56 protein-coding genes, 1 tRNA gene and 1 pseudogene (1 of these 58 running past the window's edge) are annotated in these 57671 nt (G+C 38.3%); 23 read left to right on the top strand and 35 right to left on the bottom strand.

Annotated elements, in window-relative coordinates:
• From B5X53_RS17205 to B5X53_RS17155, 11 genes are all read right to left on the bottom strand, one after another.
• Window positions 1-1193, bottom strand: the 5' portion of a protein-coding gene (locus B5X53_RS17205; protein ID WP_079714463.1) for an aldose epimerase family protein. The gene continues 7 nt to the left of window position 1, outside the view; 1193 of the gene's 1200 nt are visible here — the first part of the coding sequence; it begins with the start codon at window positions 1191-1193; its stop codon lies off the left edge, out of view.
• Window positions 1194-1208: 15 nt separating this feature from the next.
• Window positions 1209-2378: a glycoside hydrolase family 43 protein gene (locus B5X53_RS17200; protein WP_079714462.1), complete on the bottom strand. Its 1170-nt coding sequence runs from the start codon at window positions 2376-2378 to the stop codon at window positions 1209-1211.
• A gap of 18 nt (window positions 2379-2396) precedes the next feature.
• Window positions 2397-3464 (bottom strand): glycoside hydrolase family 43 protein, encoded by a 1068-nt coding sequence (locus tag B5X53_RS17195; RefSeq protein ID WP_079714461.1) that lies wholly within the window; start codon window positions 3462-3464, stop codon window positions 2397-2399.
• A gap of 5 nt (window positions 3465-3469) precedes the next feature.
• A complete protein-coding gene (locus B5X53_RS17190) occupies window positions 3470-4495 on the bottom strand; it encodes a glycoside hydrolase family 43 protein (RefSeq protein WP_079714460.1) in 1026 nt (341 codons plus the stop codon).
• A gap of 78 nt (window positions 4496-4573) precedes the next feature.
• Window positions 4574-5629, bottom strand: a complete 1056-nt coding sequence (locus B5X53_RS17185) for a cellulase family glycosylhydrolase (RefSeq protein ID WP_079714459.1) — start codon at window positions 5627-5629, stop codon at window positions 4574-4576.
• A 7-nt stretch (window positions 5630-5636) separates the two neighbouring features.
• Window positions 5637-6677, bottom strand: coding sequence for a glycoside hydrolase family 43 protein (locus B5X53_RS17180; RefSeq protein WP_079714458.1), 1041 nt, complete (start codon window positions 6675-6677; stop codon window positions 5637-5639).
• Between the two features lie 3 nt (window positions 6678-6680).
• Complete coding sequence (locus B5X53_RS17175; protein WP_101023058.1) at window positions 6681-8438, bottom strand: sugar-binding protein; 1758 nt, start codon at window positions 8436-8438, stop codon at window positions 6681-6683.
• A gap of 4 nt (window positions 8439-8442) precedes the next feature.
• Complete coding sequence (locus B5X53_RS17170; protein ID WP_079714456.1) at window positions 8443-9480, bottom strand: glycoside hydrolase family protein; 1038 nt, start codon at window positions 9478-9480, stop codon at window positions 8443-8445.
• 37 nt (window positions 9481-9517) lie between these two features.
• Window positions 9518-10696: a glycoside hydrolase 5 family protein gene (locus tag B5X53_RS17165; RefSeq protein WP_079714455.1), complete on the bottom strand. Its 1179-nt coding sequence runs from the start codon at window positions 10694-10696 to the stop codon at window positions 9518-9520.
• Window positions 10697-10758: 62 nt separating this feature from the next.
• Window positions 10759-12288: a RagB/SusD family nutrient uptake outer membrane protein gene (locus B5X53_RS17160; RefSeq protein WP_079714454.1), complete on the bottom strand. Its 1530-nt coding sequence runs from the start codon at window positions 12286-12288 to the stop codon at window positions 10759-10761.
• A gap of 16 nt (window positions 12289-12304) precedes the next feature.
• The gene (locus B5X53_RS17155) at window positions 12305-15325 is read right to left on the bottom strand and encodes a SusC/RagA family TonB-linked outer membrane protein (protein WP_079714453.1); all 3021 of its coding nucleotides are present in this window, start codon (window positions 15323-15325) and stop codon (window positions 12305-12307) included.
• Between the two features lie 357 nt (window positions 15326-15682).
• Here B5X53_RS17155 and B5X53_RS17150 point away from each other — a divergent pair, with 357 nt between their 5' ends.
• Window positions 15683-19642 (top strand): hybrid sensor histidine kinase/response regulator transcription factor, encoded by a 3960-nt coding sequence (locus tag B5X53_RS17150; protein ID WP_079714452.1) that lies wholly within the window; start codon window positions 15683-15685, stop codon window positions 19640-19642.
• A gap of 1058 nt (window positions 19643-20700) precedes the next feature.
• Here the strand turns inward: B5X53_RS17150 and B5X53_RS17145 are convergent.
• Entirely contained in the window at window positions 20701-21114 is a 414-nt protein-coding gene (locus B5X53_RS17145; protein ID WP_079714451.1) for a DUF6691 family protein, read from the bottom strand.
• A 6-nt stretch (window positions 21115-21120) separates the two neighbouring features.
• Complete coding sequence (locus B5X53_RS17140; RefSeq protein ID WP_079714450.1) at window positions 21121-21678, bottom strand: YeeE/YedE family protein; 558 nt, start codon at window positions 21676-21678, stop codon at window positions 21121-21123.
• Between the two features lie 321 nt (window positions 21679-21999).
• On the opposite strand from B5X53_RS17140, the gene B5X53_RS17135 reads away from it, so the two are divergent.
• The 5 genes from B5X53_RS17135 to B5X53_RS17115 all read left to right on the top strand — a co-directional run bounded on the left by B5X53_RS17135 (window position 22000) and on the right by B5X53_RS17115 (window position 24034).
• Window positions 22000-22443, top strand: coding sequence for a DUF302 domain-containing protein (locus B5X53_RS17135; RefSeq protein WP_079714449.1), 444 nt, complete (start codon window positions 22000-22002; stop codon window positions 22441-22443).
• A gap of 279 nt (window positions 22444-22722) precedes the next feature.
• Window positions 22723-23007: a rhodanese-like domain-containing protein gene (locus B5X53_RS17130; RefSeq protein WP_079714448.1), complete on the top strand. Its 285-nt coding sequence runs from the start codon at window positions 22723-22725 to the stop codon at window positions 23005-23007.
• Between the two features lies 1 nt (window position 23008).
• Window positions 23009-23326 carry a rhodanese-like domain-containing protein gene (locus tag B5X53_RS17125; RefSeq protein ID WP_079714447.1) on the top strand — a complete coding sequence of 106 codons (318 nt, stop codon included), beginning with the start codon at window positions 23009-23011 and terminating at the stop codon, window positions 23324-23326.
• Window positions 23327-23545 (top strand): hypothetical protein, encoded by a 219-nt coding sequence (locus tag B5X53_RS17120; protein ID WP_079714446.1) that lies wholly within the window; start codon window positions 23327-23329, stop codon window positions 23543-23545. It abuts the gene before it with no gap.
• Window positions 23546-23584: 39 nt separating this feature from the next.
• Entirely contained in the window at window positions 23585-24034 is a 450-nt protein-coding gene (locus tag B5X53_RS17115) for an OsmC family protein (RefSeq protein ID WP_079714445.1), read from the top strand.
• A 118-nt stretch (window positions 24035-24152) separates the two neighbouring features.
• Here B5X53_RS17115 and B5X53_RS17110 read toward each other — a convergent pair whose 3' ends face one another.
• Window positions 24153-24920 carry an OBAP family protein gene (locus tag B5X53_RS17110; RefSeq protein ID WP_079714444.1) on the bottom strand — a complete coding sequence of 256 codons (768 nt, stop codon included), beginning with the start codon at window positions 24918-24920 and terminating at the stop codon, window positions 24153-24155.
• A 221-nt stretch (window positions 24921-25141) separates the two neighbouring features.
• Between B5X53_RS17110 and B5X53_RS17105 the strand changes: the two genes are divergently transcribed.
• Window positions 25142-25609: a hypothetical protein gene (locus B5X53_RS17105; RefSeq protein WP_079714471.1), complete on the top strand. Its 468-nt coding sequence runs from the start codon at window positions 25142-25144 to the stop codon at window positions 25607-25609.
• Between the two features lie 76 nt (window positions 25610-25685).
• Here B5X53_RS17105 and B5X53_RS17100 read toward each other — a convergent pair whose 3' ends face one another.
• The 3 genes from B5X53_RS17100 to B5X53_RS17090 form a co-directional block, all read right to left on the bottom strand.
• The gene (locus B5X53_RS17100) at window positions 25686-27023 is read right to left on the bottom strand and encodes an MBL fold metallo-hydrolase (RefSeq protein WP_079714443.1); all 1338 of its coding nucleotides are present in this window, start codon (window positions 27021-27023) and stop codon (window positions 25686-25688) included.
• A 143-nt stretch (window positions 27024-27166) separates the two neighbouring features.
• Window positions 27167-28417 carry an MFS transporter gene (locus B5X53_RS17095; RefSeq protein WP_079714442.1) on the bottom strand — a complete coding sequence of 417 codons (1251 nt, stop codon included), beginning with the start codon at window positions 28415-28417 and terminating at the stop codon, window positions 27167-27169.
• An 81-nt stretch (window positions 28418-28498) separates the two neighbouring features.
• The gene (locus tag B5X53_RS17090; RefSeq protein WP_143533277.1) at window positions 28499-29716 is read right to left on the bottom strand and encodes a hypothetical protein; all 1218 of its coding nucleotides are present in this window, start codon (window positions 29714-29716) and stop codon (window positions 28499-28501) included.
• Between the two features lie 296 nt (window positions 29717-30012).
• On the opposite strand from B5X53_RS17090, the gene B5X53_RS17085 reads away from it, so the two are divergent.
• The 8 genes and pseudogenes from B5X53_RS17085 (at window position 30013) to B5X53_RS17055 (ending at window position 35072) form a co-directional block, all read left to right on the top strand.
• Window positions 30013-30381: a hypothetical protein gene (locus B5X53_RS17085; protein WP_079714440.1), complete on the top strand. Its 369-nt coding sequence runs from the start codon at window positions 30013-30015 to the stop codon at window positions 30379-30381.
• A gap of 76 nt (window positions 30382-30457) precedes the next feature.
• The gene (locus B5X53_RS17080) at window positions 30458-30901 is read left to right on the top strand and encodes a DoxX family protein (RefSeq protein WP_079714439.1); all 444 of its coding nucleotides are present in this window, start codon (window positions 30458-30460) and stop codon (window positions 30899-30901) included.
• 2 nt (window positions 30902-30903) lie between these two features.
• Window positions 30904-31320 (top strand): DsrE family protein, encoded by a 417-nt coding sequence (locus tag B5X53_RS17075; protein WP_079714438.1) that lies wholly within the window; start codon window positions 30904-30906, stop codon window positions 31318-31320.
• Window positions 31321-31331: 11 nt separating this feature from the next.
• Window positions 31332-31751: a DsrE family protein gene (locus B5X53_RS17070; protein WP_143533276.1), complete on the top strand. Its 420-nt coding sequence runs from the start codon at window positions 31332-31334 to the stop codon at window positions 31749-31751.
• A gap of 11 nt (window positions 31752-31762) precedes the next feature.
• On the top strand, window positions 31763-33418 hold the full coding sequence (locus B5X53_RS17065; protein ID WP_079714437.1) for a bifunctional metallophosphatase/5'-nucleotidase: 1656 nt from the start codon (window positions 31763-31765) through the stop codon (window positions 33416-33418).
• A gap of 129 nt (window positions 33419-33547) precedes the next feature.
• Complete coding sequence (locus B5X53_RS19080; RefSeq protein WP_157822099.1) at window positions 33548-33706, top strand: hypothetical protein; 159 nt, start codon at window positions 33548-33550, stop codon at window positions 33704-33706.
• A 300-nt stretch (window positions 33707-34006) separates the two neighbouring features.
• Window positions 34007-34588 carry a bifunctional UDP-sugar hydrolase/5'-nucleotidase gene (locus tag B5X53_RS19075; protein ID WP_157822100.1) on the top strand — a complete coding sequence of 194 codons (582 nt, stop codon included), beginning with the start codon at window positions 34007-34009 and terminating at the stop codon, window positions 34586-34588.
• Window positions 34512-35072, top strand: a pseudogene (locus tag B5X53_RS17055) (5'-nucleotidase C-terminal domain-containing protein). Before B5X53_RS19075 ends, B5X53_RS17055 begins: the two are co-directional and overlap by 77 nt.
• Before the next feature lie 158 nt (window positions 35073-35230).
• Here B5X53_RS17055 and B5X53_RS17045 read toward each other — a convergent pair.
• The 7 genes from B5X53_RS17045 to B5X53_RS17020 form a co-directional block, all read right to left on the bottom strand.
• Window positions 35231-35728, bottom strand: coding sequence for an SRPBCC family protein (locus tag B5X53_RS17045; RefSeq protein WP_079714433.1), 498 nt, complete (start codon window positions 35726-35728; stop codon window positions 35231-35233).
• Between the two features lie 107 nt (window positions 35729-35835).
• The gene (locus B5X53_RS17040) at window positions 35836-37950 is read right to left on the bottom strand and encodes a protein-disulfide reductase DsbD family protein (protein ID WP_157822102.1); all 2115 of its coding nucleotides are present in this window, start codon (window positions 37948-37950) and stop codon (window positions 35836-35838) included.
• 105 nt (window positions 37951-38055) lie between these two features.
• A complete protein-coding gene (locus B5X53_RS17035; protein ID WP_079714432.1) occupies window positions 38056-38649 on the bottom strand; it encodes a TlpA family protein disulfide reductase in 594 nt (197 codons plus the stop codon).
• Window positions 38650-38698: 49 nt separating this feature from the next.
• The gene (locus B5X53_RS17030; protein ID WP_079714431.1) at window positions 38699-38962 is read right to left on the bottom strand and encodes a heavy-metal-associated domain-containing protein; all 264 of its coding nucleotides are present in this window, start codon (window positions 38960-38962) and stop codon (window positions 38699-38701) included.
• 157 nt (window positions 38963-39119) lie between these two features.
• Window positions 39120-39263, bottom strand: a complete 144-nt coding sequence (locus tag B5X53_RS19070; RefSeq protein ID WP_157822103.1) for a hypothetical protein — start codon at window positions 39261-39263, stop codon at window positions 39120-39122.
• A gap of 153 nt (window positions 39264-39416) precedes the next feature.
• Window positions 39417-40214, bottom strand: coding sequence for a sulfite exporter TauE/SafE family protein (locus tag B5X53_RS17025; protein ID WP_079714430.1), 798 nt, complete (start codon window positions 40212-40214; stop codon window positions 39417-39419).
• A 79-nt stretch (window positions 40215-40293) separates the two neighbouring features.
• The gene (locus B5X53_RS17020; RefSeq protein WP_079714429.1) at window positions 40294-40926 is read right to left on the bottom strand and encodes a Crp/Fnr family transcriptional regulator; all 633 of its coding nucleotides are present in this window, start codon (window positions 40924-40926) and stop codon (window positions 40294-40296) included.
• 1058 nt (window positions 40927-41984) lie between these two features.
• Between B5X53_RS17020 and B5X53_RS17015 the strand changes: the two genes are divergently transcribed.
• The 5 genes from B5X53_RS17015 (at window position 41985) to B5X53_RS16995 (ending at window position 46307) form a co-directional block, all read left to right on the top strand.
• A complete protein-coding gene (locus B5X53_RS17015) occupies window positions 41985-42332 on the top strand; it encodes a single-stranded DNA-binding protein (protein ID WP_079714428.1) in 348 nt (115 codons plus the stop codon).
• A 71-nt stretch (window positions 42333-42403) separates the two neighbouring features.
• Window positions 42404-42853 (top strand): JAB domain-containing protein, encoded by a 450-nt coding sequence (locus B5X53_RS17010; RefSeq protein WP_079714427.1) that lies wholly within the window; start codon window positions 42404-42406, stop codon window positions 42851-42853.
• A 382-nt stretch (window positions 42854-43235) separates the two neighbouring features.
• On the top strand, window positions 43236-43610 hold the full coding sequence (locus B5X53_RS17005; protein ID WP_079714426.1) for a BfmA/BtgA family mobilization protein: 375 nt from the start codon (window positions 43236-43238) through the stop codon (window positions 43608-43610).
• A 7-nt stretch (window positions 43611-43617) separates the two neighbouring features.
• The gene (mobB, locus tag B5X53_RS17000; RefSeq protein WP_079714425.1) at window positions 43618-44655 is read left to right on the top strand and encodes a MobB family relaxase; all 1038 of its coding nucleotides are present in this window, start codon (window positions 43618-43620) and stop codon (window positions 44653-44655) included.
• A gap of 11 nt (window positions 44656-44666) precedes the next feature.
• Window positions 44667-46307, top strand: a complete 1641-nt coding sequence (locus tag B5X53_RS16995; RefSeq protein ID WP_079714424.1) for a type IV secretory system conjugative DNA transfer family protein — start codon at window positions 44667-44669, stop codon at window positions 46305-46307.
• Here the strand turns inward: B5X53_RS16995 and B5X53_RS16990 are convergent.
• The 9 genes from B5X53_RS16990 to B5X53_RS16950 form a co-directional block, all read right to left on the bottom strand.
• Window positions 46304-46867 (bottom strand): SOS response-associated peptidase, encoded by a 564-nt coding sequence (locus tag B5X53_RS16990; RefSeq protein ID WP_079714423.1) that lies wholly within the window; start codon window positions 46865-46867, stop codon window positions 46304-46306. The genes B5X53_RS16995 and B5X53_RS16990 overlap by 4 nt on opposite strands.
• Window positions 46831-47523, bottom strand: a complete 693-nt coding sequence (locus tag B5X53_RS16985) for a phage integrase SAM-like domain-containing protein (RefSeq protein ID WP_232764095.1) — start codon at window positions 47521-47523, stop codon at window positions 46831-46833. Before B5X53_RS16985 ends, B5X53_RS16990 begins: the two co-directional genes overlap by 37 nt.
• 230 nt (window positions 47524-47753) lie before the next feature.
• Window positions 47754-47827, bottom strand: a tRNA-Arg gene (locus B5X53_RS16980).
• A 140-nt stretch (window positions 47828-47967) separates the two neighbouring features.
• The gene (locus tag B5X53_RS16975; protein ID WP_079714421.1) at window positions 47968-48816 is read right to left on the bottom strand and encodes a M57 family metalloprotease; all 849 of its coding nucleotides are present in this window, start codon (window positions 48814-48816) and stop codon (window positions 47968-47970) included.
• 128 nt (window positions 48817-48944) lie between these two features.
• On the bottom strand, window positions 48945-49214 hold the full coding sequence (locus B5X53_RS16970) for an ATP-dependent Clp protease adaptor ClpS (RefSeq protein ID WP_079714420.1): 270 nt from the start codon (window positions 49212-49214) through the stop codon (window positions 48945-48947).
• 50 nt (window positions 49215-49264) lie between these two features.
• A complete protein-coding gene (gene prmA, locus B5X53_RS16965) occupies window positions 49265-50098 on the bottom strand; it encodes a 50S ribosomal protein L11 methyltransferase (protein ID WP_079714419.1) in 834 nt (277 codons plus the stop codon).
• Window positions 50099-50100: 2 nt separating this feature from the next.
• Window positions 50101-50853: a triose-phosphate isomerase gene (tpiA, locus tag B5X53_RS16960; protein ID WP_079714418.1), complete on the bottom strand. Its 753-nt coding sequence runs from the start codon at window positions 50851-50853 to the stop codon at window positions 50101-50103.
• Window positions 50854-50992: 139 nt separating this feature from the next.
• Window positions 50993-52087 (bottom strand): BT_3928 family protein, encoded by a 1095-nt coding sequence (locus B5X53_RS16955; RefSeq protein ID WP_079714417.1) that lies wholly within the window; start codon window positions 52085-52087, stop codon window positions 50993-50995.
• Between the two features lie 47 nt (window positions 52088-52134).
• Window positions 52135-52680 carry a DUF1599 domain-containing protein gene (locus B5X53_RS16950; RefSeq protein ID WP_079714416.1) on the bottom strand — a complete coding sequence of 182 codons (546 nt, stop codon included), beginning with the start codon at window positions 52678-52680 and terminating at the stop codon, window positions 52135-52137.
• A gap of 119 nt (window positions 52681-52799) precedes the next feature.
• Here B5X53_RS16950 and folP point away from each other — a divergent pair, with 119 nt between their 5' ends.
• Together folP and cdaA are read left to right on the top strand one after the other, a co-directional pair.
• Complete coding sequence (gene folP / locus B5X53_RS16945; RefSeq protein ID WP_079714415.1) at window positions 52800-53624, top strand: dihydropteroate synthase; 825 nt, start codon at window positions 52800-52802, stop codon at window positions 53622-53624.
• A gap of 37 nt (window positions 53625-53661) precedes the next feature.
• Window positions 53662-54435 carry a diadenylate cyclase CdaA gene (gene cdaA / locus B5X53_RS16940; protein ID WP_075327814.1) on the top strand — a complete coding sequence of 258 codons (774 nt, stop codon included), beginning with the start codon at window positions 53662-53664 and terminating at the stop codon, window positions 54433-54435.
• Between the two features lie 3 nt (window positions 54436-54438).
• On the opposite strand, the gene B5X53_RS16935 is transcribed toward cdaA, so the two are convergent.
• Both B5X53_RS16935 and truA read right to left on the bottom strand, forming a co-directional pair.
• Complete coding sequence (locus B5X53_RS16935) at window positions 54439-56205, bottom strand: ABC transporter ATP-binding protein (protein WP_079714414.1); 1767 nt, start codon at window positions 56203-56205, stop codon at window positions 54439-54441.
• Entirely contained in the window at window positions 56206-56949 is a 744-nt protein-coding gene (truA, locus tag B5X53_RS16930; RefSeq protein WP_079714413.1) for a tRNA pseudouridine(38-40) synthase TruA, read from the bottom strand.
• A 113-nt stretch (window positions 56950-57062) separates the two neighbouring features.
• Between truA and B5X53_RS16925 the strand changes: the two genes are divergently transcribed.
• Window positions 57063-57554 carry a metallophosphoesterase family protein gene (locus B5X53_RS16925; protein ID WP_079714412.1) on the top strand — a complete coding sequence of 164 codons (492 nt, stop codon included), beginning with the start codon at window positions 57063-57065 and terminating at the stop codon, window positions 57552-57554.
• Window positions 57555-57671 lie beyond the last annotated feature (117 nt).

Here is a 57671-nt window from a genome sequence, read left to right as displayed (position 1 = left end):
TCCTGCTCTATTACCGAAAATTTATATTTTGAAAGAGTCTGATATTTTTCTCCAGGTTCCAGTATAATTGATGGAAAATTATCCTGGTTAGGAGCATCAGGGAAATGCTGAGTTTCCAAGGCAAAAGCTGTCCTGAAGTCATCACTGGCTCCTGATTTGAAATTATTCTTCCCTTCCATAAAATTGCCGCTATAAAATTGAATTCCGGGTTCTTCAGTGAACACATCCATCTTAATACCGGATTGATCACCAATAACACTTGCTGCGTGGGTCAGATCCTGAAATTTCGATTCCCCTTGATAGAGCACAAAATTATGATCATAACCTTTACCATAATTTAATTGCTTATTATTCTCTTCTATACGTTCTCCTATTCTATGAAATTCTCTGAAGTCAAAAGGCGTTCCTTGCACTTCGCGTAATTCCCCTGTAGGGATTAATCCGCTATCCACCGGAGTAAATCTATCAGCATTGAGTTGAAGCTGATGATCCAAAATTTCTCCACTGCCCTCTCCATTCAAATTAAAAAATGCGTGATTGGTTAGGTTTACAGGCGTAGCTTTATCGGTGGTAGCTTCGTATTCCATTACAATTTCCTGGTCATCGGTGAGGGAATAGGTTACTTTAACATCAAGATTACCTGGAAAACCTTCTTCCATATCAGGAGATTGGTATTCCAGTACCAGTTTATTTTTTTCAGGCTGGGTAGCATTCCAAACCACATATTGAAATCCCTTATTCCCACCGTGTAAACTATTCTCACCATTGTTTTTGGGAATGTTATACTCTTTATCTTCTAACTGAAATTTACCATCAGCGATTCTATTGCCTACCCGGCCTATGGTTGCTCCAAAATAGGGTTCCGTTGATTCTACAAACCCCTTTACACTGTTCATTCCTACCACTACATCGGTCATTTCGCCTTTACGATTTGGAACCCATAACCCCACAAGTCTTCCTCCATAATTTGTAAAAGCAGCTTTAATACTATCATTCTCTAACCAGTATAACCTGACCTTTTTGTTATCAATTATAGTATCGAAATTTTCGGCTTTAAGAAGCTCTTCCGGGTTATTTTTCATTGTTTGTGATTCTTTTGAAGTTAATCCTTTTGTTGATTTAGTTTCATCTTTACAGGAATAGAAGACTGTACTCAGACAACTTATTATCATTAAGAAATATACTTGTTTCATAGGTATCTTATTAGGTTATTCAGTTTCGTTAGTTAGAAATGGAAGTGGTTGATCTGTTGTTGTTGGCCCTTCTGCCTGAAGCTTTCCATTTTCAAGAATTCTTAATCTGTCAATAAAAACTACACGCTCATCTCCCGTGGATTTAGTTCTGCCGTGATAAACAGCATAGATTTTAGTGCTATCTTTTGAAAACACCAGGCTATTATGTCCCGTTCCGGTAACATTACCTCCTTTTTCAATATTCTTCGCAAGAATAGGATTATGATCAGCTTTTTGATAAGGGCCTAGAGGTGAAGGTGCCGTGGCATATCCTACGGCATAATTTGGACCCCCATAAAAATTAGCGGAATACATCATATAATATATCCCGTTATGTTTAAAAGTAAAAGATCCTTCGGTCCATCTACGATTGACTTCCCTGGTGGTAACAGAAAGACTTTCCCATTCTGCATTATCTTCATCCATCTTTTTTGGTGGACGAAGCAATAATTGAGGTTCTCCTATTACTCCGCTAAAGTCTGGTTTCAATTCTATACCATACACCCAACTTTCTTCAATCTCATCAAACCAACCTTTCTCCCTGGCCCATTCAGAAATTTCTGTTTCTACCGGGTGCTTATAGGCTACCCTTGAATAATAGAGGTAAAACTTCCCATCGTCATCCTGGAATACATTCGCATCTATCACCGGGTAACCGGGATCAAAAAGCGGCTCATCACTTACTTCCTTAAATGGGCCGGTTGGTTGATCAGCAACCGCCACCCCTATTTTAAAGTTTTCCAGTTCATCACTGGGATTCTTTCTCCATTGAGCACTAAAAAACATATAATATTTATTGTTGAATTTATAAACTTCAGGAGCCCAGAAACTGCCTATTGCCCAGGAATCTTCATCATTCCCCTTGTAAACCTGGCCTTCAAACTCCCAGTTCACCAAATCATTAGAAGAATATGTAGCAAAACCGTTCTTAACCCCGCCGCCAGTGCCATACATAAAAAACTTACCATCACCATCATTTAAGATATAGGGATCTCCGAATTCGACATCCAGGGGATTGGAATATGTTTTGACCTGGGCAAGATCTTTTTTCTTGTTATCACTTTTCTTTTCTTCCTGTTTGCAAGAGAAAGCTAAAAATGCCAGGCTTATAAAAAGAAGATATTGGCATTTAAATTTTTTTTTCATTTGAATTTGGTTTTATTATTATGAAGAAGGTGGTGTTAATTGGTCATTCCTGCCCGCCGGTATTCCGAAATCAGGAAACCCCTGCTCATCCCAATGAACTTGCTGCACGCGTGGTTTTCTTTTATCAGTACATCCATCACTAGAATGATCATTAGCATGGTATAAAATCCAGTCCTCCGATCCGTCCGGAGATTTAAAAAAGCTGTTATGACCTGGACCATACACATTGTTGATCTCACTCTTTTCAAACACAGGTTCTTGATGCTTTTTCCAGGAAGCCGGGTCAAGAGGATCTCCTTCTTCGAAAGAAAGTACCCCTATCTTATAATCATCGGTCCAGCAACCCGAACCTGAATAAAACATAAACAATTCCCCATTTGGATTTTTCCAGGCTACCGGCCCTTCATTTACCAACCCGTTTTTTTCCCACTCATAATCCGGTTCAGAAATCATCACTCTGGAACCCTCGAGACTCCAGGGGTTCTCCATCCTGGCGATATAAAGCTGCTGTCTGCCTGAATTAACTTCCGGGTTTTCTGTTCTCCAACCAGACCATACAAAATATTTTTCGTCTGCAATTTCTACAACTGTACCATCTATAGCCCACTGATCGGTTTCATCGGCTATTTTGCCCTTAAATTCCCATTCTCCTTCCATGGGAGATTCAGCCGTGTTTTCCAGCACAAACATTCTCCTGTCTTTGTCGCTATTATTGGAAGTAGCGGCAAAATACATATACCATGCTTCGTTTATATAATGTAATTCAGGGGCCCAGATCTGAGTAGAATATTCCTCGCCCGAAGGTGGAGTCCAAATAGTTTTAGGGCTTGCACTGCTAAGGTCTTCCATGTTCTTGGTCTCCCATATTTGCAGTTTATTTCCTGTGGTATGGGTATAATAATAAGTACCATTTCTTTTTATCACCCAGGGATCGGCCCCAGACGATAATAATGGATTTTTAAACGTGTTTTCCTCCGCTACTACGGAACTATCATTATCATCATTCGAAGATGGTTCATTATCTGATTGATTACACCCGAAGGTCACGTATAAAACAAAAAGAAGTAATAATGGTTTATAATTCATAAATTCTAATTTGATTTTAAAAATTTGAAGCTCTCTTCCTCTGCAGTTAAGGACACATTCCCCTCCGCATCTTCATTGAAATTAAGTTTAATTATGGCTGTTTTTCTTGGATGGACCGACGCATTGGAAAAATGGGTGTGTAGCACATAGTGCATCTCCTCATTTTCCCCTATTACAATATCACCGTGCCCCGAGCCATTCTCCCCTACCATTTCCCTGTTAATAATCGGATTATCACCAGACTTTTCCCAGGGTCCCACAGGACTATCCGCCGTTGCATATCCCACAGCATAGTCAGGGTTTCTAAAATCATTGGCAGAGTAAATCAAGTAGTAAAGTTCATTATGTTTTAAAACAGTGGGGCCCTCGGCCACGGGCCATGCGGCAGACGCTGTATTTTCCCATGGTTGTGTTGCCGATAGGCACTCTTTAAGAGTTTCAGGTTTAATACTTTCAAGGTCTTCTTCCATTTCGGCTACAAATATCCTGTTTCCATCTTCAAGCCTCACATGATATAAATAAGCTTTTCCGTTGTCAAAAAAAACGAATGGATCAATTTGTTTAGTTTCAGCATATAAGGCTTCCCCCGCATTGACAAATGGCCCCAAAGGGCTATCGCTTGTTGCAATAGCTATATTCTCATTGGCAGTGTATGCCATATAAAAGGTATCCTTATATTCAAAAACCTGGGGTGCCCAAAAACCTTGATTTCCGTAAGCCTCGGTTTCGGCTAACGCAAAGCCATTTGACTTACCTACCGGACCTTCCCAATTCTCCATATCATCCGAAGTAAACACTAAAAAACCTAAACCTTTCTCAGCAAGGCTTCCCTGTGAGGTTCCGTATAAATAATAGGTATCATTATGGTAGAAAATTGTCGGATCAGCAAGTTCAATTTGTTCAGATTTAGTTTCATTTTCAGTATCCGGGGAAATATCGTTCTCCGACCTGGAATTACCTTTTCCATCGGTACATGAAATGTTTAGTATAACAACGATAAACATTAGCACTTTTAAAATGTATTTTTTCATTTTTTCTTTATGTGAAATTTTTGCTATTTAAACTCTCTGCTACAATTATCCATGTGTTTTTACAAGGTTGACATCTTCCTAAGGAGTCTCTGCATTTAATTTTTTAATCAGGTCTACTTCATCCTGGCGGTAAGGTGTCCCATCTTTTCTAAATATATCATGGAACCATTCCACAGGTTCCTCCCCACTTTCTATGGGGGTATTCCAGGCATAAATCGTATTGGATTTCCCGCTAACCAAGCCCCAATTAATGGCACCGATATTTTCTTCGTTGAGCATCGGTAGGGTATTATTAAAAGTATTGTTTCTGGTTCGTGCCATATACTCCGTACATATCATAGGACGTCCATGGGTTTTTAGTAATTCAATAATACGTCTATGTTTTTCGGGTTCATCGTAGCTGTGATAAGTTATGATATCTGAATTTAGAGCCTGGAAAGTGTTCAGATCCTTTAAATTCCATTTCCAAAGTCCTACTGATAAAGGTTGTGAGGGATTGGCCTCTCGAGCCCATTTGAAAACATTTTTCAACAAAGGCATAGATTCATTGCCCTTATCATTGTTTCCGGGTTCATTATAAAGATCCCAAAGCAACACCCGCTTATCCTCTCCAAACGTATTAAGTATGTCCTTCACATATGCTTCTAATTCTTTTGAATCTGCCATCTCAACCGATTCAGGATAGCCGGGATCCTGCACCCATCCGGAATTATGTGTTCCGGGTTTAGGCTCTGGCTGCTTTCCGGTTTTAGGATTAGCGTCCCAAACATCATCGAATATCACAAACATGGTTTTGATATCATGGGAGTCTGCAATTTTCAGATACTCTTCCATTCTGGATTTAAAACCTTCTTGATCGGCTTTATAGGCAAGGCTGTGCAAATAAACCCTCATCGTATTAAATCCTATTTGAGCAGCATAACCCAACTCCCTGTCGATGGTTTCGGGATCAAAGGTTTCTTCCTGCCACATTTCCAACTGATTAATGGCTGTACTGGGGTTGAAATTTGCGCCCGTTATCCAGTCATGTTGATTATACCAGTCCTGAGCCTTTTCTCGGCTCCATCTCTCCTGTGCATTTAAACTACCTAAGGAGATGATTACTAAGAGTGTTGTAAGAATATTTTTTTTCATAATTAAATTATTTTAGTGTTGGTATTTCTAATATAGTTTTTGCTGAAACTGGAGTTCCTAGATTTGGTGTACCGTCTTCATTCCATTTTATTTTTTGCATCCTGGGAGACCTTCTTGTACCACAACCTTCTCCTGGGCGGGAATTAGCGTGATAAAGAATCCAATCTTCAGAGTCGTCGGGAGATTTGAAAAAGGAATTATGGCCGGGCGCATAGACAGAATTTTCTTCCGACTTTTTAAAAATCGGTTTATTATGTTTTATCCAGGAACCCGGATCGAGAATATCCTCACCCTTAAAACTAAGTAATCCAAGGGAATAGTAATCCGTCCAGCACCCGTTTGCTGAATACACAATGAAAATTTCTCCGTTATGTTCTAAGTATTGAGGACCTTCATTGACATTAACGTGTGGTGGGTTCTCCTCGTCATCCAAATCACCCTGTTTTTCCCAAACATAGGTAGGTTCAGAAATCAGCACGCGTTTGCCCTCAATTGTCCAGGGATTTTTCATTTTTGCGATATAAATGTTCTGCTGGCCATTGGTATGTCCTTCCCAGCCTGACCAAATCATGTAGCGTTCATCTTCATAAGTAAACACATTCCCATCAATAGCCCAGCGATCCGGCCAGGCCGCCACTTTACCTTTAAAGTCCCACTCTCCTTGAAAAGGATCTTCATTATCATTTTCAAGTACATACATTCGATGGTTTTCATTGTTCCCATCATCCGCAGCAAAATATACATACCATTTGTTATCAATTATATGAAATTCCGGAGCCCAGATATCTTTGGAATACATAGTTCCTTCGGGAGGCGTCCAAATGATTTTACTTTCGGCCGCTGCAATATTGGCAAGGTTTTTAGTCTTCCACAAGACAAGCTTGTCCTGAAGGGTATGGGTATAATAGTAATATCCATTATAGTAGGTACTATAAGGATCTGCGCCTGATGGTAATAAGGGGTTTGTAAAAGTTTTGGATTGTGAAAAACAATTTGCAAACATCAGGATAAAAAGTAAGCCGATTATGTATTGGTGTTCTGTGTTCATCTTTTATAACTTTAAGCTTAACCAGGTATAAGGTGCATCTGTCTGAGTGGCTGAAATTGTCTCGATATAGTTGGAGTCACCTCTTTCTATGAGTTCCACATTCAAACCAATCGTATTAGAGGTTGGTTTACCTCCTATAGCGTTCCAAGCCAGGGCGATTTCCTGGGCATATCCCTCTTCATTATTTATGACTTCGGTGTCCATTTCCGTCAATTCGATCTCCCGCCATTGGGAATCATTTCCTTCATAAGCCAAGACCTGGTTAGATGCTGAAATAATTATTTTATAGGTACCCGGACCAGGGGTTTCAAAGCTTTTATTGGAGGGATCTAAATAAATTACCATGCCGTCATTATTGGCTATATTTTGATTATCGGTTGATACTGTTACATCCGATACCTTGGATATTATATAAAGATTCTGGTTATCGAAAGAGACATTAGCCTGAAGTCGCGTGGAACTTGTATGCCCAATAAAAATCGGAAAATGATCTTTCCATATACCTTCTGTAGTTTCTCCATCAATTTCTAGGGAAGTATGCTCTGCCTTTAATTCAGGAATTACCTGACCTTTAATCATCCAGACTTCTGAAGCATTAGCTGAGGAAAATGCATTTGTGGTGGTAAGAGCTATTACTGTATTATCATTCAATACGGCGATACTATTCCATAGTGCTGATTTTCCTTCAGGTATTAGGAAGGGTGTGGAAATCCTATTGAAATCTTCTCCATTCTCATTGCCTAAAGCTACTTTCATATCGGCATTATTCAAATCGTTCCCATTGCGCGCATCAGTTCCCTGGTAAGAAAGTAATGTCTCTCCTGTTTGCAATTGAGCTAAATAAGGAGCTCCTGCATATTCCGAATTTTCCAATTCCTCTAACAAAGCATAATTTCTTTGCTCACTGCTACCCCCAATGGTATGTGACCAGTTTTCAGAAACAGAATTTCTAATTATATAAGGCTTGAATTGATTATGCTCTCCATTATCTTCAATGGAGAGCATAATTTCATTCTGATTGTCTAAATATAAGGGAGCAGGCATTCCATCCCTACTACCTGCTCTAAAACTCACAATTTCCGGTTCACTCCAGGTCAATCCATGGTCTTTTGAGCGCAGTAACGAGATATTTTGTTCATTTGAATTCGGGTATATACTTTCATTGGAAAAAAATAATTGAATTTCCCCCTCTGGAAGTTGTAATGCCGTTGGTTCCCAAACACCATTTTCAAATTCCGTGTCGCCTTCATATACGACCTGATCGTTTTGCCAACTCATTCCGTTATCATTACTCAAAATCGTCTTGATTAAAAATTTTTTAGTCGGGTCAGCGGTTTCTCCAGGACGTGGATTATACATCACTAAAATAGCTCCGTTTTGCAATTGCAAGACATCAGGTGTCGCCATATTAACCCCCTGGTCACCTTTGACAACCGTTATTGGTTCAGACCAATTCTCACCCGAATCATTACTCTTCTTTACTAAAACATTTCCCTTGGACTCATAAACAACCAAAAGGGATTCATCCTCGAGTTGAATTAAGCGGGGATAACCACTATAGCCTGTGTCGTTTTCTTGGGAGACCAAAGTTTTCGTATTAAAATCCCAGGCAATTCTAACTCCTGCAACCGGCGTCCTGGATTCAATTCCAGAAACGGGATCATCATCAATCTCATCGTTTTTAGGCTGAGCTTCATCTGTGGAACAACTTATCATTACTATCACCAAAGCTGCAAGGAATAATTTTATTAAAAATTTCATAACCCTATTTTTCACCTTTTGTCTCTAATGAGATTCCGAATTCATTAACCAATGTATCATATTCTTTTCCTGAAATAGTAATCATAGAGCCATGTCTTACCTTCTCAGGTAAGCTGTATTTATCCCAATCGCTAAAAAAGGTATATCCTGAAGCCTGGTACCAGGGCCCATTGAGATTATCCGCTATGGAGAGGCCATAGGAAACCCCAGGATATTGTTCATAATAGAGATACCAGACTTCTCCAGTTGGTGAAGGAATCAAACTCGGCGCTTCCCTAAAATTCGGACTTACGGGTTCCTGCGGGAGAGAATATGGTCCTAACAACGAGTTTGCTCTCGCTATGCGAATGGTTTTTCCAGTTGGCCAATAAAGCGTAGGATAAGTCTCATCCTTTATAATTGCATAATAACTGCTATCCACTTTTCTGATAATCACATCTATAGTACCGATATTCCAGTCAAATAGCATTTTAGGTGGACCCTTAAATTCTTTGAGATCATCCGAAAGTACAAACAAAGTACGCTGGCTTGCCCAATATCTTTCGGGGTCCTCTTTAGTTCCTTCCTTATGGGGAGTATGCCAGGTCATAATAAATTGTGATGAAGCCTTATCATAAAAGAGTTTTGGAGCACCAATTCTCTGCAAGGCATTTTCATAACCGGGAGTAGCAGTTAAATCAGGAGTATATATGGCATGTTTTTCCCAGGTTATCAAATCATCAGAACTCCAGATATTAATATCAGGAGATGAATCGCTTGTATTCCCCGCGATATAATAATTCCCTTTTGGTCCCTTTACAATATCCGGATGTCCCTGATAGTTATCAAAAACCCGCTCACCTTCATTCAAATTTTGCCAGTGCAAACCATCTTTACTCACAGAATAGTACAACCTTCCGTAATCCTTATGAGTCATATGGGCAAATAGATAAGCTTCATTTACCGCTTTTTCCCCTGAATTTACTTGGCCGGGCGGATCCGGTTGCTGAGCCAGTACATTGGAAAGTCCCAGTAAGATGAAAATAAATTTAAAATGTTTCATAAGTTGAGGGTTGAGTGTTAACTTTAAGCTCAGTATTCTAAGGAGTATTCACCTCTGCGGAAAGTTCTTTAATCAATTCCGTTTCTTCTTCATCATAAGGTTCTCCATTATTCCTGAAAACTTCATGAAACCACACCTCCGGTTCTGAAGTATACGTTTTGGTCCAGCTATCCCAGGGATACTTAGTTTGGGTTTTACCATCTACAAAGCCCCAGTTATACATTCCTACGTTATATTCTTTGGCTATGGGAAGAAATCCCTGGAAGGTACTTCCATTAGGTCGTGCCATATATTCCGTACAAAGAATTGGTTTTCCGTATCTCTGTAAATCTTTGATTTTCTTTTCGAAGTCTTCTGGTGAATCATAATTATGAAAAGTGATTATATCAGATTGTTCCAATTGCATTTTATGCATTGGTTCCATTTTCTCCGGATCACTCCAATCGCCGATCCAGACACCGGAAGTTAAGGGTTGGGTAGGATTGGCTGCTCGCGCCCATCCAAAAGCATCCTTTAGAAGCGGTAGGACCAATTCTACTTTATTGGGTATTTCTACATCCTCATAGGAAGGTCCCGTCATATTATCAGGTTCATTCCATACATCCCATCCTAGAATTCGGTCATCATTCCTGAACTCGCCAATTGTTTCCTTTACATACTTTTCAAGCCTATCATACTGTGAACTATCCTGCAATACTTGCTGCCCAGGGCTCTGTACCCATCCGGAGTTGTGTACATGTGGTTTTGGAGCCCTCTGTTCTCCTGCCTCAGGAAATGGATCCCAGCAGGAATCGAATAGCACAAATAATGTTTTCATTCTATGCTTATCCGCTATTTTTAGGAATTCATCCATTCTTTTATACAAACCTTCCGGATCGTTTTTATGCAATAAGTCATGAAGATAGACCCGCATAGTATTCATACCTATGTCTTCTGCCCAACCCAGTTCCTTATCTATGGTTTCTGAGTCAAAGGTTTCTTCCTGCCACATTTCCAGCTGATTGATCGCAGTACTGGGATTAAAATTTGCTCCTACCAACCAGGGTTGCTTACTATACCATTCTTCAGCTTTTTCCTTACTCCAAATGGTTCGGGTTTCTAAAGCCCTTTCTTCTGAATTGTTGGCCGCTATATTTTCTTCCTTATTCTGGGTTTCTTTACAGGAAAAAAGAACACTGGACATTAACAATAACAATAGGAAATATGTCTTTTTCATACATTTATTTAAATAAAAATCCCTGCAGTGGCTAATTCAAAGCTCCAGGGATTCTTTAATAATTAATATTGAGGATTTTGCTCTAAATTGGGATTGTTTTCAACCTCGCTCTGAGGTATGGGCATTCTAATATTCTTACCTATCTCGAAATTGTTAAAATCAGGATCTCTTTCCGCTATTTCATCTACAGAAGCCTGATCTTCCAGGTCACCCCAGCGTTTTAAGTCTTCCCAACGTACGCTTTCTCCCGATAGTTCCAGGACTCTCTCAATTTTTAGCCGATCAAGGAATCTATCCTGATCATTTCCAATTTCAGGGTAAGTATCTGCTAAAGGTGCCATGTTTGCTCTTTCCCTTACCATATCCACATATTGATAAGCTTCAGAGGTCATTTCCAGTTCATTTAAAACTTCAGCATAGCGTAGTAAAATATCGGCATATCGGATAAGTCTCCAGTTTACACCAGAAAAATAATCTTCATTATCTCGTTTATAATCTCTTGCACCTTTTCTGAACCAAGCTTCGTCTTCGCCCCATTCCCATTCTCTTCCGTAAGTTCTATCTCCGAAATCTTCAAATAAACTTGGATAAAATAACGAATGTTGTAATCTGGGATCTATTTCTCCAGCTACGGTTTGTTCTTCTTTAAAAGTATCAACTAGCCAGAATCTGGCTTGTCCATCAGACCATCCAATACCTCTTGGAGCAAAAAATTGTGCTCTTGTACTGGATACTGATGCATCCTGGCCTTCTCCTGTACCGCCTCGGCGTTGATCGCCAAATTGTATTTCGAATACAGACTCGGAATTATTCTCATTGATATCGGTAAAATTGTCCTTGTAATTATCCACAAGTGAATAATTCGCACCCTCACCAATGACTAGAAAATCCAATGCTGTTTTTGCTTCTGGCCACCTATGCTGCTGCATATAAACTTTGGCGAGCATAGCCTTTACAGCTCCTTTTGTAGGTCTTCCCACATTTTCAGCATCCCATTGCATAGGCAGATCTGTAAATGCATCGTTTAAATCCTGTTCCACCTGGGCAAAAACTTCTTCTTGTGAAACTTGTTGCGGAAGTGCATCAGGAGTAGAAGGTTCCAGTACCATAGGAATGTTTTCCCAAAGTAGGCCGGCATAATAATAATGTAATGCTCTTAAAAATTTAGCCTCCGCAATGATTGATTGTTTTCGGGCTTCATCCTCAAATTCAATTTCCGGTACATTTGCCAGAACCTGGTTAGCCCTGAAAATTGCTTTATAGGAATCCCTCCATGTAACCGCGTTACCTTCCCAAAAATTATAATTTATATAATTGAAGCGGGTCCAATCCGCAAGTTCTATCCAGGGACTGGTACTAAAACCTTCATCTGAAGTTAAATCTAACCTGAAGTACATCCAGCGTGCCCACAGTCCATCTTTATAAAACATGGCATAAATTGAATTAACCCCTAACTCGGCATCATTTGGTGTTACCCAAAATTGATCGGTTGTTAAAGCATTGGGGTTCTTAAGATCAAGTTCCTCCTCCTGGCAGGACACTAGCGCTAAGAGGGAACAGAAAACTGTAAATATTAATAGTAATTTCTTCATCGTTGATATATTTTTTTTAGAAACCAAATTCTACGCCTAATGAATACGTTTGAACATTTGGGAATGAGCCCAAATCAACTCCTCTTTGGAAAATATTGTTATTACTAAACTCCGGATCCAGACCTTGATAATCGGTTATAGTAAGTATATTTTGTGCGGAGAGACTAATACGCGCTCTTGAAAACCCTATTTTTTCCAAGGTATTGGCTGGAATGTTATAGCCTAAACCAATGTATTTCAATCGTGCAAAACTGCCATCTTCCAACCACCTGTCACTATCCCCTCTTGAATTCAGCGTAGTTCCTTTTACCACTCTGGGGAAATCTGTATTAGGATTTTCCGGGGTCCAGGGTTGAATTCCTGATCTATAATTAGTATCATCATCAAATCGATCCACGGTACTTCTATAGCCGTTGTATACTGTAGCTCCAAAAGAACCTATCCAGTTCATTGAGAAATCAAAATTCCGATAGTTAAGGCCTGCATTGAGACCCATTTCAAAATCTGGCCAGGGACTTCCTACTACTTCCTTATCTTCATTGGTAATCTCGCCATCATCATTAATATCCAAAAATCGTATATCTCCTGGCAGAGCATCCGGTTGGATTATTTCTCCTTCCGAATTTGTATAATTGTTAATTTCTTCCTGGCTTTGGAACAGTCCATCCGTTTGAAGTACATACCACATTCCAACCGGTCCTCCGGCACGGGTTATTGTATTACCTTGAATACTCTCATTTAAACCGTTTCCTAATCTTACAAGTTTATTATTAAGTTTTGTGAAATTAACAGAAGCATTAAAGCTTAGGTCATTATTAACCACTTTATTGTAAGACACATTAAACTCAAAACCTTTATTCTCTACAGTTGCAGCATTTGAAATAGGGTTTCCTCCATCATTCCCTGTAGAAAGAAGGATTGGGAAACCGAATAACACATCTTCGGTTCTTGCCACGAAATAGTCAGCGGTAAACTGCAGTTTATTTTTAAACATACTAAGATCAACACCTAGATTAGTTTGTTTTAGAGTTTCCCATCTTAATCGCGAATTTGCAAGTCTAACCTGGGTTGCTGATGGATATAAATTTTGTCCATTTCCCAATACAATTGCTCCGAATGTATTTATGAACCCCTGGTATTCGTAATTCCCGATGTTCCCACTACCTAGCTCTCCATAACTAGCTCTAAGTTTAAGGTCACTTATATTATTAATATCGAAGAAGGATTCATTGCTCAGCCTCCAGGCCGCTGAGAGGGAAGGAAAATTAGACCATTTGTTTTCATCACTAAATCTTGAAGATCCATCCCTTCTAAATACGGCATTTACGATATAACGATCATCAAAATTATATTCAAGCCTACCAAGGTAAGAAAGAAGCGTAGATTCATTTCTAAATCCTCCAACCTGTGCCTGGTCTCCTAAATCAAGGACATCGAAATATTCACCGGTGTTGGGATTTACAAGAAGATTTCGCTTTAAACCATTAATCTGTTCATAAGAATCCTTTTGGTAGGTTGTTCCAACAACCAAGGAAATGTCGTGTTTACCAAATTCCTTATCAAAAGTTAATGTATTTTCCAGGAGGTGCGTCTGTGATTGAGCCCTATTTTGATCTGTAAATGAGGGATCCTGAGGTTGGTTTAAGGTCCAACTTCCTTCTCTTCGTAAATATTTAAAATCGTCAAAGCTGGTTTCATAACCATAACTCACCCGGTATTTTAGCCATGAAAATGGGTCTAATTCGGCCCAAACATTTCCTCTAATTCTTAAGTTTTCTATAGTTTGATCTATAAGATTAGAAATGGCAATCGGGTTTGCTCCAAAGGTATTTGCTACCCCGGATTTACCGTAACCATACCCGCCTGGATTACTTTCATCACGAACTGGTATCGTAGGAAACATTCTGACTACATCAATAAAAGGATTGCCTCGTAAAGCTTCCGGACCACCAATTTCATTATTCTTGGAATTTGAGATGGCCAGGTTTTCACCCACGCTAAAAATTCCTTTGCTTCCACTACTATTAACTCTAAAAGATACACGATCAAACTTAGTATCGATTACGGTGCCTTTATTACCAAAATAGTTACCGGACATAAAATAAGAACTGTTCTCTCCACCACCGGAAAAACTAACATTTTGATCTTGAATCATTCCAGTTCGGAATACTTCTTCCTGCCAGTCGGTATTTACATCCAGGTTAAGATCCTGCCTGGGAATTCCGGCATTATCATAGGCCATGTTATTTAATCTCACAAACTCCTCCTGTCCCGCGAGATCATACCGTGGTACTTCGGTAATGCTTAATTTGGAACTTACATTAACCTGTAAGGGGCCTTTTTTTCCTTTTTTAGTAGTAATAATAACGACACCATTTGCTGCCCTGGACCCATAAATAGCAGCAGCTGCCGCATCTTTAAGAATCTGAATGGATTCAATATCATTCGGGTTAAAATCCCTATTGGCAGTAGTAACCATACCATCAATTACATATAGAGGGTTTGCGCTCTGAAGATTTTTAAGCCCGCGAATTTCAATTCTGGCTTCCTGACCAGGTTGACCTCCCCCTCTAACATTTACCCCAGCAGCAAGACCTTGCAAACTCTCCGCTACAGTAGTGGTCTGTCTTTTTTGAATCTGATCGGAGCTGACTACCGAAATAGCACTGGTCAGGTCCTTTCTTTCCTGGGTACCATATCCGACGACAACGATTTCGTCCAGTGCCGCAATATCCTCTTGTAACTGGATATTAATCACAGATTGATCGCCCACAGCTACCTCTCTGGAATCAAACCCAATATAACTGAATACTAGGGTTTGATCCGGGCTAGCTTCAATAGTGTAATTTCCATCAATGTCTGCTGAAGTACCTACTGATGTACCTTTGATCACCACATTAACAAATGGAATAGCCTCGCCATTCTGGTTTGTTACTTTTCCTGTTACCTGTGAAGCATTCTGGGCTTCTGAACAGAGGAAGGGAAAAAGCAAGAAACCTACAATGAACATTAATTTAAAAGGTAAAATAGTTCTCATAGAATTTCATTTAGTTAGTTTTTATTCATTTGAAACAAATTGAAGAGCATAACAAGATTCATTAACAAAAATTTTAGTAAAAATCATGGATTGTATTAAACCACCGTTTATGAATTATGTATTTTTATTCATTAAATATTAGTAAAATACGAATAACCAATACATTTATTACGAAAAACTCTTTTTCAAAGTAGGTTAATTTAATTTTAAGATATGCAAGATTTATGTATCAATATTTCAACATTTTTGGTCAGATTTAATTTAAGTTTAACATAAATGAGTTTTTGAACGATATTGTATAATTTTAAAACGATATGTTTAATGGATTCTTAGGATATTGACTTCATTTGTATAACTATGAGGAGCTTTCGAATTTTCTTAATTCTTGTATTTTCGTTTTACATATCCGAAGCGCAAAATCTTTCTTTTAAACAGTTAAAGGTTGAAGATGGTTTATCCCACAATTCTGTGATAAGTATGTTGCAGGATGACAATGGTTTTCTATGGTTTGGAACCAAAGATGGGTTAAATCGCTATGATGGATATAATTTTAAAATTTTCAGGAATGAATCCGAAAATGAGAATAGCCTCGGCAGTAATTTTATACGATGCCTTTACCAATTCGATGGACATATTTGGGTAGGAACCGATACCGGATTATTCAAGTATAACGATAAAACAGAATCCTTTAAATTAATACTGAGTACTAAGGATAAGCCCATCCTTGATATTGAGGGTGACTCAAAAGGCAATTTATGGTTCATTGCTTCAGGAACTCTGCATAAACTTGATCTGACCACGGACAAGACCAAAGAGGAAAGTTTTGATCAATTTTACACTTCATTCATTACTACCAATGAAGAAGGAGATGTCTATGTTTCCTCTTCAGATCTGTTTTATCAATATGTACCCGAGAATAATTCATTTAAAAGAATTGAGTTGGAAGGGACAGCAATAGAAAATGGCGTAAGCGATCTGATAATTACCACTATTAATGCACATAGTAAAGATTCCATTTTTATAGGGACCAAAAATAAGGGCGCACTTTTATACAATAGGATAAAAAATACCCTTACCCCACTTTTGAAAGAAGATGAAAATCCTCTTTTTGTAAGAGATTTTCTAATGAAAAATAATAAAGAATTATGGATAGCTAGTGAATCCGGAATATTTATCTACAATTTGGAAAAAGGTACCTACCAAAATTCTACAAAAAGCTATAATAATCCTTATTCACTTTCAGACAATGCAATCTATTCGTTGGTGTTGGACAGGGAAGGCGGAGTTTGGATCGGAACCTATTTTGGTGGAGTTAACTACTACCCAAAACAATATACGCCTATAGATCGCTATTTTCCAAAGGTTGGAGAAAATTCAATTAGTGGTAATGCTATTAGAGAAATAAAGAAGGATAGTTTCGGAAATATATGGGTTGGAACCGAAGATGCCGGTCTAAACAAATTGGAGACCGATACGGGCAGATTCAAAAACTATTTTTCTGTCCGTAGTGGTGGGATACTTTCTCATTATAATATTCACGGCTTACTACCTCGAAATGATGAATTATGGATAGGAACATTTGAACATGGGCTTGATATCATGGATATCAAAACGGGTAAGGTTAAACACCATTTTGGAACTGCATCCTACGAAGGAGGATTACGCAGTGATTTTATTCTTTATATCTATGAAACTCGAAATAAAGATGTGTATGTCCTTACATCATCCGGAATTCACCGCTATAAGCCTGAATCAAATAGCTTTGAATTAGTTGAGGGTTTCCCCGAAATTTATCACTATACTACTTTCATTGAAGATCACCGAGGAGTATTATGGGCGGGAACCTATTGGGATGGCCTATTTTATTATGATCCTAAAACAAAAGACAAAGGCTTCTATCGTTTTAACAGCAATGATAAATCGAGTTTGAGTTCTAATGTGATAAACGGTTTATTTGAAGATTCCAGTAATAATCTTTGGGTTACAACTGAAAACGGATTGAATCTCTTTAACCAAAAAGAAGATAACTTCTATCGGTATACCACCGAGAACGGTTTTCCGAGTAATGTAGCATACTCTATTTTAGAAGATGATGACTCTAATCTTTGGATTAGTACTTCCAATGGTTTGGTCGAGTTCAGTATGAAAGAACAGGAACTTAAGGTATTTACAAAATCTAACGGATTATTAAGTGATCAGTTTAATTATAATTCCGCCTTTAAGGATGAAAACGGAAAGATGTATTTTGGTAGCGTGAATGGTTTGATAAGTTTCAATCCTGATAAATTTATTCAGAATAATTATCAGCCTCCTATCTACATCACTAACATTCAAATAAATAATCAGGATGTTTCCGTAAAAAAAAATAATTCCCCTTTAGAAACTTCAATTACCTTCTCTGAGAATATAGAACTAAATAACCAACAGTCTACTTTTAGCCTGGAATTTGCTTCCCTCAGCTATACGGCTCCGGAGATGACAAAATACTGGTATAAACTTGAAGGTCTCAATGAGAACTGGATACCTATTGGTAAAAACCACAAGGTCAGTTTTAATGAATTACCGGCAGGGGATTATACCTTTAAGGTTAAGGCATTCAATAGTCATGGTGTGTGGAGTAATGAAAATAGTAGTTTAAAGATTGAAGTGCTTCCTCCCTTTTTAAGCAGTAATTTAGCATATGTTTTTTATGCTGCTTTACTTATTCTAATCATTTTCTTCCTTTTAAGGTACTACCACAGATATAACCGGGATAAGAATAACCTCAGGATACAACAACTTGAAAACGATAAAGAAAAAGAAATTTATCAGGCTAAGATCGAATTTTTCACCAATATAGCCCATGAAATCAGGACCCCTTTAACTTTAATTAAAAGTCCACTTGAAAAGTTATTAAGTTTAAAATATAACTCCCTAGAGATACCGAAAAATTTAGGTATTATGGAAAGAAATACTTCAAGACTTTTAAATCTTGTAAATGAACTTTTAGATTTTCGAAAAACTGAAATGAAACATGTGAAACTGAGTTTCGTAGAAGTAAATATTTCACAGCTCCTTGAAGAAACATATATACGCTTTAGTCAATTGATTAAGGATAAAAATATACATTTTGATATCACAAAAAAGGAGAAAGATATATATGCATTCGTCGATGAAGAAGCCACTAGAAAAATCCTTAGTAACCTTTTTAGTAATGCCATAAAATACTGTGAATATCATGTCCAGGTTCAATTGGAGAAAACAGAAGATCACTTTAGAATCATTGTACAAAACGACGGAGAAAAAATTCCCTTAGAATTAAAGCAACGTATTTTCGAACCATTTTTCAGGGTACCGGGAGAAACTAAAAAATCAGGAACAGGAATAGGGCTTTCTCTTGCGCATTCTCTGGCTGAATTGCATCACGGTAAATTATTTATAAATAGCAATAACCTCTCCCTCAATGAATTCGTATTACAAATACCACTTCATCAAGATAATGAATTCAGAGCTTTTAAAAATCAACCCAAGGAGGTGAAAGAATCCGATGAAATTATCAGAAAATTTGATAATGACTCTGCATTAATTCTTGTCGCTGAAGACAATCCTGAATTAGCGGATTTTATCTTAAACGAATTGTCTGAAAAGTATAATATTATTGTGGCTTCGAATGGCAAGGAAGCCTGGAAGGCAATTTGCACTTATGAGGTCGACATAGTGATAAGTGATGTTATGATGCCCTTTAAAAGTGGGATTGAATTATGCAAAGAGATCAAGGAAGATATTGATAAAAGTCATATTCCAGTCATACTTTTAACAGCAAAAAGTGCCCTGAATGCTAAAATTGAGGGATTAGAATCAGGAGCGGATGCTTATATTTCCAAGCCATTTTCATTAAATCATCTTCAGGTGCAAATTTCTAACCTATTACAAAATAGAAAATCTATAATTGGTCATTATAACAGTTCTCCCCTAGCCCATCTTAAATCCCTGTCTCTGGCTACAAGTGATAAATCTTTCATCTCAAAATTGGATCAGAAAATAGATGATAATTTAAAAGATACCAACCTAAATGTGGAAATGCTAGCCAGGCATATGAATATGAGCCGTTCGACCCTTTACCGTAAAATAAAGGATATTTCCAATTTATCTCCTAATGAATTAATTAATGAAAGCCGATTAAAGAAAGCAGCATACCTACTTAAAACCTCAAACTTAAAAATTTATGAAATCTCAGAAAAAGTGGGGTTCAAGTCTCAAAGTAGTTTTGGGAGAAGTTTTCAAAAACATTTTAGTATGACACCCTCTGAATTCATTGATCAAGATCACAATATCTAATTTAAGTAAAACCTACTTAACACAAGAATTCAAGGATAACTTTTTGAAAGTATTAGTTTTCAATTCCCCAACAATTCTACACACCACTCATCACATTCGCCTTACGCACCTCCAGGTTATTGAGCTTCTTACAGAAGCACGGGACATAAGTGAAGAACCGCCACCTTTCAGTTTATTTTTCCCTCATAAATGGCGGAAACGCTCATTCTCAGTTGTGGTTTTCACTTAAGTCGAGCTACGGACTAAACTGAAGGTTTTAGGAGAATTACTAAGCCTTAGTAATTCTGCATTTTACGATCTCACTCTAGTATAAATTCGAATAGAAGCAGACGAATAATTCAACAATTAGGCTTGATCCCAAATAATATCAAATTAAAATGAATATTAAGAAAATAAACCGCACGAATCATAAGATTTGCGCGGTTTTGATAAGATTTGTGAATCTTAAGAGTGACCTTGCCAGGATTCAAACCTGATTTGCGCATCTTAGTCTTAGAGGTAGTTCCGGCGATTAAAAAATTAAAGGTAACCTTTTAGGTATCTTTAATTTTGAACTGATTTATAATATATTGACTTCAATTCTATAAAAATAATTTTTATTACTTAATATAATAGAAAATATAAATCTACATAAAATATTCAGAGTGAAAATGCCCCCAAAAGCTAACTTTGACATTTTCAATGGAATTATCGCTCAGGGCCGGGAGGAAAAGATTCGAACGGAATTAAGCGATAACTTCCCGGGTGATTGCTTATTTTTAAAGGTTTAGAAATAAATCCCTAAATGATGGTGTAAACCGCTGCTTTCTTGCTGAAATCTTCAATTGAAAAAGACAAAATATAAATGCCGAACTGTACAAAAACGCAGAAATGATCGCTCCTCTCTAATTGTCTAGAATATTAGGACCTAATCTCACACTGGAGCTCAAATCTCCCATCTGAATCACAAGCAAAAGCCGATTTGAACGAGTTGGCTTTTTTTGTTTGGGTACTATAAATCAAAGTCTGAAAGGGAAAGGAATAAATGATATTTGACATTTTAAGAGTAATCTCAACTCCTAATGCGGCAACTTTTCCCTTAAAAGTCCGTATAGAAAAGTCCCAACAAGTGCTCCCACCAAGACGACCAGAATAGAGATATATCCGGCTCCAATCAATGTATAGATGGGGCCAGGGCAGGATCCTGCGAGTGCCCATCCTAAACCAAACAAAATACCTCCATACATATACCGGCTAAAGCTTTTATTTTTTGGAGTAAACTTTATTGGCTCCCCGTCTATGGACTTTAATTTGTATTTCTTGATCAGCCAGGTTCCAAGTACACCCAGGGTGAGCGCAGAACCCATTATTCCATACATGTGAAAAGATTGAAACTGGAACATTTCATAAATGCGAAACCAGGATGCGGCTTCACTTTTAAACATTACAATTCCGAAGATGATGCCTATTATTAAAAATTTTAAATATTTCATATCGTATTAAAAAATTAAAGGAAACAACAGGTGAACCATAACCAGTCCACCAACAAAAAATCCTACAACTGCAATTAAGGATGGTAACTGTAAATTACTCAACCCAGAAATGGCATGTCCTGAAGTACATCCACCGGCATACCTTGCTCCAAACCCTATCAATAACCCACCAATCAATAAAATGACTAATGATTTAGGATCAGTAAGGGCATTGGTGGCAAAAAGTTCATTTGGAAGATAAGCTTCTCCTGCACTTGCGAATCCTAAATTTTCAAGAGTTGTCACAGTATCAGGATTAATCTCCACGGAAATGTCTGTGCTTAAAAAATTTGCTGCTATAAATCCGCCAAGGATTGCGCCGGCTACCACTACCAGGTTCCAGCGCTGGGCTTTCCAGTCAAAAGCAAAAAAATCTGCTTTTTTTCCGGCACCTCCAATGGTACACATTGTGCGCAGGTTAGACGACATCCCGAAGGTTCTACCTCCAAAAAGAAGTAAAAACATAATTCCTGCTATAAGCGGTCCCGCCACATACCAAGGCCAGGGTTCTAAAATCCATTCCATATATATTCTTTTTTTATGGGTGCAAAGAAAGAATGATTTTAATCAATGGACCGTAACAAATGTTACAATATGAGCATAAATAGCCGAATACGGAATTGAGACCATTATTCCCGATGCTCAGTTTATAATTTAAAATCTTCCTTACGTGTCTGCCGAACTAACCCGGGTAATCTTTAGCGGGGAATCCAAATTTTTCTTCCTTGAGCAAATGCAAAGGCTCAAGCAAAAGGAGCAGAAGGGATCATACATGGTTGTACCGAGCTGCCAATGCTTATGGAGAAAAGGACTATCATCTACCCCTTCTCGCAAGCACACAACTTCATGCACAAATGGCTGCCGATTTTATCCTTTCTGATAATTAACGCTTTCAAAGTTCCCTATCTTCACATAAGATTAGTATTAAGTTTTTTTCCTGCCGGTTTAAAAGAGGTAAATTTAAGAGAATTAAAAGAGGAGGGATTTGGTATCCTTACCGAAATTGATATAAAAGAAACTTTCAAAAAGAAACTGGATTTGGATTTCAGGAAATACCGAATCCTGGGAGCTTGTAATCCTAAGATGGCATATCAAGCAATCTCTGCCGAAAGTAAGATTGGGACCATGCTGCCCTGTAATGTAATTGTTCAGGAAACAGAAGATGGTAAGATAGAAGTTTCTGCCGTAGATCCCGTAGCTTCAATGACTGCAATAGAGAATGATGAGTTAGGAGGTATAGCTCAGGAAGTTCAGTCGAAGCTTAAAACGGTAATTGAACGGCTTTCCTAAACATCTTCAGGGGTAGTCAAAAAAGCAATTCCTGAATTCTTTTCCGCTACTCCTGAATTTATATTTCTTCCGAAGAATCTTAACTAAGATTGCACTTTCATTATTCTAAAACATTCTTCAGAAACTCCTCTTCTTCTTCACTTTTTTATTGCTGAAGCCCAACTTCTTATGTAACAAAAGTAACTGTGGGAATTTGGCTTTAGGTTTAAATTTGCGGGTATAATTCAGTTAGGTATAACCGCTGAAATTAACCAGTTTAAAACTAAAAACATAACAATTATGAATACAGAAGAAATAATTAAAAACAACGCAGGTACCATAGTAGATGTGCGCACTCCCGGTGAGTTTATGGGAGGAAGTGTTTCCGGCGCCGTGAATATTCCATTAAATGAGATACAACAAAGGATCGACGAACTAAAAGAGATGAAAACACCTATAATCTTTTGCTGTGCATCCGGGAACAGAAGTGGACAGGCAACAAATTATGTTAGCCGCCAGGGAGTAGATTGTGTTAACGGTGGCTCCTGGCTTGATGTAAATTATCTAACCTCTCAAGAAGCATAATATGTTCAACAAACTAAAAGAAATGTTGGGTTTTTCCCCGGTACCAGATTATAATCAGCTGCTTAAAGAAGGCGGAATAATTGTAGATGTGAGAAGCAAAGCTGAATATGCCGGCGGACACATTAAGGGATCTAAAAATATTCCATTACCAAATCTAAATTCTAATCCGGGAATTCCCAAGAATAAGAATAAGTCCATTATTACCTGCTGTGCTTCGGGAATGAGAAGTGCTTCAGCCAGGAGCTTGCTAAAGTCTCAAGGTTACAACAATGTTCATAACGGCGGAAGTTGGTCCAGCCTTAACAATAAAATTGGTTAAATGATCAACAGGATCTTTATCAACTGGACCTGGATGCGCGCCGTCTATCTCATTATTGGAGTTTGGGTAATAGTACAAAGCGCTGTTGAAGGTCATTGGATCGGGGTATTACTTGGCGCTTGGCCGGCTGCAATGGGATTATTTGCATTTGGTTGTGCATCTGGAAATTGCGCCACAGGAACCTGCGAATTCAAACCTGATACAGATCATAAACAATAAGAAAATCGCAGTGTATCTTTAAAAATTAAACTAACAAATATGGAAGCACATAAATATCACGTAGATCTTGAATGGAAAATGGACAGAAAAGGAGAAATTTCTTCTCCGGTTCTTGACCAGAAAGTTGAAGTTGCAACTCCGCCGGAATTTCCTAAAGGAATGCCCGGAATCTGGTCTCCCGAACATCTTTTTACCGCTGCAGTAAGCAGTTGTTTTATGACTACTTTCCTGGCAATTGCCGAATATTCTAATTTAGAATTTGAAAGCCTTACCTGCCCTGCAGAAGGTATATTGGATAAAAAAGGTGGAAAATTCGCAATGACAGAGATCATTTTAAAGCCTGTAGTAACCATTCCAAATGAGGCTGAAAGAGAAAAAGCAGAAAAGATAATGATCAAAGCAGAAAGAGCCTGTCTTATTTCGAACTCAATAACTTCTAAAGTTCATTTGAAAACTAAAGTTTTTATTTCAGAAAAACATACTGCTTAAGCAGCTTTATATATAGATTCAAATCCCGGATTCCTTTGGTGGAATGTGGGATTTTTTATTGGAGTCCAGCAAAGTCCTGAGCTCCGAAAAATCAACTCACGTTGCGGCTACTACTTCATTACTGCACTGAATCTCTTCCTTTCTTGCTCTCTACCCCGGGGATTAATTCCGTGGGACCGGGGAATTCATCTTTTATAGCATCCACACCCTCCTGCGGATTTGCCTTGGAGATTAGCTCTTTTCGCTGTTCGCGCTTTTCATTTGGATCAATATCCATAGCCTCATTACGTCTCCTGACCAACTCTGGATTTGCTTCTCCATCCCGGTTAAAGGACCAGGCTAACATAGGATCTCCAAACGGAAGTTCATCTCCTTTATCTGTACTCCAAGTATGCCAGGTTTTGCCGTAGCTGTTCATTTTACTATCCATTAATTCAGTTTCAGCTATATCGGGTAGCCCAGGTGCAACTAATTGGCCGGAGAGTATTTCATAATTGTGCGGGTGCCAGTACTGCTTTTCTTCTTCAGGTAAAGTTTCAAACAATCTTTCAGAAATAATGTATTCAATTCCCGTAAGTCTTGCGTCTTCTGTATTTCCGTCAAACAATACACACTGAGCAAAATCTTCATTTATCTGAGTGCAAAAATGATGAGCTTCCATTTGGTGCCCGGGATCTTGTTTCATAGGATGAAAGCCTACCAAATAAACCTCCATGGGATCAAAAGGGGCTTTTGTTTGGATTAAATTAGATCCTGTTTCCAGCACATTTGTTTTCGTGCTCTCATCTCTTCCCGGTACTTCGGTGTCAGATTTACGATCCTCCCCACAGGAGGTAAAGATTGCGGCGGTTAGAAATACTACTAAAAGGTGGTTTAAAACTTTCATACTACGGTTTTTAAAAATCTATTCAATTTACACATTATTAACTGGTTATAAAAATAGATCCTCTCTGGATTAGTAAACCTTAACCTTGTTTTAAGAAAAACTTATACAGCGTCCTCTTAGATAGAAACACTGAACTTATTATTTCCCAATTCTATTTTAAAAGTTAGAAGATATTTTTTGTTTTCCTTAAATTGAAGGTGAATAACACAAAGAAGGTTATTATGGAAGAGCAACATCAAGAACATGAGGAAAGGGTTCGCAGCTCCTCGTCATCTAAAAAGAACCGAAAGATAGACCGGGAGACAATTGCGAACATAAGGAAATATGAGAATAAAAGTCCTCAAGAAATACAAAACAGGATTGAGGAACTAGAAAAAGAGTGGGACATTGAGCGGTTACTAGAGACAAACATGTCAACACTTGCTTTAATTGGAATTGCTCTCACTATTCTTGTACATGAATACTGGATCATTCTTCCCCTAGTCGTACTTTTATTCTTTTTACAGCACGCATTACAGGGGTGGTGTCCTCCCCTACCAATCTTCAGATCTATGGGAAAAATGACCCGGGCAGAATTGGATCGTGAGAAGTATGCTTTAAAGGTGCTAAGAGGCGACTTTAAAAATGTTCCCAGGCCGGGAGCTCCCGGAAATCCCGAGATGATCTTCAAGGCTACCACAAAAGATTGATTAAGCTGTCTAGTCCTAAATAAAAGAGGCTGCCAATACCGGCAACCTCTTTTCACTAACCCTCTTATCTAAATCCTTATTTAAAATCCTCAATTGCTTCACTCAGATCAAATACCTTTTGATCTTTAAACTTATTCTCAAGGATACTGCTTCCGGCAGCAGATCTATATCCACCGGCACAGTGTACCACAAACGGCTTGTCTTTTGGTAATTCATCTGCACGGTTTCTTAATTCGTTAAGTGGAATTCCTATGGCGCTGTCAAAGATCTTACCTTCGGCCAGTTCACTTTCGTTTCTAATATCTACTATGGTATAATTATCCTTGTTGTCTTTAAAATTTTGAAGATCCAAATCACTAGATGTTCGGGAAACTTTTTCACTCAAGGTTACCACCCCTTTCATTTGCTTCTCATACCCGATTTTAGCGGTTCTTTCGAGAAGCTCATCTATATTCTCTACAGAGTTTACAGCCAGATAAAATGGTTCCTTCGGCTCAATAATGGCTCCCAGCCATGTCTCATATTTATCGCCCTCGGTGCGGGACATAATATTGATACTGTATGGCAGGTGTCCCGCTTTATAGGAATCTCCATCTCTCACATCTACCACTGTAATACCTTCTTCAACATCATTTACACCTACTCTTAGCGGAACACGATATTTCTCCTGCTGTACATTTCCTGCGCCGTTTCTGTTCAAATCCACATTAAATCCAAAATAGGAGGGAATAAAGGGTTGATCTTTAAGGATCTCCTCAACAAATTCTTCTTCAGTCTGGTCTTTAAAAGCCCAGTTCCCTATACGCTCATCGCCAAGGGTGCTCGAAGGCGAGGCACTCATATTTTTACCACATAACGAACCTGCACCGTGTGCTGGGTAAACTATGGAATTATCTGGTAGATCATTGAATTTGGTTTGCATGGTGTTATACATTGCCTTCGCAAGTTCCACCCGTTTTGATTTCATATTTCCAGCTTTTTCGCGAAGATCGGGCCGGCCAACATTGCCGATAAATAAAGTATCTCCCGTAAATAATGCAGTTTCACCATTTTCTTCCGCAACAAAGGCCAAACTGTCCGGCGAGTGACCGGGAGTGTGCAATGGTCGGATGTTAATTTTTCCAATTTTCACTGATTGTCCTTCATCAAAAGGTTTATGAGGGTAATTTACTCCTACTTTTTCGCTCACGTAAATAGTCGCGCCTGTTTCATTGTGAATTTGTAAATGTCCGCTCACAAAGTCGGCATGAGGATGGGTTTCAAGAACCGCTACAATGTTTGCGTTGTGCTCTTCAGCAAATTTATAATATTGTTTAGGATTACGGCTGGGGTCAACCAAAGCCATTTCACCTTTACTAACTATAGCATACGAATAATGTGCTAATGGATCGTCTTTAAATTGTTTTATAGTCATAATCAATACTTTATTATTTTATTTACTGATACAAATTTACTTTCAAAAAACACCTTTGGCAGTAACAATTGTTACAATCACGGGGTATTCCTGTAAAATGAAAATTATATTAAATAAAAGATAATGCTAATTCGTAAATCTGTCTATGAGCTATGCCTGAAGATTGAAACAAGGCTGGGAGCAACATCTTTGTTTTTCATTCTAAAGAAAATGATACAAGAAGAAACAAAAGTTATTAGTCCCACGGTCATAATTGCAGCTTCAATACTAATTAAGTCAGAAATGACCCCTGTAAGAATTGCCCCAACTGCATAGCCAAGATCTCTCCATAGTCTGAAAATTCCAATACTTTTAGCCCGATCCCTGGGGTGGGTATTGTCTGCAATTGTGGCAAGGAACGTGGGGTAGACCATCGCCGTGCCCCAACCCAGTAGCGACATTAGAACAATAAAATGCCACAAGCTTTCTGCCCAAACCAGGGTGATAAGGACAAGGGACTGTAAAAGCATTCCGTAGAAAAGCATGTCTTTTTTTGAGAATTTATCTGCCATTTTTCCAGTGAAGAGCTGGCCCAGGCCCCATACTGCGGGATAAATAGCCACTACAATACCAATTTGCTCCAGGCTAAAATTTTTAGCGGCCAGCAGGATTGGAAAAAGTCCCCAGGCCATCCCGTCATTCAGGTTGTTGATTAGTCCCGCCTGGGTCACAGATCCCAGGTTCTTGTCCTTCCAGGTGGTATCCCAAAAGATATTTTTCAGAAGAGAAACTGTACTACTACCTTCTTCTTTCTTTGCATGGCCGCGGGTGTCCTTAATAAAAAAGATACTCATAACTAACCCCAGAATCATTAAAAGAATTCCCAGATAAAAAGGGTATGGCCTTAAACCATATTCTCCTGCGATCCACCCTGTGAGGAAAGCAACGACGGCAACAGCAAGATATCCCGCAAATTCATTGAGACCCATCGCAAATCCTCGTTGCTTCTCACCTACCAGGTCTATTTTCATAACCACGGTACTTGACCAGGCAAGCCCCTGATTGATTCCCAGCAGCACATTGGCACCAATGATCCAGTTCCAGTTTTCCGCATACATAAGGATAAAAGGAATGGGGATGGCAAAGATCCATCCCAGTACGAGTAAATTTTTCCGGCCGAACTTATTTGCCAGTGCTCCCGCATAGTAATTAGAGATTGCTTTTACAATACCGAAAACCACTATAAAGGAGAGAATAGCGGAAGTCGCTGCCATTCCGAATTCCTTTTCGGCAATCTCCGGTAAAATACTCCGCTCCAGCCCCACCATGCCACCAACAAAAGCATTGACCAGCACCAGTAGCGTAAATTGCTTCCAGTTTTCTTTTAAACCAAGTTTTATATCTTCAGTCCTCATCTCTATTACTATTAATATTATTATCCACCTTACCGGAAAGAAAGTGTAGATAATGAGTTTATGTGGTTCTTTAGAGGTTTTTTAAAAAATAAAATTTGTCACAAAATTGAACTGATTAAAATTACTCTTGTTAAAAATACTTTCTGCATCCCTGGTGTTTTTATTTTCACGGTAAACCCAAAGAAGGTCAAAACTAAGCCCATCAAAGAAACCATTTACTGCAAAAGTCAAATGCGTATTAACCTGGAAAGATTCATCTACATTATATTTATTTAACTGGAAATCTCCGGGAGTTGTTCCTTTGACCTGTTGCAGTTCTACACCAAAATGTAAATCTGGGCGAGGAAGCAGGAATTCTCCTTTAATAGTATAAACATTGGCAGCTCCTAAACCTTCCAACCTAGATCTTGGGATGGAGGTAAAAAACCTGTCCCTCCCCAATTCTTTAGGGAAAAGAAAACGGCCGGTATCAAAAGCGTGGGTATAGGCAAAACCGAAATTAAATCTATTATTCCCCCATCCCAGCTGCGAACTTATAACCTGTCCATTCTCATCTGGCTGTATATAGCGGTTTTCGTACGCCAGGCCTTCAGAAAAATTCATTGGCGTTTGATAAACGTACTGCAATCCCAGGTTAAATCCATCATAAACATAATTTGCTTCTGTCCACACAGTATTATGTAGTTTATCGATGAAGACATCATAAATAGCGAAATTAAAATTTTTAATTTTATAATTATAATTAAAGACCCCTATGCCATTCACAGGATAAATTTCATGATAATTTGCCCTCTCCCCGTTTGGTTGGAACCCGTTGAAGAAAAGTCCTATCCCTTCCTCCAGGTCAAACCACTCAGTTGTAGAACGGGGAGATACTCCATCCAGCAATCCAATGTTGATAGTGTTCTGTGGATTCAAATTTAGATATCCCCAAAACCCCCGGTGCGCGAAAGGTTTCATCCTCCCGTCACTGTGGTTGAGCAAAGGAGTATATTCTGTTTCCAGCTTACCATAGGAGATATAGGAATTTCCAAAACTGTAGCGTATAAAAAGTTCCTCCAGCCTGTCCAGGTCCTTAAAGTTTCCTTGATTTAATACATCATAAAGTTCATACTCCCATTTTGCATTTGCCCCGGTTATAGGATCTTCCAGGCCAAGATCACTGCCAAAGGTTTTAAAAGTAAAAATACCCTTCACCCCTATTTCAAATCCTTTATAATTACCGGTGGTAAATCCAACAGCCCCACCTGTGGCATTTGTATAATAATTTGTAAGATCTTCACTATTAACAGTTGTCATAAAAAAATTACGGATATGACCATGTACGGTACCTTCTCTTATAATGTCCCCTAACCGGTTCTCCCGGTGATCATTTTTTGGTATATACTCCTGGGAGAAGAGAGTGAATTGAAAGAAAAATAAGAGTATAATAAATATGGCCTTCATGGGTAAATTAGGGTTTGCCACAAAGCTCTCCATTTCCTAATTTAACTTCAGTAACAAAAGTTACTTACAGGATTATCATCCAAATAAATTCCCTTGTGTAACATAAGTCACAAATCGAACGGAAGAAAATTTTTATATTTGGAACTCTTATGAAATGGAAATCTTACATAGCGATCCTGTTTGTCTTTATTTTCTTCGGAAAGTTCCTGGTGATGGATTCTAAATTCCTGGTCGTCCTACTGGATACTGATGAAATTGTCTATGTAAACCCGTTTTGCGAAAAACAAAATGCTAAACAAAATGCTAAAATAGACGGAGATACCAGCCCGGCAACCTTTACTGTGGATTCCAATCAATTGAGTATATCCATGGACACCTTTTGTAATACTTCCTTCAAATTCGAGATCTTTAACTGGGAAAACCCTATAGTACTCGATGAATCCAGGGCATATGCTTATCACTCCCCTTCCCTGCCAGATTCCAACCGAGACAGGTTCTACCCTCCACCAAAAGCTTAATACTTTTCAGGAAAGTTTTAACCTTTTTTCTCACGTTTCAGTGGCTTTAGCTATCTGGACTCAATGATAATATTTTATGACGACTCATATTAGTGTAAGCCGTCGCTCCATTCAGGTTTTACGAATTATGCTAAGCGGCATTTTCTTAATAGCCAGCGTAAACCATTTGATGAATGTAGAGCAAACGGCAAACCGAATAGATCAGGCCAGTTTCAAAGGGATTGCTTATTTCTTTGGCAATCCTGAATTACTTGTAATCCTTTCCGGAATTGTGATGCTTATAGCAGGTATTTCCTTTCTTATAGGATTCAAAACCCGGTGGACCGCAATTGTGCTTCTCGCCGTTCTTATACCAATTACCCTTACCGTACAGGTAGGACAAATCAATACTCTTGGCCCATTGTTTAAGAACATTGCCATTATTGGCGGGCTTCTCTTTTTTATCCTTAATGATCTTAATAAAGAATCAGTAACAGAAACAAACCCTGCTCAAACCGAATTGAGCGTAAAAAACAAATAACTATGAAAATGTATTTTTTAAGCAGTATCGTACTTCTTCTTGCTTTAATAAGTAGCCCAGCAAATGCACAGGTACAGGACGAACAGCAGAATTATGTGGTCTTAACAAAGAAGATCCCTCAGCTACAACCTATCTTTTTAACTGCCGAAACTTTAGCTGAAGAAGATGGAAATAACTTCGGAAAATTCGAGGTGATCATTTGCGGACAAACAGTGAAGGAGCTTACCGATAAAGAAATGATGCAGAAATATATCAATAAAGCTAAAGAACAGGATGTTGAGTTGGTCGCCTGTGGATTCTCTCTGAATAAATTCGGAGTGGACCGCAAGGATATTTCCCCGGAATTTCGCGTTGTCGAGAACGGGATCCTATACAACCTTCAGCTGCAAAAGAAAGGCTACACTAGCATTTCGCTTTAAAAAACAGAGCTATGAAAAGATCATTAGGAATTTTTATGCTGCTTATTATGCTGGGGATTACCGGCAATGCTCAAACAAATCCACAGGGAGATTTGAACAACTACGTGGTGTCAACAACTAAGATTCCGCAACTACAACCAATAATTCTTACAGCCGAAGCTTTGAGGGAAGAGGACGGGGATAAGTATGGCGACTTCCAGATCGTGATGTATGGATCCAATGTGAAAGGACTTACAAATAAGGAAGAGATGGAAACTTACACCGGCAAAGCTAAAGCTGCAGGAGTCAGCATCTTTGTGTGCAAGATCTCCCTGGACAGGCAGGGGATAGATCAATCCGAATTGCACAAGTACATACAGGTGGTCGACCACGCTTATACGCACCTTTTCCAGCTACAGAAAAATAAAAATTATTACAGTTTACAACTATAAACAAAACATTTATGAAATTTAATTTGAAAACATCCTTATGTATCCTGGCAGTATTGGGAATTGTAAGTCTTACATCCTGCAACCAGGCAGCCGGGGGAAATTCAGAAGAAAAGAATACGAAAACTGACACTCTTAGCATCACCGTGTTACAAACAGCAGATATCCACGGGCAACTTGATCCGCACCCCGAATTGTTCTGGGAAAATGAAGAGATCGTGTTTAAGGAAAGGGGCGGTTTGGCCAATATAAAAACCCTTTTTCGGGAAGAGCGAGAGAAGAATCCCGGTCGCACGGTAATCGTGGATGGCGGGGACCTTATCCAGGGAAGCGGTTATGCCGCGCTTTCTGAAGGGCGTATTTTCCCGGAACTTATCAGTGAAATGGGATACGACGTTATCATTCCGGGAAACTGGGAGGTGGTTTACGGAAAGGAAAGAATGATGGATATAATGACCAATTACGACACTCCCGTGATCGCACAGAATATGTTCCATGAAGAAGATGGAAAAGAGCTTTTCCCTCCCTTCTGGACAAAGAAAATTGAAGGAGTGAAAATAGGATTTATTGGAATTAATGATCCCGATGTTCCCGTACGCCAGAATCCCATCTTTAGTGAAGGGATCACCTTTAGAGGGATTGAAGATAAAGTAAAGGACCTCATCAGCAGCGTAAAACAGGAGGAAGAAGTAGATGTTCTTTTCCTTGTAACACATATGGGAGTTTTCAAACAGGTGGATCTTGCTAACCAGGAAATGTCAAAAGACGTGGATTACATCCTTGGGAATGATACGCACGAGCGGGTACGGGAACTTATCCAGGGGAAATATGCCAAGGTAAGTGAACCAGGGGCTTTCGGCTCTTTCGTCGGAAAACTAACGCTGCATTTTGTAGATGGAAAGCTGGTAGGAGATGAGTACGAACTTATTGACGTGGATCCCGAAGTTTATCCCGCAGATCCTGAACTTCAGCAGTTGGTTGATAATGCAAAGGAACCTTACGAAGAGCACCTGGAAACTGTGGTGGGACATACAGCCACACCGATCTACCGATATCTTACGGTGGAAAATCCGATGGATAATATGATCACAGATGCCGCGAGATGGAAAACAGGGGCCGATATTTCCATTTCCAACGGATTCAGATTTGGAAACCCTATTGTGCCAGAAGATGGAAAACCAGCCCCTATTACCCGCGCTAACCTATGGAATTTGCTTCCCGTGAATGAAAAGGTGAAAACTGGAAAAGTTACTGGACAGCAGGTTAAGGACTGGCTAGAGCGGGAAATGCACAATGCATTTGCGCAGGTTCCTACTGAAAGATTTGGCGGATGGCTGGTAAGATTCTCCGGAATGCAGGTTGATTTCAACAGCCAGGGAAATAAAGGGGAACGTGTTCAATCCATAACGATCAAAGGAGAAGAAATGCAAATGGATGAATACTACACCATCTCTGCCTGTGTACGTCCCGGTGATCCTATTGATAATCTATGTCGTATCCCCGATGTGGAAGATGTAGAGGTAAAGGATTACACCATTCACGATGTGGTCGAAGAATATCTCCAGAAGAATTCCCCGGTTTCACCAGAGCTCGATGGCCGTGCGTACTGTGAATATTTGGGAGAGTATTCCTTCTCAACCGTTCCAGGAACTGAATATATATTTCAGTAACAACTAAAAAAATAGGATGAGCCTGCCTTTTCTAACAAAGAATTGGTAGGCTTTTTCTTTTTAAAGACTGAAATTATCAATAAAAAATGCACTGAGATGAGATTAGACAAAACAGTAAAGACTTTAAGTATGGTAGTCGTGTTTGCAGTATTTACCGCTTATGGTAAAGGAACGCCCACCCCGGCTCATGAAGCGCAGCAAGATCAAACCTTTACCATACTTCATACGAACGATATCCATGGCAACTATATGCCTTTCTTAACAACTACCGTAAGTGCCACTTCTTAAACAGGGGATGCAGGCAGAGATACATTGATCACCTTTAATAAGCTGGCCCCAATATGAAGTTTTGCCGTATTGGCAACAGCCGTAAAGGAGATCAGGAATTCAAGGGAAGATGGAAACGTCCTCCTGCTGGATTCCGGCGATACCTTTAGTGATGACCTTCTTGGGAATTTAACGGAAGGAGAAGCGGTCATAAGATGATGAAGGCATTAGCTTTTGACTACCTCTCTCTTGGAAGTCACGATTTCGATTAGGGCAAGAAACGCACCGAAGAATTAATGAAAATCGCCGGCTTTCCCTTTGGTGCTGCCAACATCACAGCTCTATATAAAGACAAAAGCATTTTTCGGGAATCCTTATATCTTAAAAGAAGTCGAAGGAACTAAGATCGCACTACTTTCACTGGGATACCACAACACCAATCTTACGGGTAACTCAAAAAATATGAACGACCTTGAGTTCCGGCGTGGGAATGAGGTGTTAAACGAAATATTGCACGAACTTAAGGAACAGGCAGATATCATCGTCCTGCTTTCCCATCAGGGAACTGCTGTTGACAGATTAATTGCAGAAGAATTCAGTGAGATCGATATGATCCTTGGAGGTCATAGCCACGACCTCATTTCAGGTCCTGAAAGAATCATTAATACTTTCATGGTACAGGCCATGGCAGATGCCGCAGCTCTGGGTGAAATTGAGCTGAAAATCAGAGATCGCAAATTAACCGGGGTAAAAGCACTACATCATTTTCTGTGGTTGAGTGATTACGAGAAAGACCCGGAGATGGGATCTCTTATTGAAGAGCTACGTGCTCCACACCGGGGACCACCTGGAGGAGAACATAGCAACGGCAACAGAGGTGATCCACAGGCAATACAAAAGTGAAAGTCCGTTTGAAAAACTTGTTGGAAATTTGCTGCTTGAGGAATATGATGTAGATATTTCTTTTCTACCTGGAGTAGGATACGGTATTTCCCTGCAGGGAGATATTACACGTAAAAACCTGTCCAGGTTAATCCCTCACCCATCAAAAGTGGCAACTCTTACCCTTACCAGAGAACAGGTCAAGACTACCCTTGAGCAAACAACCACCAATCAAAAACCGAGAGATAAATATGAGATGGTAGGTGGCCTGCTGTAAAGTAGCGGAGTTAGTTATACCTTAGATTATTCCAAACCCACCGGTAATCGTATAAGTGATGTACAGGTGAAAGGAGAAGATCTAGATCTGAAAAAAAATTATAAGATCGTCACGCACATCGGGATGCTGATTGGGCTTCATCGCTACGATGAACTGGGGAAAGGGAAAAATATTGAGAAGAAGGAAATTCAACTAAATGAATTTGTTATCAAAAATTTCGAAAATTAGGATATATCTCAGGTCCTGAAAACATAGGAGAAGTCTGGATTTACTAGGAATAAATTCACCTTGCAACAAGTCCACCACTTAGAGACCTAGACAATTCGGCAAATTGTAAAGGTTTTATTTCATAATAATTTCTTCAGTTTTGTTATTAAGAATGGGAATTAGTCTTTATACTCCACATTTTTTTCCGCCAAAAGTTCCTTCCATCTCCCATTTTCAGCAAACTCTTTAATAATCTCATTACGGTTTTTAAGAAAATTGGTCATATAGGATTTGAGAAATAAAGTATTTGCAAGCTTCCCCAGAATGCCAAGAGGAGACTCGAAATTAAAAATATCTTTCATCATAGTGCCTTCTTCCGTTGCGAAGAAATGATGTTCATGTCTAAGAGTTTTAAAAGCACCTTTTTCCATTTCATCTGCAAAAAAATATGGCCTGTCAAAATCGGTGATCCTGGAGGTAAGATTTTGCCAAACGCCAAGGTGTTTTCCCCTATACGTAACTGTTTCGCCAATGCTAATTAATCCGCTCGTTCTTCCTGCAACTGCTTTTTCATTGGAACCTGTAACAAACCTTGACTGTAGATCAATACTTCTTGACAAATCAAAAACAATATTCCTGTTTGCTTTTATTGAAGTTTGGAGCTTTATAATTGGCATATCACAAATTTTAATGAGTCTACATTTTACTAATTTAAGAAAGGTTATCCCAACAGGATAAAGAAATTTTTAAAAACTATTTTCTTTTATGGCCATATCAAAGCACATTAATCTTGTTTAATTTCAATACTTCCCTTGTAAAACGCTTCCTTTCCCTTATCCAGAAAGGAAATAAATGCTGCTATATCAAGATCATATCCTTTGGGTGCGGCAAGCAGTTCCCCCTCCTCTCCAAGAAGCGTATAATACGGTTGTGCATTGGCATTTAGCTTCTGGATCATAAAATCCATATTCTGAGCCCCTATTGTTTTCTTGAGCTTTCCGTCATAGGAAGAAGTATACCATTTATCCTTTGGTAATACTGTTTTTTCGTCAACATATAAAGCAACCACTACATAATCGCTTTTAAGGCTTCTTAGAACTTCCGGATCACTCCATACATTCGCCTCCATTTCACGACAGTTTACACAGCCGTGGCCTGTAAAATCGATAAACAAGGGTTTATTTTGTTCCCGGGCACAGGCAACAGCCTGTTCATAATCGAAAAACCCCTGTATCCCATGAGGTAATTCAAGGAACTCACTGTACAAGGGTGTTCCGCAGGAGTTGGAACTACTTTCCAGCTCAGGGCCAGCCGAAGCTGTTACCATATTAAAATCCTGTGATCCCATAGGCGGTAAGTAACCTGAAAGTGCTTTTAAGGGTGCACCGAACAGACCCGGAATGAGGTACACCACAAAACTGAACACCAGAATTGCTGACATGAGCCTCGGCACTGAAACACTCTCTATCTTCTTTTCGTGCGGAAACACAAGTTTTCCGAGCAGATAAAAACCTAAAAGAGCAAATATCACGATCCAGAGAGCAAGGTAAATGTCCCTGTCCAGGATATTCCAGTGGTACACCTGGTCCACCATACTCAAAAATTTCAAGGCAAATGCCAGTTCAAGAAATCCGAGTACTACCTTTACTGTATTCAACCAGCCCCCACTCTTGGGCAGCGAACTAAGCCATCCGGGGAAAAAGGCAAACAGCGTGAAGGGGATGGCAAAAGCCAGGGAAAACCCAAGCATTCCTATAAGAGGCATAATGGCTTCACCACTGGCTGCCTGCAATAAGATAGTTCCTGCAATAGGACCGGTGCAACTAAAGCTTACCAGCACCAGGGTAAAGGCCATAAAGAATATTCCAACCAAGCCTCCCCTGTCGGCTTGTTTGTCTACCCGGTTCACCAGTTTATTCGGCAGCCTGATTTCAAACATTCCGAAGAAAGAAAGTGCAAACAGCAGGAATATTGCAAAGAACAGAAGATTCGGCAGCCAATGGGTAGAGAGGAAATTTGCGAATCCGGCGCCAAAAAGCACTGCAAACAAAGTCCCGACAATGGTGTAAATGGCAATAATAAACAGCCCGTACAGCAGCGCGTTCATCTTTCCTTTTTTACCTCCCGAACCCTTTGTGAAAAAGGTTACAGTCATAGGGATCATTGGAAAAACACAGGGAGTCAGCAAAGCTGCGAGACCGGCTCCAAAGGAGATAAAAAAGAAAGTCAGTAATCCTGCCCAGGTCTGATCATCCTCATCAGATTCCGTTTTGAAGGAATTCTGAAATGGTTCAAGAATTTCACCATTTTCACCTGCAGAAACATTTTCATTTCCTTTTGTCGTAGTATTTCCCTGTGCTGAAAATATATCAGAAATTCCGGAGTTTTCAATTTCGCTTCCTTCATTACCTGTAGAAATAAGGGTATTTCCAGTACTATCAAACGCGAAATCTGTATCAAAAGGAATGCACTGTCCGGTGACATCCGTACAGATCTGGAAGAAAATATTTCCCGTGAATTCGGGGGAATCCTTCTTTATAAGCACTTCCTGAGAGAAGTTGGCCGTTTCATTAAAATAACTGATTTCTCCCTCCCAGATCTCATCATACTTTTTCTTTTGTCCTATCGGCTGGATATCTCCAAGAAGTTCATATTCTTCACTCTCTTCAAAAGTAAATTCTGTCAGGAGAGGTCCTATATCAGGATCAAAATCATTGGAATACATGTACCAGTCATCGGGAATCTCTGCTTCAAAATGAATGGTCACCTTTTCCCCCGGTTCAGCATCAGGATTATTAAGGTTGACCTCCCATTGTGGGGCTTCCATCATTTGCCCAACAGCAGAGGATGCTCCAAACAACAGGAGCACTAAAAAAAATATAGGATTGGATAATTTCATAGACAAAAAGATTTCTGGGAATTTTATAATCCCGTAGAGGTAACATGAAAGAATTTTACCAAAAGGCTAAAGGGAAGCAGGGAAAAATTCATTCCTGCTTTTAACTTAGTATTGTTTTTTAAGGAATTCCTTGAAGTCCTTAGTATCATAATCGCCCATTCCCATATGTGTCAAGACGAGATTTCCCCTCGCATCTATCACGTAGGTAGTTGGGATGCTTTGGGAGGAATACATTTGAGGAATGGGTCCGTTTGATCTGTAGATCTCAAAGTCATAACCTTTCTTTTCATTAAAATCTATGGCTTTTTGAAAATCCTGGTCTATAGATAACATTACAAAGGCAACTTTGTCTTTATCTATATCCTTGTAAAGCTTATTAATTCCCGGCATTTCGGCAACACAGGGAGGGCACCAGGTTGCCCATAGGTTCATAAAGATCACCTTCCCCTTCAACTCTTCCATGGCCACATTTTCACCTTTGGAATTGATAAGGCTCATTGAAAAATCTGCTTTGGAATTGGTGTCGTTGACCGCAAGATCTGCATTCTTGTCAAGATCGGGATCCATTAATCCTGTTGCAAGCACTCCCCGCTGAAGGAATCCCAGCACTTCTGTATGTAATCCTGTTATATATAACCCGGCGAAAATGGCAAATATGATTCCGTATTCAATTAAATTTTTTTTCGTCTTTTTTTTCATAGTACAGATTTATTTTTTTAGAAAGTTGTGAAGATTCTGTTCCGGATTCTTACATTTTTCCGGTCGCACAACTTATTACAGAAATGGCTTTGGAGGCCAGGGAATTCTTAGCATCTACAGCAGGATATCCCAGCTTCCTCAATTTCTCTTTAACTTTAAATGCATCTTCAGGTTCCCGGTAACTGAATGTTACTGAAGAAGACGCTTTTTCCACCTGTACATTTTGTATATTTTCTATTTCTGAAAGCTTAGTGGTAATGGTATTCACACATCCTCCACACTTTAAATTTTGTACTGCTATAGTTGTTTTCATTTTTATTTTCTAAATTTTAAATACCTCATTTGAACTTCTTGTATTTTTATCAAATATACGCTGTGGGATTGGCCCAACTTGTAACATAAGTTACACTTGGAATAACAAAAAAAGGCATCTCCGGGACACCTTTGTAAACTTTAAAATTATATTGTTTTTAGCTATTCTTTTCAGCAACAAACCTGATTACATAACCTTTGCCTTTATGGAATTTGCCTTCGTTAATTTCTATTTCTTCTTCATAAAACTTTTCAAAACTAAATTCGTGAAAAGCCTCTCGTATTACTTTTTCTGAAAACAAAATTTTCTCTTCTTTGGTTCCTCTACAGAAGGATTCAATGTGTGATATTCAGAATTTTGAGCAAAATCCTTCAAAGATCACTTCCCCGCCCTTCTTAAGGATATGATTAATAAACTTAAAATAATCCCTTTTTTCCGAAGTCAGAAAGAGCATTTACAGTAACTCTTTACCGATAATATAGATACCCATTACCAGCACAAACCAGCCAAAGCCTTTTTTAAGTTTTCCGCCATCAATGAATTTATTGAGATAGCCTCCCAGGAAGATCCCGGCAATAGACAACCCGGTAAAGATCATAAGGAATACCCAGTCTATCTCAAGGTTTTCCACATCTCCTATAAACCCTATAAGGGACTTTACCGCTATGATGAGCAGGGAAGTCGCCACTGCTTTCTTCATTGGTAATTTAGCGAGTAAAACCAGAGCCGGAATAATTAAAAATCCCCCACCTGCACCTACTATCCCGGTGAGGATACCTACTACAACCCCCTCAACGATGATCAACGGATAGTTATACTTAACTTTTACTTCCTGCAATTCTTCCTTTCCGTTACCTTTAATCATAGAGATAGAAGCCACTACCATTATAATGGCAAAAAACAACATGATCCCTATATCTTTGGTCACTTCAAAACCCCATAGGGTAAAAATATGGTCGGGAATTGCGGGTACAAGATATTTTCTGGTACCATAGACGGCTATAAATGCCGGTATGGCAAAAACGGTGGCAGTACGAAGATCCACCAGTTTTTTCTTCATATTGTTTATTGCCCCTACTAAAGTGGAAGCCCCTACCACAAAAAGCGAGTATGCTGTTGCTGTAACGGGGTTGATAGATAACAGGTAAACCAGGACGGGTACTGTCAGAATGGATCCACCACCTCCAATAAGGCCCAGAGTTATTCCTATTACAAGCGCACCGAAGTATCCTAAAATGTCAATTAATTCCAAAGTTCTTTCTTATTAGTTGCCAGCAAAAGTAACTTTGGCTTTCTGGTTAGGCAGTAACAAAAGTTACAGACCTATTCTTTTACAAGTCTTGAACAAGTATTTGGTTGCGCTGTAAAAGAATTTTTCCTTCCATTTCAAGCTTTTTTAATAATCTTGAAATAACGACCCGTGAAGTATTTAGATCATATGCTATCTGCTGATGTGTAACCTGCAGTTCCTCTGATTGGTTTATTTTCGCTTTGTCCTGAAGATAACGCAGTAACCGTTGATCCATATTCATAAAAGCTAAAGTGTCGATAGTTTCAAGCATTTCTGATAACCGTGACTGGTAACTTTCAAAAACAAAATTTCTCCAGCTTTTATACCTGGTGGTCCATTCCTCAATTTTGCTCACAGGAACCATAATGTACTTTGTATCTCTTTCCGCCACTGCTCTTATTTCACTTCGAGTTTGGCCAAGACAGCAGGAAAGCGTAAGCGCACAAGTATCTCCTCTTTCCAGGAAATAAAGCAATAATTCATTTCCATCTTCATCCTCTCGAAGTATCTTAATTGCTCCATCCAAAAGCAAAGGCATAGAGGTTATATAATCATTGATATCCATTATAATTTCACCTGCATGAGAAACTTTGAGAACGCCTGTTTCCTCAATTTCCCGGATCAATTCTTCTTCAAAGATAAATCCATAAGCATCTTTTAATTCCTGTAACATTTTTGATTTGTTTATTAGGTGAAGTTACGCTATAATTTAAATATCTCGAAACGATAACACAAATGTAAAAGGTCATTGACTTCAAATTTACACCTTCGTATTTACACAAATAAAAAAGGTTTTTTTATTCATTTAGGAGTAGTCAGATATGATTCTTTCGGGAAATGTCCTAGATTTATAATTCCAGCCCCATATATACCATAACTTACCTGCGCCGGATCCTATGGCCGTTTTTATAGCTTGCTGCTTCTGAAACAAAAAATTCAAATGCTCTCCATTACTTCAATACTTGGAAAGAGTAACAGTAGTAACAAAAGTATGCCTGGCTATATAAAAGGTTAAATTCTTTTTGATACCTGAAAAGCTGATTCTTGTAACAGCTAAAAACAAATAATCCACAAATAAAAAATAAGGAATGTAAATGTAATGTTGATTTAATTCACATATACTCCCCAACTATTCCTATAAAAAAACTTCTGTAGATTTAAGTTTTATAATACTGGATAACTTTAAATACACTCAGCACATTGCCCTTCCGTGCCTCCAGGGAAAAGAGCTTCATTCACAAGCACCGGACACAAGCGAAAAACCGCCACCTTCTATTTCGCTTATTCCGCATAAATGACGGAAACGCTTCATTCCCGGTTCTGGTTTCTCCCTTAAGTCCTCAAATTGGATTTCATAATTAATTTAATTCCGCTTCCTGCTCCTTCCCTACTCTTCCATTTCCCTATTTGAAGTATTCCCGGCCTTCACTGCCACTACCTTTTTCTGTAATGCAAAATACCAAGATTTATAAGTTAGTACGGACTGCATAAAGCCGGTCCCTGCGCTCCCTTTTTATAAGTCCTCCCTAATTCTAAATCTTGAAAATGTATCAGCATCAAAAAAAGGTAACAGTGAAGGCGCTACGGGAAGTAAATCTAAAAACGGAAAAATGAAATCATACAAAATCCACAAAAAGGAAGCGGAATTAAAAAAATCAAAAAAGGAAAACGTTCAGGATACAATAAGTAAATCAGTTAAAAATCAATTATAAACCTTTAAATCTTTTAATTATGAAAACGCTTAGAAACACAGTACAATTAATTGGAAATGTAGGGGAAGATCCAAAAACCCACAGGTTTGAAAATGGGATGTTGGTTTGCCGATTCTCTTTGGCTACCAATGAACAATTTTTTAAAGACGGAGAAAAAATTCAGGAAACACAATGGCACCAGCTTGTAGCCTGGAGTAAGCAGGCAGAACTTGTCAGTAAGTATATTTCTAAAGGAAAGGAAATTGCTATTAAAGGCAAATTGACTTATCGCTCATATAATAATGAAGCTAGAGAAAAACAGTACATCACCGAAATTCTGGTAGATGAGATCCTATTATTGGGCAACTCAAAACAGGATAGTAATTAATTAAAAGCAAAGAGGGCGTCATCGTCGAAAATTGCGCCCTCTTTCATTATCAACACTTAAATAAGATTGTAATGGAAACCAAAGTTAATGAAATCGCTATAAGTTACAGCGGAAGTATTAAAACAAAATTCCTTCCCAAAATATCTTCTTCCCGTGATGCTGCTAACCTTCTATTTGAGCATTGGGATAAACAAAATATTGAACTTTTTGAAAGTTTTAAAATGCTGCTCCTTAATAATTCAAATCAGGTAAAAGGTATTTACACCCTCTCTACAGGAGGCATCACCGGAACTTTAGTAGATATAAGAATTGTTTTCGCAGTAGTCCTAAAGTCTGTAACCACTTCTATAATTTTAGCCCATAACCATCCATCAGGGACTCTGCACCCCAGCCAACCCGATAAATTGCTAACGGAAAAGATCAAAAAAGCAGGGGAACTTTTTGATATTAAGGTATTGGATCATTTAATACTAACTCCCGATGGGGATTACTTCAGCTTTGCCGATGATGGGATTTTATAAGAGGACATAATAAAATTTTAAAAACGGATTATGATGTTCATGATCCGTTTTTCATTTTACAGAATTCTCAATTATTCTTCCAATTTTCTACAGTTAATTTCAAAGAATTTCTTTTCCAATCATAAAAAAGAGGATTTAGTTTATTACTAATTAAAGCGCTATTAAATTCAATTTGATAGTTGAAATTTTTGTCCCTGCGGGACGAAAAGGTAAAGCAAAAGGGTAACGGGCAGAACCCCGTTAAGAATCACCTTTTTGAATATAAATAACTGTTTACCAGTTATTTAAATAATTTTATTCAAGGGTCAAAATTAAAATGAAGTTGCTTTATTACTAAAAACCTTTGAAACCCATTGAGAAATGGCAGAAAATTTACTAAAAAATGGATGAAGAATATAAAAAAGAGAAGTTCGAGACTCTTAAGATCAAGACTTCCGTAGCTAAAAAATTTAGACGGTTCAGCCGGTCTTTATCTAAATCTCAATCAATGACACTATTATCGATGGTTGATTTTTTTGAAATGAATAGTATTTCTCCAAATGAATTGATGGGTCCAAAAATGGAGACTCTGGAAAACCTTGTCAAAAAAAGAATAAATGCAGTAATCGCAATTTTGAAGGATATAGAGAAGAATAAAGTAAACCCCACTTTAGGTATTTTGGAATCTCTGATGGAAGCTGCAGATCCCAAAAATAACTACGAAAATCGAATAAGGGACTATGAGGAAGACGATACTCATCCCGATTTTTATAAATAAACCTGTTATGTATATCACTATCACACCTCAGAAACTTGGCGCAAATTATTCTCAAAGTGCTGCAGATTATGTTGATTATCTAGAAAAAGAAAATCAGATTGCGGGTATAGAAGAAAAGGATCAGGAGCTTTTTTTCAATCAGGAGGAGGATGGAATTTCTCCGGAAATGGTTGTAAAGGAAATAGATGCCAATACGGCCAAACTGGAAAAGATGGAACCAAAATTTTATTCTATTACCGTAAACCCATCACAATATGAGTTGAAAAAACTACAAAACAGTTCTGAAGCTTTAAAACAATATACCAGAGCAATTATGAAAGATTATGCCTCCAGCTTTAATCGAGAGATTAATGGTAGACCAATTAATGTAAGCGATATTAAATATTTCGCAAAGATCGAAAACCACAGAGCATTTAAAGGCACCGATTACCAGATAAAGGAAAATCAGCCTTATGCCACAAAAATCCAGGTGATCAAAAATGAAATTCGGAAAATAGAAGGCGGTGAAATGCAAGGCAGCATAAGATCCAGGGAACAGCAGATTACTAATTTGGAAAGGGAAGCTCCCCACCAGCAAAACGGCCAACGTATTGTCCAGGGAATGCTTAAGGAAGGAAATCAGAGCCATATTCATATTATAGTAAGCCGAAAGGATGTTTCCAATTCCCATAGCCTATCGCCCGGTAGTAAATACAAAGCTTCTGAGGTTGAACTGAATGGTAAACTGGTGAAAAGAGGATTTAACAGGGATGATTTTTTCAAAAAAGCAGAAAAGACATTTGATAAACAATTTCAGTATCAACGTAATTTTGTAGAAACTTACCAGGCGAGGAAAGATTTTATAAATAGTCCGAAAATATATTTTTCTGCTATTATGGGATTGCCCGCGTCTGAAAAAGCCCTGGCAATGAAAATGCTTAGAGAAACCGGTATCCCCTTGCCGCCTGTAATTCCTCTTTCTAAAGCCCAGCTAAGCGTGAAACTGATAAAAACAATTCAAAAAGGCATCCTAACAGCTTCAAGATCTGCATCAATAGGAATTTAAATCAACCAGCTATGGAAGTCAATTTTCTAAATATTATTTTATGCATTGCAATCGGGACCGGAATTTTCTTCAGAATGTATAAAATCACCTCTTTTGCATTTCCTAAGAATCTACTTGTATGTGGTTTGTTTCTTTGGGCACTTTTACCGAATGATCCCTCACTAAAGGAAATAGCTAATATAGCCCTTTACTTAGGATGTCCTCTTATTTTAAGCAATACGGTTCTTTATGTTTTTATACCAAAAAAAGAAATACCAAATATCGAAACTAAATACCAGGTTCAATTTAAGACTGAGAGTGGATCCTTTAAAATCAATAATATTAAACGCGGAGTTTCTGTAATTGGTGCTGCAGGTAGTGGGAAGACTGAAAGTGTGGTCTATAATCTTCTCGAACATTTTAGTCGAAATTCTTTCTGCGGACTTATACACGACTATAAAGATTTTGAGATTACCGAAATGGCCTATCCCCTATTTAAAAATCGGAATCTGGAGTTCTATATACTTTCCTTTGATAAAATAATTCATCGGGTAAATCCTATTGCACCGCGGTACATGGAGAATGAAGAAGATATTAATGAGGTATCTCGTGTCTTGATTGAGAACCTATTGGAACAAAAAGAATCGGGCGCGGTAGGCGTAGGAAAATTTTTTAATGATGCTGCGCAAGGACTAATCTCCGGATTAATATGGAAACTAAAAGTTTCATTTCCGGAATATTGTACCCTTCCCCACCTCATTGCGATTTATCAATATTTGGGCACCGATGAGCTTATTGGTTTTTTAAAATCAAATCAAACTTCACGGGCATTTGCAGATGCTTTTATTAGCGGGAAAGATTCCGAAAAACAAACTGCCGGGGTAAAGAGTACCCTTTCAACAGCTTTGATGAAAATTAGCAGTAAACGGATTTTTATGGCGTTGGCTGCAGATGATATTCCGCTAAATATTAATAATAAAGATAACCCTGCCGTAATCTCACTTGTAAATAATCCAAAATACGATTCCTCCTATTCCCCGGTGATCGCTACGGTTATGCATACTATTGTAAAACAAATGAGCGTGAGGCACTCCAAATCATCTTTCCTACTTATTGAAGAGGCCCCAACTATAAGGTTATTAAATATGCATCGTATTCCAGCCACTCTTAGAAGCTATGATATAGCTACAGTATATGTGATGCAAGATAAGATTCAAAATGATATGATGTATGGAGACAAGGCTAGTAAGGCAATTTTAAGCAATCTTTCCTATCAATTCTTCGGAAAAGTAAATGATCCTGACACCGCACGTTTTTACGAACGTTTTTTCGAAATTATAAAAGATGAAACAAAAACTGTAATGCGGGGTACCGGTTTAGATTTCGATACTAAAATATCAACAGGAGAAAAAGAAATTTACAAAGTAAGAGCGAATGTGTTTTTTAGTTTAAAACAAGGCGAATTTATCACATACGCCGATGGGAAGGATAAAAAAGTACAATTTAAGCAGCAGCTAATTGAAAGGGAACTGCCTGAAGTAGGGCAATTCTTTTCAGATGAGGAAATCAATGAAAATTATATAAAAATATATAGGGAGGTGCGTAATATCTGTAAGGTTTTTAAAGGAAAGAAAAAGAGCACGAAACCTGATGAAGCAGCGTCAAAAAGTTAAAACAACTTACCTTGTTCCCCTGCACCATCATCCACAGGTTCTAAAAATTCAGGGGTATTGGTATTAATCTCACGTTTATAAATATTGGCTACCGAATGAGCTTTAAATTCTTCCTTAATAAAACCGTGTTTCACCAGGTCTAAAATACCTTTATCTGATAAATCTTCTCTTAGCCATTCCGCTTCAAAAGTGGGATCTAACACCAAAGGCATCCGTTTTTTCTTATTATGAATTTTTCCGAAAAAATCATTTGCTTCAGTAGTTACCAAGCTTACATTCCAATATTCATCATCAAATTCATTATAAATACCAGCAAAACAAAACAGTTTTCTGTTTTCCAAATAACAATATTTGGGAACTGGCTTAGCCTTAAAATTATCATTTGGGTAATGGGGTTCAAAAAAGCCATCCGCCAGGATTAAACAGCGCCGTTTTCTTGCCGGTTCCTTAAAAAGTTTAGATTGAAGCAAACTTTCTCCTCTCGCATTAAGGGTATTATAATCTTTTCGGAAATCAATAATGTCTATCCCAGGCTGACTATGAAATAAGCCCCACTCCATTGGATAAATATGTGAAAGATCTTCAATTGGTAAGCAAAAAAGGTTTGGATGAGTATAGCCTGAAAGATGATAATATGGTTCATAGGTTCCGTAATATAAAATTTATGCCCCATAGCTTTTGGATGCCCTTTCGGATAGTATGAACTCAGGAAATCCTGTAAATCGCAGAGAAACTTGTAGTTCAATTCCTTTATATAAACATCAGTTGTCTTTTTTTCTTTCTTTAAAAACTTAAAGATATAACCTTCAGTTATTTTGAAGTTTTTGATTGTTCCTGAAGCTAAAGTATGTTCAATTTTTCTGGAATGATAATCTATAAGATCCTGAAGTGATTTAGAGTTCTCATCCTCTCCTAGGTAAGTAGCTTTTATTAGCTGGGCAGTAATTTTCTTTCCTTTAAACAGAAGATCTTGATAACACTGGAAAAGTCTAGCCTGGACCTTATCTAAATAATGATTTAATTGTTTTGTTTCTGCAGAAGTTCCTCGTGCTCTTTTCTTTGCAGAGTCCCAACATTTTAAAGGGATTTTTCTTTTTAAACTGATTGTAGATCTTCTTTGGTTTACCGTAATTCTAACATAGATAGTTACCAAATCGCCGGAAATTTTTTTGGGATTAACCAAAAATAAAATTGAAAATGTGTTTGAAGTACTCATAGTTGTCATCTTTTAATTAAACAATTATTAATTAGATGAAGTCAAATCAACTATAAAGCTCAAATCAAATTAATTTCGAAAGACACCTTAGGTATCTTTTGAAAATTTAGGTGTCCTGTGGTTATCTTTCCATTTCTAAATTAATCAAATTAAATGAAAACCCAAAACCTAAAAAACCGCACGAATCATAAGATTTGCGCGGTTTTGATAAGATTTGTTAATCTTAGAAGTGACCTTGCCAGGATTCAAACCTGGAACCTCCTGAGCCGTAATCAGGTGCGCTATTCAGTTGCGCCACAAGGCCATTAAATGTTGCTTTTCCTACTTGGTTAAGCGGCTGCAAATATATTATTATTTTTAAAAATTGAAAACTTAATCTTATATTTTTTTAGATAAAAAGGGACCTCCTGTTGGAAGCCCCTATTCAGTTCAGATGTTTGATGATTAGTATAAATATTCTAAAGCTACAACATCATTGGCGCCAAATTCTCCATCTTCGTTTGTACTAAAACAGGAAAGCATAATAGATTCTGGATCAAGTCTAAAAGGCGTTCCAGGAATATGCACTGCACCACTTGGGTTGGCTAACTCACCAAAGCTTGGTCTTCCGCAGCTTTGTCTGGTAAACCAATCCGTATGACGTAGCCCTAAAGTATGACCAATTTCATGTGCCATTACATGCGTATTGGTTCCAAGGCTAAAAGCTTCCATTCCAGAATAGATTTGAACAAATCCATAAGGATTTCCGGCACTTGGGAAACCTGCCACGCCTCCTGCTGCACCATTCGGATTTTGAAAAACCACGATATCGGCAGCTGCCTGATTTGTACTAAATTCAAGAGTAAAGCTAAGTCCTATCTCAATTTCATTATAATTATCTAAAGCAGCCTGCAAAGCATCTCTTTGTTTTTGAGTAAGGCTTTGGCTACCACCCGTCCATCCAACAACATTTAAAGTTCTAGGTGCGCTTACCAGGTTATAAGTCCGGTACTGCTTGCTGGTAATATTCCCCGGCTGCATAGCATCAAGTTGTTCTGCATCAATGGCAATATCTCCCTCAATAATAAATGTCTGCTTTTTAGTCCCGTCGGGTAATACGAATTCAGAAATTTCTACATCTTCTGTATTCAAGTTGAGAGCTTCTAATTTGGCAAGTACTGCTTTGGAAACTTTGTCCTGAGAAATAACTTCGGCTTCTGCTTCAGGAGTAGTATTTTCTATGTCCTCTTGCTCACAGGAAACGCATAAGAGACTTACAGAGAAAACAGCTAGTAATAGTTTTTTTAATTTCATAATTTTTAGTTTAAGTTTGATCTGAACTGATTTATTACTTAAACATAATTATATTCCAAATACTATTAACAATAACGCATTCATAAATTTAAATATTTATGAATAATGTAAGATTTTTCTTAGAAGGTTTAGATAATCTCTGCACTTAATCCTTCTTCCAGTAATTTTGAACATCTTGGTTTTAAATCGTCAAAAGAACCGGTTTTTACGGTACATTTTCCCTTATAATGAACAAGGATAGCACATTGTTCAGCCTGCACAGGAGTGTGCTCACAGGCATAAATTAGTGTTTCTATTACGTGATCAAAAGTATTGTAATCGTCATTATAAAGTACGATTTCATTTTCCTTCTGCGTCGTAGTTTTTACTTCTTCTAATACTTCTTCTTTGGTACTCATCGTCATTTACAATTTTAAAGCTTCAAAGATACAAATTATCTATAAAATGCTTATGCTGAAAACTTTACAGCAACCCAATTACTTCGTTCAATATGTTCTATATAATTTAAACCTAATTCCAGACAGGCTTTTTTTATCACCGGAATATCTTCTTCATAAAATCCACTTAAAAAAAGATTTCCACCTTTCTTCAGGCAATCTTTATAGATGGGAAGGTCCCTAAGCAATATGTTCCTGTTTATATTAGCCAGGATCATATTATATTTTCTACCCTGCAATAATTCGGCACCACCTTCTTCAACGTTAATATTATCACATTCATTTCTCTCAACATTCTCCAGGGTATTCTGGTAACACCAATTATCAATATCTATGGCATCTACAAACTTTGCCCCTTTTATACTTGCAAGAATTGCCAAAACGCCGGTGCCGCAGCCCATATCGAGTACTGCTTTATCATTCCAGTCGTTTTTTAGAATATGCTGAATCATCATATGCGTGGTCGCGTGATGGCCGGTCCCAAAGGACATTTTGGGTTCGATAACAATATCAAATTCAGTATCGGGTTCTGGATGAAATGGTGCCCGAACACTGCAAATATCATCTACCAAAATCGGACTAAAATTCTTTTCCCATTCCTCATTCCAGTTCACCTGCTCTATTTCTCCTTTGGAATAGGTAATTTGAAATTCCTCCGATTGTAAAATATGAACCCCTGCCAAAAGATCATCTTCATATTCTTCGGCAGGGATATAGGCTGTAAGGCCGTCTTCTTCTTCCACAAAGCTCTCAAACCCCAAATAGCCAAGCTCTGCCACCAGGATTTCTGAAGCAGGCTGAAGCGGCTCTATTTTAAACTTGAATTCGAGATAATTGGAAGACATAATTAAAAGGCGTTTATAATTTCAACAAAATCTACAGCTTTAAGGCTGGCACCACCAATAAGTCCACCGTCTACATCTTCTTTTGCGAAGATTTCCTTAGCATTGGCTGGCTTTACACTTCCACCGTAAAGAATAGAAACATTCTGAGCGATTTCATCGTTGAATTTTTCTGAAATATTTTTTCTGATAAAAGCGTGCATTTCCTGCGCTTGTTCCGGGGAAGCGGTTTCTCCTGTTCCAATGGCCCAAACAGGTTCGTAAGCCAATACCACGTTTTTCCAGTCTGAATCTGTAATCTGATAAAGACTCTCCAGAAGTTGTTTCGCTACAAGATCAAAGTGCTTATCGCTCTTTCTATCGGCTAGTTCCTCTCCAAAACAGAAGATAATTCTCATTTCGTTTTTAAGGGCTGCATTTACCTTTTCGGCAAGTATATCATTGGTCTCACCAAAATGTGCGCGGCGCTCACTATGGCCTAAAATCACGGTATCTACACCAATACTTTTAAGCATTTTTGCCGAAACTTCTCCTGTATAAGCTCCGTTTTCTGCCTGGTGCATATTTTGCGCCACCACCTGTACCGGGGTATCCTTTAACCCCTGAAAAGCCGAGTATAAATTAGTAAAAGCAGGTGCTACCATAACTTCGGCTTGTGGCTCTTTTACCAATTGCATTTTTAAATGTGAAAGCAATTCCTGCGTTTCAGCAAGATCATTATTCATTTTCCAGTTTCCGGCTACTATCTTTTTTCTCATAATTTCTTAGTTGATTTTATTTATTTCTACGGAAAAAATCCGCACACCTACAAATATATCGATAAGAATAAACATAGCTGCGCCTAAGCCGAATGAAGATTCGCTTTTTACCAATATTTTAAAAAATCTTAAGGATGATTTATAATTTTATATCCTCAGCATCAAACCAATGCTTTTTCTGGGTAATTGTGCCGCTTTCTAAAACCAAAAGTCCGGGATTAGATCTCACAATTGTTTGTAAAACCTTTTTATCTACCTGGTAAAAATCAAAATCGAGCTTGAATTTACTGATGATTTTTTGCTGATCTGCATCATTTGAAGCGGTTAACCCAACTACTTTATAGCCTTTATCATCAGCTTCGGCGGCAAGTTTTTCTATGGCTTTAAACCCTTCCTGCTCAGTATGCGAAAGATCATAGGCCACTACCATAAAAAGTTTTTCTGTATCAAGAATTTCATTGGTGAATACCTCACCATCTTTTTCTATTTCAAAATCCTGAATTGGCGGCACATATCCTTCTTCTACCATAGTAGTTTCCACCTCAACAAATTCTCCCTCTTGGTTGGGATAACTTCCATCAGTGGTTACCGTAACCTTTTCCCCGTTATGGAGAAAAGTCCATTCGTATTCGTAAACCCCTTTTTGAGCATCTTCGGGAACTTCCATTTGTTCCTGGATGTTACTTCCAATTTTATAAGCTCTAAAATCAAAAACCGGTAAATGCATTAATACATGATAACAAAACCAAAAGGAAAGCATAAAAGACAAAAAGATGATCCAGCGATGGGAAATTGGATTTAAGACCGGGGTGATCAATTTTCGGTTAAAGAATAGAATTAGTATAAAAATAAGTAGAATGACGTCTTTTATAAAAGACTGCCAGGGCGTTAGTGGTATTGCATCCCCAAAACAGCCACAATCTGTTACTTTATTAAAATAAGCCGAATAAAACGTGAGAAACGTAAAAAAAACAATCATCAACAGCAGGCTCCAAACCGTGAATTTAGGCAGGTATCCTATTAAGATCATAATTCCTACTACAAGTTCAAAAACCACTAAAATAATGGCGATCACGAGGGAATAAGGCACCAGAAATTCCAATCCCAGAACTTCCGGGCTAAAATATTCCTGGAGCTTGTAAGAAAATCCCAGCGGATCGTTGAGTTTTATAAATCCTGAAAAAATAAATAATACGCCAACCAGCACCCTGGAAATTCCTACTAATAATTTCATTTTATTTTATTTAAATAATGCTTTTATCCGCTGAAAAGTTACAAAAACTAGTCTTCGTTTTCGGTCATTAAAACCATTGCAAAAATCGAATAGTTAATCATATCCTGGTAATTAGCATCAATGCCTTCACTCACCAGAGTTTTTCCTTTATTATCTTCAATTTGCTTTACGCGTAATAACTTCTGAATAATAAGATCTGTCAAAGAGCTAACCCGCATATCACGCCAGGCCTCACCATAATCGTGATTTTTATTCATCATTAAGGCTTTGGTCTCGGCTATTTTCTCGTCATAAAGTTCTTTAGCTTCTTCTACCCCAAGATCGGGTTGCGCGACCACACCTTTTTCTAACTGGATTAAAGCCATTACCGAGTAATTGATGATCCCTATAAATTCAGATTTTTCGTCTTCATCTACTTTTCTCACCTCATTTTCCTGAAGTTTCCTAATTCTCTGGGCTTTTATAAAAATCTGGTCGGTAAGTGACGGCAGCCTAAGAATTCTCCAGGCACTTCCGTAATCTTTCATTTTGTTAATAAACAGGCTGCGGCAGGTAGCCACCACCGCGTCATACTGTTCTGAGGTATTCTGCATAAAAGAGATCTAATTTGCGTAAATTTCGTGCAAATATTTTAGATACTAAAACTGCATTTTATAAATTCTGAAGTAAGATTTAAAAACTATAGCTTCAACTTCAGAAAAACAGATAACAAATGACCATAAATTGTAAAGGTGAACTTATAGATCTTAGCAGCCCAAAAGTAATGGGAATTATAAACACCACCCCAAATTCTTTTTATGCTGAAAGTCGAAAAATATCGAAAATAGACATCCTGAAGCAAGTTGAACAAATGCTGAAAGACGGTGCCGATTTTATTGATGTTGGTGGCTACAGCACTCCGCCCGGTGCTACAAAGGTGGAAGAAGCCGAAGAATTGCAACGCGTTCTACCCGCGGTAGAAAACATCCTGAAAAATTTTCCGGAAACATTAATTTCGGTAGACACTTTTAGAACAAAAGTAGCTGAAGAAAGCATCGAAGCTGGAGCGGCAATAATCAATGATATTTCTGCCGGAAATCTTGACCCGAAAATGATGAAAACCGTGGCAAAACACCAGGTCCCTTATATTATGATGCATATGCGGGGCACACCACAAACTATGAAAGACCTGAATCAATATGAGGATCTTGTTCAAGATATATTATTTTATTTTTCAGAAAAAATAAATACAGCAAGGACGTTGGGAATTAACGACCTTATTATAGATCCCGGCTTCGGATTTGCAAAAAATATTAGTCAGAATTTCGAACTGCTTTCTAAAATGGAACTTTTTAAAACTTTAGAGCTACCCATTTTAGCCGGACTTTCACGAAAATCCTTAATTTATAAGACTTTAAATACCTCAGCGCAGGAAGCTTTAAATGGCACTACCTTTTTAAATACTATTGCTTTAAGTAAAGGCGCTTCCATTTTAAGGGTGCACGATGTGAAAGAAGCGGTAGAATGCACTAAATTATACGCAGAACTTAATAAGTAGCCGCATATTTTCTATTTTTACACAAAACCACGCTAATTTGGATATAATAAACCTTCGTTTTCTTGATGTTCTCGATATTGTATTTGTAGCCCTACTGCTGTATTATTTGTATAAGCTGGTAAAAGGAACGGTTGCGGTGAATATCTTTATCGGGATCGTTATTATTTACTTAATGGGAAGCCTTACGCAATTACTGCAAATGGAGCTTTTGAGTAGTGTTCTTGGTGAATTTATTGGCGTGGGAATGTTTGCATTAATTGTGGTTTTTCAACAGGAAATCAGGAAATTCCTTTTAATGATTGGTTCTACCAATTTCACTCAAAAAGGGAAGTTTTTCACCCAACTTCGGTTCCTCAAAGGTGATCTAGAAACCAGCACGAATGTAGAAGATATCATTTCAGCCTGCGAGGTGATGGGACAAAGTTTTACGGGGGCATTGATTATTATTCAGAAAAACACGAATCTGGATTTTGTAAAAAATTCCGGGGACGATATGAATATTGAACTCAATCAACCCATTATTGAATCTATTTTCTATAAAAATTCACCACTTCACGATGGCGCGATGATCATTGAAGACAACAAAATTACCGCCACCCGGGTTATTTTACCGGTTTCTAACGATAGGTCTATTCCGTTAAGATTTGGTTTAAGACACCGTGCCGCAGTTGGAATTACTGAAAAAACCGATGCCCTCGCACTTGTTGTAAGTGAGGAAACGGGACAAATTTCCTATATAAGAGACGGGGAATTTGTAATGTTTGAAAGTAACGAAGAACTTATTGAACGAATTAAGGAAGACCTTTTATAATTTTCACAAAGATTCTTCTGCCATAAACTGAACTTCATACAGGTTTTTGTAATAACCATCCTTCTTTTGAAGCAGTTCAGTATGAGTTCCTATCTCTACAATTTTACCGGCATCCATCACCATAATCTTATCGGCTTTTTTAATTGTGGCAAGTCTGTGAGCGATTACAATAGAAGTTCTCCCTTTTGTAATTTTATCCGTCGCTTCCTGGATTAGGATTTCGCTGTAAGTATCTACCGAGGAAGTCGCTTCATCCAAAACCAAAATACTGGGATTGCTCATGTAAGCCCTCAAAAAGGAAATAAGCTGGCGCTGGCCTGAAGATAACATCGCCCCGCGTTCTTTTACATTATAATGGTAGCCATTTGGCAGGGTATTAATAAACTCGTGAATACCAATTTGTTTTGCGGCATTAATCACTTCCTCTTCGGTAATATCGGGATCGTTAAGATTAATATTGCTTAAAATAGTATCGGCAAAAAGAAAAACATTTTGCAGAACCACGGCAATTTCAGAACGTAGCGATTCTAGTGTAATATCTTTAATATCAATACCGTCTACCAGGATCTGTCCGCTGTTTATTTCATAAAAACGATTCAGTAAATTGATCACCGTAGATTTTCCGGCCCCAGTAGCTCCAACAATCGCGATGGTTTCCCCGGGATTTGCCTTAAAAGAAACACCCTTTAGCACTTCTTCATCATCGGTATAACTAAAACGCACATCCTTAAATTCTATTTCACCTTTCAGATCGCTAACTTCAATTTTTCCGGTATTGCTAATTGAAGATTCGGTATCCAAAATTCCGAAAACACGGTTCGCAGCAACCATCCCCATTTGCAGGGTATTGAATTTATCGGCTATCTGGCGCAGTGGTCTAAACAATAACTGGGATAATTCAATAAAGGCGATAATCACACCAAGGGTGATTCCGTCATCGGCCACCGCTCGAAGTCCGCCATACCAAACAATTAGACCGATGGTGATAGACGTTGCCATTTCGGCAATTGGGAAGAAAATGGAGTTGTACCAAACCGTTTTCACCCAGGCATCACGGTGTTTTCCGTTAATCTCTTTAAAATTATTGTATTCGGCTTTTTCACGGGTAAAAAGCTGAACGATCTTCATTCCCGTAATTCGTTCCTGCACAAAGGTGTTTAGGTTCGCCACCTGGGTTCTTACTTCTTCAAAGGCAACTTTCATTTTCTTCTGAAAAACCCTTGTAGCGTACATAATTAGCGGAAGCACCGTTAAAACCAATAGGGTCAATTGCCAACTCTGGTAAAACATAAACCCAATTACCACCAGCATTTTTAAAATATCACTGATGATCATAAAAAGCCCCTGACTAAAGATGCTCGCAATAGTTTCAATATCGCTAACTGCCCGGGTTACCAAACGCCCAACAGCCGACTTATCGAAATAAGTCATTTTAAAACCGAGCATATGTTTAAACAGGTTCACACGAAGGTCGCGTACCACTTCCTGTCCCAGCCAGTTGGCGAAATACACAAAAAGGAACTGGAAAATTACTTCTAGCAATAAGACTCCGGCCATTAGACCTACATAAAAAACAAGGTTACTATAATCTTGCGGCGTAATCGCATCATCTACCGTAACCTTAAGTAAATACGGCCTTAAAACAGCAAAAAATGAAAGTAAGATAGCCGCAATCGCCACAAAGTAAAATGTTCCTTTGTAGGGGTTGGTGTATTTAAGCAGGCGCTTAAACAAATCAAAATCGAATGCGCTACCGGTTTTAGATGCCATTTATTTTAATGCTATTTCAGGATATGTAACCCGGGTTAGATAAAGTGCTTTTGCCGGTACCGAAGTCCCGGCCTTGCTCCTATCTTTACTTTTAATGATCTCATGCATATTTTCTACCGGTTGTTTACCAAAACCAATTTCCAGTAAAGTTCCCACAATTGCACGTACCATATTTCTTAGAAATCTGTCGGCTGAAATATGAAAAACCAACACCTCATTTTCAGTTTTCCAGATTGCTTCAGAAATCTTGCAATTATAAGTTTTTACATCGGTTTTAGACTTTGAAAAACACTTAAAATTAGTATAATCCTTTAGAATTTCTGCAGCCTGGTTCATTTTTTCAACATCCAGCTTATTCTTTAAAAAGTAACTCCTGTCTTCCAAAAAAGGATCCTTATGCTGAACAATATGATATTCATAACTCCGGCTATAAGCATCAAAACGGGCGTGTGCATCTGGTTTTACTTTAAAAACGTCTTTTAATGCAATATCTGCCGGAAGCAAAGAATTCAGTTTAAATAGAAAAGACTCTTTATCTAATTCAGCTTCTACCTCAAAATGCGCAAAGATCTGCTTCGCGTGCACGCCGGCATCGGTTCTTCCAGCACCGACAATATCAGTTTTCCGCTGAAAAATTATAGCAAGTGCTTTTTCTATTTCTTCCTGAACCGAAATCGCATTTGGCTGATTTTGCCAACCGTGATAAGCTTTTCCGAAATATGCCAGTTCTAAAAAATACCTCAACCGAGTTCTTTATTTTTATATTTGCGAACTGCAAAGATAAGGCATTTATTAGAAGCTGAAATTCTTTGATAGCATAGGTTTTAAATGATTTTTTTAAATAAAATACTCCAAAATTGAAAAAAATACTCTTGCTAAGCGATACGCATAGCCATATAGATGAAAGAATTTTGCACTACGCCGGGGAAGCCGATGAAATATGGCACGCCGGCGATATTGGCACTACCGATGTTTCTGATGAATTGCAAAAAATAAAACCGCTAAGGGCAGTTTATGGTAATATTGACGATGCGGAGATAAGAAAGGAATTTCCGCTGCATCAACGATTTAAATGCGAAGGAGTTAATGTGTGGATCACGCATATAGGCGGTTACCCGGGGAAATATTCTCCCGCAATTCGGGAACAAATAAAACAGGATCCGCCGAAATTATTTATAAGCGGACATTCGCATATCTTAAAGGTGATGAATGATAAAAACCTGGGCTTACTCCATATGAATCCCGGTGCAGCCGGTAAACAGGGGTTTCATAAAAAACGGACTATGCTTCGGTTTAAAATTGAAGGTGAGAATATCTCTGATTTAGAGGTTATAGAATTAAAGAGTTAGTAAGCGCAGCATGAACGGCGCAATCGGGTAGAAAGGTAAGGATTATTTCCCTACCTGTCCTCCCACACCACCCAGCATACGGTTCCGTACTGGGCGGTTCCCTAATTTACGTTCTAA

This window comes from Salegentibacter salinarum, from assembly GCF_900168115.1.
GTDB classification, from domain to species: domain Bacteria; phylum Bacteroidota; class Bacteroidia; order Flavobacteriales; family Flavobacteriaceae; genus Salegentibacter; species Salegentibacter salinarum.
Note: the sequence above shows the minus strand (reverse complement) of the source record. Positions and strands in the feature narration are given on the sequence as shown.

What these genes read in the sequence shown, in the direction of transcription:
- tpiA (WP_079714418.1), bottom strand. Translation starts at nt 50,853, where the DNA reads ATGAGAAAAAAGATAGTAGCCGGAAACTGGAAAATGAATAATGATCTT.
- B5X53_RS17010 (WP_079714427.1), top strand. Translation starts at nt 42,404, where the DNA reads ATGGAAACCAAAGTTAATGAAATCGCTATAAGTTACAGCGGAAGTATT.
- B5X53_RS17095 (WP_079714442.1), bottom strand. Translation starts at nt 28,417, where the DNA reads ATGAGGACTGAAGATATAAAACTTGGTTTAAAAGAAAACTGGAAGCAA.
- B5X53_RS17195 (WP_079714461.1), bottom strand. Translation starts at nt 3,464, where the DNA reads ATGAATTATAAACCATTATTACTTCTTTTTGTTTTATACGTGACCTTC.
- B5X53_RS17155 (WP_079714453.1), bottom strand. Translation starts at nt 15,325, where the DNA reads ATGAGAACTATTTTACCTTTTAAATTAATGTTCATTGTAGGTTTCTTG.
- B5X53_RS17180 (WP_079714458.1), bottom strand. Translation starts at nt 6,677, where the DNA reads ATGAACACAGAACACCAATACATAATCGGCTTACTTTTTATCCTGATG.
- B5X53_RS19080 (WP_157822099.1), top strand. Translation starts at nt 33,548, where the DNA reads ATGGTAGTCGTGTTTGCAGTATTTACCGCTTATGGTAAAGGAACGCCC.
- B5X53_RS17110 (WP_079714444.1), bottom strand. Translation starts at nt 24,920, where the DNA reads ATGAAAGTTTTAAACCACCTTTTAGTAGTATTTCTAACCGCCGCAATC.
- B5X53_RS17175 (WP_101023058.1), bottom strand. Translation starts at nt 8,438, where the DNA reads ATGAAATTTTTAATAAAATTATTCCTTGCAGCTTTGGTGATAGTAATG.
- B5X53_RS16990 (WP_079714423.1), bottom strand. Translation starts at nt 46,867, where the DNA reads ATGGAGTGGGGCTTATTTCATAGTCAGCCTGGGATAGACATTATTGAT.
- B5X53_RS17125 (WP_079714447.1), top strand. Translation starts at nt 23,009, where the DNA reads ATGTTCAACAAACTAAAAGAAATGTTGGGTTTTTCCCCGGTACCAGAT.
- folP (WP_079714415.1), top strand. Translation starts at nt 52,800, where the DNA reads ATGACCATAAATTGTAAAGGTGAACTTATAGATCTTAGCAGCCCAAAA.
- B5X53_RS17185 (WP_079714459.1), bottom strand. Translation starts at nt 5,629, where the DNA reads ATGAAAAAAAATATTCTTACAACACTCTTAGTAATCATCTCCTTAGGT.
- B5X53_RS17020 (WP_079714429.1), bottom strand. Translation starts at nt 40,926, where the DNA reads ATGTTACAGGAATTAAAAGATGCTTATGGATTTATCTTTGAAGAAGAA.
- B5X53_RS17165 (WP_079714455.1), bottom strand. Translation starts at nt 10,696, where the DNA reads ATGAAAAAGACATATTTCCTATTGTTATTGTTAATGTCCAGTGTTCTT.
- B5X53_RS17035 (WP_079714432.1), bottom strand. Translation starts at nt 38,649, where the DNA reads ATGAAAAAAAAGACGAAAAAAAATTTAATTGAATACGGAATCATATTT.
- B5X53_RS17160 (WP_079714454.1), bottom strand. Translation starts at nt 12,288, where the DNA reads ATGAAGAAATTACTATTAATATTTACAGTTTTCTGTTCCCTCTTAGCG.
- B5X53_RS17005 (WP_079714426.1), top strand. Translation starts at nt 43,236, where the DNA reads ATGGATGAAGAATATAAAAAAGAGAAGTTCGAGACTCTTAAGATCAAG.
- B5X53_RS17190 (WP_079714460.1), bottom strand. Translation starts at nt 4,495, where the DNA reads ATGAAAAAATACATTTTAAAAGTGCTAATGTTTATCGTTGTTATACTA.
- B5X53_RS16970 (WP_079714420.1), bottom strand. Translation starts at nt 49,214, where the DNA reads ATGAGTACCAAAGAAGAAGTATTAGAAGAAGTAAAAACTACGACGCAG.
- B5X53_RS17150 (WP_079714452.1), top strand. Translation starts at nt 15,683, where the DNA reads ATGAGGAGCTTTCGAATTTTCTTAATTCTTGTATTTTCGTTTTACATA.
- B5X53_RS17140 (WP_079714450.1), bottom strand. Translation starts at nt 21,678, where the DNA reads ATGGAATGGATTTTAGAACCCTGGCCTTGGTATGTGGCGGGACCGCTT.
- B5X53_RS17100 (WP_079714443.1), bottom strand. Translation starts at nt 27,023, where the DNA reads ATGACTATAAAACAATTTAAAGACGATCCATTAGCACATTATTCGTAT.
- B5X53_RS17045 (WP_079714433.1), bottom strand. Translation starts at nt 35,728, where the DNA reads ATGCCAATTATAAAGCTCCAAACTTCAATAAAAGCAAACAGGAATATT.
- B5X53_RS16995 (WP_079714424.1), top strand. Translation starts at nt 44,667, where the DNA reads ATGGAAGTCAATTTTCTAAATATTATTTTATGCATTGCAATCGGGACC.
- B5X53_RS17075 (WP_079714438.1), top strand. Translation starts at nt 30,904, where the DNA reads ATGAAAATGTATTTTTTAAGCAGTATCGTACTTCTTCTTGCTTTAATA.
- B5X53_RS17040 (WP_157822102.1), bottom strand. Translation starts at nt 37,950, where the DNA reads ATGAAATTATCCAATCCTATATTTTTTTTAGTGCTCCTGTTGTTTGGA.
- B5X53_RS17200 (WP_079714462.1), bottom strand. Translation starts at nt 2,378, where the DNA reads ATGAAAAAAAAATTTAAATGCCAATATCTTCTTTTTATAAGCCTGGCA.
- B5X53_RS17015 (WP_079714428.1), top strand. Translation starts at nt 41,985, where the DNA reads ATGAAAACGCTTAGAAACACAGTACAATTAATTGGAAATGTAGGGGAA.
- B5X53_RS16935 (WP_079714414.1), bottom strand. Translation starts at nt 56,205, where the DNA reads ATGGCATCTAAAACCGGTAGCGCATTCGATTTTGATTTGTTTAAGCGC.
- B5X53_RS16955 (WP_079714417.1), bottom strand. Translation starts at nt 52,087, where the DNA reads ATGAAATTATTAGTAGGAATTTCCAGGGTGCTGGTTGGCGTATTATTT.
- B5X53_RS17145 (WP_079714451.1), bottom strand. Translation starts at nt 21,114, where the DNA reads ATGAAATATTTAAAATTTTTAATAATAGGCATCATCTTCGGAATTGTA.
- prmA (WP_079714419.1), bottom strand. Translation starts at nt 50,098, where the DNA reads ATGTCTTCCAATTATCTCGAATTCAAGTTTAAAATAGAGCCGCTTCAG.
- B5X53_RS17170 (WP_079714456.1), bottom strand. Translation starts at nt 9,480, where the DNA reads ATGAAACATTTTAAATTTATTTTCATCTTACTGGGACTTTCCAATGTA.
- B5X53_RS17065 (WP_079714437.1), top strand. Translation starts at nt 31,763, where the DNA reads ATGAAATTTAATTTGAAAACATCCTTATGTATCCTGGCAGTATTGGGA.
- B5X53_RS17120 (WP_079714446.1), top strand. Translation starts at nt 23,327, where the DNA reads ATGATCAACAGGATCTTTATCAACTGGACCTGGATGCGCGCCGTCTAT.
- B5X53_RS17130 (WP_079714448.1), top strand. Translation starts at nt 22,723, where the DNA reads ATGAATACAGAAGAAATAATTAAAAACAACGCAGGTACCATAGTAGAT.
- B5X53_RS17070 (WP_143533276.1), top strand. Translation starts at nt 31,332, where the DNA reads ATGAAAAGATCATTAGGAATTTTTATGCTGCTTATTATGCTGGGGATT.
- B5X53_RS17105 (WP_079714471.1), top strand. Translation starts at nt 25,142, where the DNA reads ATGGAAGAGCAACATCAAGAACATGAGGAAAGGGTTCGCAGCTCCTCG.
- B5X53_RS16985 (WP_232764095.1), bottom strand. Translation starts at nt 47,523, where the DNA reads ATGAGTACTTCAAACACATTTTCAATTTTATTTTTGGTTAATCCCAAA.
- B5X53_RS17115 (WP_079714445.1), top strand. Translation starts at nt 23,585, where the DNA reads ATGGAAGCACATAAATATCACGTAGATCTTGAATGGAAAATGGACAGA.
- B5X53_RS16950 (WP_079714416.1), bottom strand. Translation starts at nt 52,680, where the DNA reads ATGCAGAATACCTCAGAACAGTATGACGCGGTGGTGGCTACCTGCCGC.
- B5X53_RS17080 (WP_079714439.1), top strand. Translation starts at nt 30,458, where the DNA reads ATGACGACTCATATTAGTGTAAGCCGTCGCTCCATTCAGGTTTTACGA.
- B5X53_RS16975 (WP_079714421.1), bottom strand. Translation starts at nt 48,816, where the DNA reads ATGAAATTAAAAAAACTATTACTAGCTGTTTTCTCTGTAAGTCTCTTA.
- mobB (WP_079714425.1), top strand. Translation starts at nt 43,618, where the DNA reads ATGTATATCACTATCACACCTCAGAAACTTGGCGCAAATTATTCTCAA.
- B5X53_RS17135 (WP_079714449.1), top strand. Translation starts at nt 22,000, where the DNA reads ATGCACAAATGGCTGCCGATTTTATCCTTTCTGATAATTAACGCTTTC.
- B5X53_RS17085 (WP_079714440.1), top strand. Translation starts at nt 30,013, where the DNA reads ATGAAATGGAAATCTTACATAGCGATCCTGTTTGTCTTTATTTTCTTC.
- B5X53_RS17030 (WP_079714431.1), bottom strand. Translation starts at nt 38,962, where the DNA reads ATGAAAACAACTATAGCAGTACAAAATTTAAAGTGTGGAGGATGTGTG.
- B5X53_RS17090 (WP_143533277.1), bottom strand. Translation starts at nt 29,716, where the DNA reads ATGACAACTGTTAATAGTGAAGATCTTACAAATTATTATACAAATGCC.